The sequence below is a fragment of the Actinomadura sp. NPDC000929 genome, assembly GCF_040492065.1.
Classification (GTDB): domain Bacteria; phylum Actinomycetota; class Actinomycetes; order Streptosporangiales; family Streptosporangiaceae; genus Spirillospora; species Spirillospora verrucosospora.
The window spans coordinates 1-43,299 of sequence record NZ_JBEUPA010000053.1 but is presented as its reverse complement, the minus strand read 5'-3'; the positions used below and the strand labels follow the sequence as shown (position 1 = coordinate 43,299).

40 protein-coding genes and 3 tRNA genes are annotated in these 43,299 nt (G+C 73.3%); 22 read left to right on the top strand and 21 right to left on the bottom strand.

The window, feature by feature from the left end:
- Positions 1-161: 161 nt before the first annotated feature.
- Both ABWI04_RS20065 and ABWI04_RS20060 read right to left on the bottom strand, forming a co-directional pair.
- Entirely contained in the window at positions 162-959 is a 798-nt protein-coding gene (locus tag ABWI04_RS20065) for a CbtA family protein (protein ID WP_345183679.1), read from the bottom strand.
- A gap of 8 nt (positions 960-967) precedes the next feature.
- Positions 968-1,153 (bottom strand): CbtB domain-containing protein, encoded by a 186-nt coding sequence (locus tag ABWI04_RS20060; protein WP_179835852.1) that lies wholly within the window; start codon positions 1,151-1,153, stop codon positions 968-970.
- A 345-nt stretch (positions 1,154-1,498) separates the two neighbouring features.
- Between ABWI04_RS20060 and ABWI04_RS20055 the strand changes: the two genes are divergently transcribed.
- The gene (locus ABWI04_RS20055) at positions 1,499-2,410 is read left to right on the top strand and encodes a class I SAM-dependent methyltransferase (RefSeq protein WP_353833382.1); all 912 of its coding nucleotides are present in this window, start codon (positions 1,499-1,501) and stop codon (positions 2,408-2,410) included.
- Between the two features lie 45 nt (positions 2,411-2,455).
- Positions 2,456-3,301, top strand: coding sequence for an LLM class F420-dependent oxidoreductase (locus ABWI04_RS20050; RefSeq protein ID WP_345183684.1), 846 nt, complete (start codon positions 2,456-2,458; stop codon positions 3,299-3,301).
- Between the two features lie 93 nt (positions 3,302-3,394).
- Here the strand turns inward: ABWI04_RS20050 and ABWI04_RS20045 are convergent, their stop codons facing one another.
- Positions 3,395-4,183, bottom strand: coding sequence for an SAM-dependent methyltransferase (locus ABWI04_RS20045; RefSeq protein ID WP_345183824.1), 789 nt, complete (start codon positions 4,181-4,183; stop codon positions 3,395-3,397).
- Positions 4,184-4,312: 129 nt separating this feature from the next.
- Here ABWI04_RS20045 and ABWI04_RS20040 point away from each other — a divergent pair, with 129 nt between their 5' ends.
- Positions 4,313-5,644 (top strand): cytochrome P450, encoded by a 1,332-nt coding sequence (locus ABWI04_RS20040; RefSeq protein WP_345183686.1) that lies wholly within the window; start codon positions 4,313-4,315, stop codon positions 5,642-5,644.
- A gap of 25 nt (positions 5,645-5,669) precedes the next feature.
- Positions 5,670-6,209: a YciI family protein gene (locus tag ABWI04_RS20035; protein WP_345183688.1), complete on the top strand. Its 540-nt coding sequence runs from the start codon at positions 5,670-5,672 to the stop codon at positions 6,207-6,209.
- Between the two features lie 24 nt (positions 6,210-6,233).
- On the opposite strand, the gene lexA is transcribed toward ABWI04_RS20035, so the two are convergent.
- The 3 genes from lexA to ABWI04_RS20020 all read right to left on the bottom strand — a co-directional run bounded on the left by lexA (position 6,234) and on the right by ABWI04_RS20020 (position 8,079).
- Positions 6,234-6,896, bottom strand: a complete 663-nt coding sequence (lexA, locus tag ABWI04_RS20030; protein WP_353833381.1) for a transcriptional repressor LexA — start codon at positions 6,894-6,896, stop codon at positions 6,234-6,236.
- A gap of 82 nt (positions 6,897-6,978) precedes the next feature.
- Positions 6,979-7,644, bottom strand: a complete 666-nt coding sequence (locus ABWI04_RS20025) for a DJ-1/PfpI family protein (RefSeq protein WP_353833380.1) — start codon at positions 7,642-7,644, stop codon at positions 6,979-6,981.
- Between the two features lie 9 nt (positions 7,645-7,653).
- Positions 7,654-8,079, bottom strand: a complete 426-nt coding sequence (locus tag ABWI04_RS20020; protein WP_353833379.1) for a hypothetical protein — start codon at positions 8,077-8,079, stop codon at positions 7,654-7,656.
- Positions 8,080-8,202: 123 nt separating this feature from the next.
- On the opposite strand from ABWI04_RS20020, the gene ABWI04_RS20015 reads away from it, so the two are divergent.
- A complete protein-coding gene (locus ABWI04_RS20015; protein ID WP_345183696.1) occupies positions 8,203-9,168 on the top strand; it encodes a GlxA family transcriptional regulator in 966 nt (321 codons plus the stop codon).
- A 124-nt stretch (positions 9,169-9,292) separates the two neighbouring features.
- Positions 9,293-9,466, top strand: coding sequence for a hypothetical protein (locus tag ABWI04_RS20010; RefSeq protein ID WP_345183698.1), 174 nt, complete (start codon positions 9,293-9,295; stop codon positions 9,464-9,466).
- A 47-nt stretch (positions 9,467-9,513) separates the two neighbouring features.
- Here the strand turns inward: ABWI04_RS20010 and ABWI04_RS20005 are convergent, their stop codons facing one another.
- On the bottom strand, positions 9,514-9,897 hold the full coding sequence (locus ABWI04_RS20005; protein ID WP_353833378.1) for a hypothetical protein: 384 nt from the start codon (positions 9,895-9,897) through the stop codon (positions 9,514-9,516).
- Positions 9,898-10,112: 215 nt separating this feature from the next.
- Between ABWI04_RS20005 and ABWI04_RS20000 the strand changes: the two genes are divergently transcribed.
- Positions 10,113-10,742, top strand: a complete 630-nt coding sequence (locus tag ABWI04_RS20000) for a ClpP family protease (protein WP_345183701.1) — start codon at positions 10,113-10,115, stop codon at positions 10,740-10,742.
- Complete coding sequence (locus ABWI04_RS19995; RefSeq protein ID WP_345183703.1) at positions 10,739-11,341, top strand: ClpP family protease; 603 nt, start codon at positions 10,739-10,741, stop codon at positions 11,339-11,341. Before ABWI04_RS20000 ends, ABWI04_RS19995 begins: the two co-directional genes overlap by 4 nt.
- 8 nt (positions 11,342-11,349) lie before the next feature.
- Here the strand turns inward: ABWI04_RS19995 and ABWI04_RS19990 are convergent, their stop codons facing one another.
- Positions 11,350-11,742 carry a helix-turn-helix domain-containing protein gene (locus tag ABWI04_RS19990; protein WP_353833377.1) on the bottom strand — a complete coding sequence of 131 codons (393 nt, stop codon included), beginning with the start codon at positions 11,740-11,742 and terminating at the stop codon, positions 11,350-11,352.
- Positions 11,743-11,831: 89 nt separating this feature from the next.
- On the opposite strand from ABWI04_RS19990, the gene ABWI04_RS19985 reads away from it, so the two are divergent.
- Complete coding sequence (locus ABWI04_RS19985; RefSeq protein WP_353833376.1) at positions 11,832-12,956, top strand: NAD(P)/FAD-dependent oxidoreductase; 1,125 nt, start codon at positions 11,832-11,834, stop codon at positions 12,954-12,956.
- On the opposite strand, the gene ABWI04_RS19980 is transcribed toward ABWI04_RS19985, so the two are convergent.
- Genes ABWI04_RS19980 through ABWI04_RS19965 form a run of 4 tightly spaced genes read right to left on the bottom strand, consistent with a single transcriptional unit; the run spans position 12,953 to position 22,285 of the window.
- On the bottom strand, positions 12,953-16,519 hold the full coding sequence (locus ABWI04_RS19980; protein ID WP_353833375.1) for a P-loop NTPase fold protein: 3,567 nt from the start codon (positions 16,517-16,519) through the stop codon (positions 12,953-12,955). The two genes, ABWI04_RS19985 and ABWI04_RS19980, sit on opposite strands and share 4 nt — an antisense overlap.
- Positions 16,516-19,308 carry an FxSxx-COOH system tetratricopeptide repeat protein gene (gene fxsT, locus ABWI04_RS19975; protein ID WP_353833374.1) on the bottom strand — a complete coding sequence of 931 codons (2,793 nt, stop codon included), beginning with the start codon at positions 19,306-19,308 and terminating at the stop codon, positions 16,516-16,518. The genes ABWI04_RS19980 and fxsT overlap by 4 nt, the downstream gene beginning before the upstream one ends.
- Positions 19,305-20,300: an AAA family ATPase gene (locus ABWI04_RS19970; RefSeq protein ID WP_345183717.1), complete on the bottom strand. Its 996-nt coding sequence runs from the start codon at positions 20,298-20,300 to the stop codon at positions 19,305-19,307. The genes fxsT and ABWI04_RS19970 overlap by 4 nt, the downstream gene beginning before the upstream one ends.
- Entirely contained in the window at positions 20,300-22,285 is a 1,986-nt protein-coding gene (locus tag ABWI04_RS19965; protein ID WP_353833373.1) for a VMAP-C domain-containing protein, read from the bottom strand. The genes ABWI04_RS19970 and ABWI04_RS19965 overlap by 1 nt, the downstream gene beginning before the upstream one ends.
- Positions 22,286-22,578: 293 nt before the next feature.
- On the opposite strand from ABWI04_RS19965, the gene ABWI04_RS19960 reads away from it, so the two are divergent.
- Entirely contained in the window at positions 22,579-23,289 is a 711-nt protein-coding gene (locus ABWI04_RS19960) for a TetR/AcrR family transcriptional regulator C-terminal domain-containing protein (protein ID WP_345183721.1), read from the top strand.
- 142 nt (positions 23,290-23,431) lie between these two features.
- On the top strand, positions 23,432-24,412 hold the full coding sequence (locus ABWI04_RS19955) for an NAD(P)-dependent alcohol dehydrogenase (protein ID WP_353833372.1): 981 nt from the start codon (positions 23,432-23,434) through the stop codon (positions 24,410-24,412).
- Between the two features lie 15 nt (positions 24,413-24,427).
- On the opposite strand, the gene ABWI04_RS19950 is transcribed toward ABWI04_RS19955, so the two are convergent.
- On the bottom strand, positions 24,428-25,300 hold the full coding sequence (locus ABWI04_RS19950; protein ID WP_345183725.1) for a DMT family transporter: 873 nt from the start codon (positions 25,298-25,300) through the stop codon (positions 24,428-24,430).
- 194 nt (positions 25,301-25,494) lie between these two features.
- On the opposite strand from ABWI04_RS19950, the gene ABWI04_RS19945 reads away from it, so the two are divergent.
- Positions 25,495-27,540 carry a right-handed parallel beta-helix repeat-containing protein gene (locus ABWI04_RS19945; RefSeq protein WP_353833371.1) on the top strand — a complete coding sequence of 682 codons (2,046 nt, stop codon included), beginning with the start codon at positions 25,495-25,497 and terminating at the stop codon, positions 27,538-27,540.
- 142 nt (positions 27,541-27,682) lie between these two features.
- On the opposite strand, the gene ABWI04_RS19940 is transcribed toward ABWI04_RS19945, so the two are convergent.
- A complete protein-coding gene (locus ABWI04_RS19940; RefSeq protein ID WP_353833370.1) occupies positions 27,683-28,429 on the bottom strand; it encodes a TetR/AcrR family transcriptional regulator in 747 nt (248 codons plus the stop codon).
- Between the two features lie 127 nt (positions 28,430-28,556).
- Between ABWI04_RS19940 and ABWI04_RS19935 the strand changes: the two genes are divergently transcribed.
- On the top strand, positions 28,557-29,120 hold the full coding sequence (locus ABWI04_RS19935; protein WP_353833369.1) for a dihydrofolate reductase family protein: 564 nt from the start codon (positions 28,557-28,559) through the stop codon (positions 29,118-29,120).
- A gap of 275 nt (positions 29,121-29,395) precedes the next feature.
- Here ABWI04_RS19935 and ABWI04_RS19930 read toward each other — a convergent pair.
- From ABWI04_RS19930 to ABWI04_RS19910, 5 genes are all read right to left on the bottom strand, one after another.
- Positions 29,396-29,467: transfer RNA gene (locus ABWI04_RS19930), tRNA-Val, on the bottom strand.
- Positions 29,468-29,481: 14 nt separating this feature from the next.
- A tRNA-Cys gene (locus ABWI04_RS19925) sits at positions 29,482-29,552 on the bottom strand.
- Positions 29,553-29,584: 32 nt separating this feature from the next.
- A tRNA-Gly gene (locus ABWI04_RS19920) sits at positions 29,585-29,657 on the bottom strand.
- A gap of 42 nt (positions 29,658-29,699) precedes the next feature.
- A complete protein-coding gene (locus ABWI04_RS19915) occupies positions 29,700-30,671 on the bottom strand; it encodes a CHAP domain-containing protein (protein WP_353833368.1) in 972 nt (323 codons plus the stop codon).
- A gap of 157 nt (positions 30,672-30,828) precedes the next feature.
- A complete protein-coding gene (locus ABWI04_RS19910; protein WP_353833367.1) occupies positions 30,829-31,632 on the bottom strand; it encodes a universal stress protein in 804 nt (267 codons plus the stop codon).
- An 86-nt stretch (positions 31,633-31,718) separates the two neighbouring features.
- On the opposite strand from ABWI04_RS19910, the gene ABWI04_RS19905 reads away from it, so the two are divergent.
- The gene (locus ABWI04_RS19905; protein WP_353833366.1) at positions 31,719-32,327 is read left to right on the top strand and encodes a YceI family protein; all 609 of its coding nucleotides are present in this window, start codon (positions 31,719-31,721) and stop codon (positions 32,325-32,327) included.
- A gap of 78 nt (positions 32,328-32,405) precedes the next feature.
- Here ABWI04_RS19905 and ABWI04_RS19900 read toward each other — a convergent pair whose 3' ends face one another.
- Positions 32,406-33,320, bottom strand: a complete 915-nt coding sequence (locus ABWI04_RS19900) for a LysR family transcriptional regulator (RefSeq protein WP_353833365.1) — start codon at positions 33,318-33,320, stop codon at positions 32,406-32,408.
- Positions 33,321-33,413: 93 nt separating this feature from the next.
- Between ABWI04_RS19900 and ABWI04_RS19895 the strand changes: the two genes are divergently transcribed.
- The 7 genes from ABWI04_RS19895 to ABWI04_RS19865 all read left to right on the top strand — a co-directional run bounded on the left by ABWI04_RS19895 (position 33,414) and on the right by ABWI04_RS19865 (position 40,948).
- Positions 33,414-34,559 carry a TDT family transporter gene (locus ABWI04_RS19895; protein WP_345183752.1) on the top strand — a complete coding sequence of 382 codons (1,146 nt, stop codon included), beginning with the start codon at positions 33,414-33,416 and terminating at the stop codon, positions 34,557-34,559.
- 100 nt (positions 34,560-34,659) lie between these two features.
- Positions 34,660-35,739, top strand: a complete 1,080-nt coding sequence (locus ABWI04_RS19890; protein ID WP_353833364.1) for an LLM class flavin-dependent oxidoreductase — start codon at positions 34,660-34,662, stop codon at positions 35,737-35,739.
- Positions 35,736-36,329 carry an FMN reductase gene (locus ABWI04_RS19885; RefSeq protein WP_353833363.1) on the top strand — a complete coding sequence of 198 codons (594 nt, stop codon included), beginning with the start codon at positions 35,736-35,738 and terminating at the stop codon, positions 36,327-36,329. The genes ABWI04_RS19890 and ABWI04_RS19885 overlap by 4 nt, the downstream gene beginning before the upstream one ends.
- Before the next feature lie 45 nt (positions 36,330-36,374).
- Complete coding sequence (locus tag ABWI04_RS19880) at positions 36,375-36,731, top strand: ArsR/SmtB family transcription factor (RefSeq protein WP_353833362.1); 357 nt, start codon at positions 36,375-36,377, stop codon at positions 36,729-36,731.
- A complete protein-coding gene (locus ABWI04_RS19875) occupies positions 36,728-37,357 on the top strand; it encodes an SRPBCC family protein (RefSeq protein ID WP_353833361.1) in 630 nt (209 codons plus the stop codon). The genes ABWI04_RS19880 and ABWI04_RS19875 overlap by 4 nt, the downstream gene beginning before the upstream one ends.
- A 112-nt stretch (positions 37,358-37,469) precedes the next feature.
- Positions 37,470-39,668, top strand: coding sequence for a carbamoyltransferase HypF (gene hypF / locus ABWI04_RS19870; RefSeq protein WP_353833360.1), 2,199 nt, complete (start codon positions 37,470-37,472; stop codon positions 39,666-39,668).
- Positions 39,669-39,847: 179 nt separating this feature from the next.
- Complete coding sequence (locus ABWI04_RS19865; RefSeq protein WP_353833359.1) at positions 39,848-40,948, top strand: beta-propeller domain-containing protein; 1,101 nt, start codon at positions 39,848-39,850, stop codon at positions 40,946-40,948.
- Between the two features lie 34 nt (positions 40,949-40,982).
- On the opposite strand, the gene ABWI04_RS19860 is transcribed toward ABWI04_RS19865, so the two are convergent.
- Positions 40,983-41,384: a PPOX class F420-dependent oxidoreductase gene (locus ABWI04_RS19860; RefSeq protein ID WP_353833358.1), complete on the bottom strand. Its 402-nt coding sequence runs from the start codon at positions 41,382-41,384 to the stop codon at positions 40,983-40,985.
- Between the two features lie 87 nt (positions 41,385-41,471).
- Here ABWI04_RS19860 and ABWI04_RS19855 point away from each other — a divergent pair, with 87 nt between their 5' ends.
- Positions 41,472-43,184 (top strand): MFS transporter, encoded by a 1,713-nt coding sequence (locus tag ABWI04_RS19855; protein ID WP_353833357.1) that lies wholly within the window; start codon positions 41,472-41,474, stop codon positions 43,182-43,184.
- The last annotated feature ends 115 nt before the right edge of the window (positions 43,185-43,299 follow it).

Below are 43,299 nucleotides of genomic sequence, written 5' to 3'. Positions count from 1 at the left end.
GGGGCGACTTCCACCCCGCCCCGTCCGGTCGCGCCCCGCCCAGGGCCCTGGCCATCGCAAGGCCGGAGGGGTCCGCGGCGGGGTCGGCGGGGAAGCGGGCTTGCCGCATCCCCGCCGACGTCGCGTGCCGGACGAACAGCACGCCGGTCAGGGCGGCCCGCTCACGCCGGCGCCGGGGCCCGGGCGGCCCGGTCGCAGAACCACCCGAACAGGGTCCCGAAGCACGCCCAGAACACCAGCTGCGTCCCGAGCGAGGTGATGCGGAACTGCCACAGCAGCGTGGCGGGGAACCCGTCCGGCACCTCGTCCACGGTCGGCAGCAGCACCGACGCCACCGCCACCGGGACGACGAACGCGAGGACGGCCGCCGGCCAGCGCGCCCACGGCCCGCCGCGCACGCCGCGCGCCGTGGTCACCGCGATGGCGGTGGAGAGCAGCCCGACCCCGATCATCGCCAGGTACAGCAGGGTGCGGGTGTTGATCGTCTCCGGGTCGCCCACCGCGGGCGGGTTCGCCGGATACTTCAGGAACGGCACGACGATGACGGCGGCGAAGGCCGTCCCGGCCGCGGCGAGCGCCAGCGCGGCGTCCGAGCGCGGCCCGACGCGCCCCCGCAGCCCCGCGAAGGCGAGCGCGAACACGCCGCCCACCGCGAGGCCGTAGAGACCCGTGGCGAGGAAGAGCCCGGCCTTCTGCGTGCCCCGGCCCACCTCCTCGCCGTGCTCGTGTGTTCCGGACTCCTGTTCGTGTGTTCCGGACTCGTGCCCGTGTGCTGCCACGTGCCCGCGTGGCGCGGACTCGGGCTCGGCGGCCGCGCCGTGCTCGTGCACGGCGGCGGCCTTCTCCAGGGCGATCGCTTCGTCGATGCGGGGTTCGCCGACCGCGAAGGCGAAGGCGCCCGCGACGAGACCGGCCAGCAGGCCCAGAAGAAGGCCCCTGACCAGCAGGGTGCGTACCACGCGGCGGTCTAGTGGCAGGGCACGCCGAGCAGGTGCCGCCCGTCGTGCATCAGCTCGTGGAGGTAGCCGCCGGTCTGCGACACGGCGCCGTTGTCCATCAGGACGAGGTAGCCGAGGAGCAGCAGCGCGGGCACCGCGAGCAGCCAGGGAACGAGGTGGGAAAGGGGAATGTGGCGAGCCGACAGCGTGCTCACGGAGCCTCCGTAGGGGATCTTGCGCGTCCCGGACAATGAGGTCGCGATCACCCGAGCGACCTGGCTCCCGGGATCGTCGTCCCGGATACAGTGGCGCGTCCGCACCGGCATCTCACCGGATTTCCCTCGGGCAACCGTGAATCAGCCGAACCGTACGGGCCCGCCGATCGCCCTGTCAACAGCGCGGCCCCGCCCCCGCCTCGCCCGTTGAACCGGATACACGGCCAGCAAGGGGCCGAAATCCGGCTTTGTTGCCATGAAGAGCGACTCACCTATCATGGCGATTTTCGTCCCCCGTCCCCGTCCCCCGCCGCCCCGAGAACGACCGACGTTGGAGCTCCCCACGTGATCACCCAAGAGACCGGCCCGCCCTCCTCCCTCGACGACGTCAAGGGGTGGTTCCCGAAGATCGACCAGCTGCTCTTCACCTGGTTCCTGGAACGCCAGGAGAGGCTCGGCCAGCGCGGCGACCTGGTGGAGCTCGGCTCCTACCTCGGCAAGAGCGCCATCCTGATGGGCCGCCACCTGCGGGAGGGCGAGACCTTCACCGTGTGCGACCTGTTCGACACCGACGCCCCCGACGACTCCAACCAGGCGGAGATGCGGGGCTCCTACTCCACCCTGACCCGCCGGGCGTTCGAGTCGAACTACCGCGCCTTCCACGACCGGCTCCCGGAGATCGTCCAGGGCCCGACCTCGCTGATCCTGGACCACGTCCAGCCGGAGACCTGCCGCTTCGTGCACGTGGACGCGTCCCACCTGTACGAGCACGTGCAGGCCGACATCCGCGCCGCGCACGTGCTGCTCCCGGCCGGGGGCCTCATCGTCTGCGACGACTACCGGTCCGAGCACACTCCCGGGGTCTCCGCCGCGGTGTGGGAGTCGGTGGCCACCGACGGTCTGCGCCCGATCTGCGTCACCACGCAGAAGCTCTACGGCACCTGGGGCGACGCCGACGCGGTCCAGGACGACCTCCTGGACTGGCTGGCGGCGCGGGACGACGCCTGGCACGAGGTCCAGCAGGTCGCCGGGCGCCGGCTCGTCCGCGTCAAGGGCATGGGGGCGACGCGCCCGCCGAACGAGGCCGGCCGGCTGAAGGAGCGGCTCGCGCGGGCGGAGAAGCGGCTCGCCAAGGCGGAGGACAGGCTGGCCCGCGCGCGCGGCGAGCTGGAGGCCGTCCGCGGCTCGGTCAGCTTCAGGCTGGGGCGGGCGGCCACCGCCCTCCCGCGCGCCCTGCGCGGCGGCCGCCGGCCCTAGCCCCGCCCTCGGCACCTCGATAGAACGCGTTCTAGTATCGGCGGCATGCGACACGGCATCGTGCTCTTCACCAGTGACCGGGGCATCACGCCCGCCGCCGCCGCGCAGGCCGCCGAGGAGAACGGGTTCCACACCTTCTACGTGCCCGAGCACACCCACATCCCGGTCCGGCGCGACGCCGCGCACCCCGGGACGGGCGACGAGACACTGCCCGACGACCGCTACACGCGGACGCTCGACCCCTGGGTCGCGCTGGCGTCCGCGGTCACCGTCACCTCGCGGATCCGGCTCGCGACGGCCGTCGCGCTACCGGTGGAGTCGGACCCGATCACGCTCGCCAAGACCGTCGCCTCGCTCGACCACCTGTCGGGCGGCCGGGTCACCATCGGCGCGGGGTTCGGCTGGAACACCGACGAGCTCGCCGACCACAACGTGCCCGCCGACCGGCGGCGGACGGTGCTGCGCGAGTACGTGGAGGCGATGCGGGCGCTCTGGACGCAGGAGCAGGCCTCCTACGCGGGGGAGTTCGTCTCCTTCGGGCCGTCCTGGGCGTGGCCCAAGCCGGTCCAGCCGCACGTCCCGCTGCTGATCGGCGCGGGCGGCGGACCGAAGACGCTCGCGTGGATCGCCGCCCACGCCGACGGCTGGATGACCACCCCGACCGAGCGCGACATCCTCCCCAAGGTCGCCGCCCTGCACGCGGCCTGGGCGGACGCGGGGCGCGCGGGCCGGCCGGAGGTCTGCGTCCTGGCCGCGGCACGCCCCTCGCCCGAGGACGTCGCCGCCTGGGAGGAGGCCGGGGTCACCGAGATCATGTGGGGGCTGCCGGACCGGCCCGCCGACGAGGTGGTCGCCTTCCTGGCCCGCCACGCCGCCCGCCTCGGCCTGTGACGCGGCCGGGCCGCGCGGTGCATTCGCGAGGGCCTTTAATGTGTTTTGTCTGACTCGTCCGAAATGCCGGAGACAATGGCGCGACCGTGCCGTTCAGAGCTTTCGGCCGACTCCCGCATAGCACCATTGGCGGTCCGCGCGGGGCGGCACGACCGTGCCCGCGTCGGGGCGCCACATCGACAGGGTGGTGAGGCCGGGCTCCACGAGCTCGAAACCGTCGAACAGGCGCGTGACCTCCGCGTGGCTGCGCAGGGTGATCTGGTACGTGGCCCGCTCGTACACGGCGCCCGCGTGCCGGACCCTCCTGTCGGCGTCGAAGTCGCCGGTCACGTGCGACACCGCCAGGTGGCTGCCGGGTGCCATCGCCTCGCGGAGCCGCGCCACGATCCCGGGCGGGTCGTCGCCGTCGCCGATGAAGTGCAGTACGGCCAGCATCAGCACGGCGACCGGCTGGTCGAAGTCGATGAGCCCCTTCAGCGCGGGGTTCGCCAGGATCTCGTCCGGACGGCGGGCGTCGCCCTGGATGACGGTCACCCCGGGCGTTCCCGCGAGCAGCGCCCGCCCGTGGACCAGCACGACCGGCTCGACGTCGACGTAGACGACGTGGGAGTCCGGCGCGACCTGGTGGGCGATCTCGTGCACGTTGCCCTGGGTGGGCAGACCCGAGCCGATGTCGATGAACTGCCGGATCCCGGACTCGGCGAGGAAGCGGACCGCGCGCCGCAGGAACGCGCGGTTCTGGCGCGCCATGAAGGGGGTGTCGGGAGCGTGCTTGACGACCTCCTCCACGGCCTCCCGGTCCGCGGCGTAGTTGTCCTTTCCGCCCAGAAGGTAGTCGTACATCCGCGGGACGTTCGGCGTGTGCGGATCGACGGTGTCCAGCGTCCTCTCCCCGGTTCGCGGCGACGCGACCTCCGGTCTGGGAAATGTCGCGAAGTTACCCGGGACATGTAAGCATTGCGATCAACTCGGAAACAACCGAAACGACGATGCCGACGCGGAGGACGCGAAATGCGAAGCGACGCCGGAACCCCATCGCCGATCCCCGGTCCCCCCGCGCGGGACGACGGCGCGGCGGCCATCGCGGAAGCCGGCGGGCTGCACGAGTACCAGCTGAGGCTGCACGCCGAGTACGGGCCGGTGGTGCGGTTCCCCCTGCCCGGCGCGGGGATGGCGGTGTCGGTGGCCGACCCGGTGCTGCTGGAGGCCACCGCGAAGATCAACAAGCGGCCGGAGAAGCTGTTCGAGTTCCTGGCGCCCCTCCAGGAGTCGGGCAACCTGCAGACGATCCCGGCCGACGAGCACGGCCCCTGGCGCCGGGTCATGCTGTCGGTGCTGGCCGGGCGCCCCTCCCACGAGGCGCACTTCGCCCGCTTCACCGCGCTCGCCGCCGAGCTGGCCGACCGGTGGGAGGCGCACGACGGCCCCGTCGCGCTCCAGCGGGACCTGAGCGAGCTGTCGCTGCGCATGATCTGCCAGTACGCGCTCGGCAGCGGCCTGGAGTCCCCGGACTCGGCCGCGCGGGTCGTCTCGGCGTTCGAGACCGTCCTCACCGAGTACATGGGGCAGGCGGGGGACGGGCCGGGGAGCCGCGCCCAGGAGGCCCTGGCCTACCTGCGCGCCACCGTCGACCAGGTGCTCACCGCGCACCGCGAGCAGGGCGGGACGGCGCCGGCCGGGCGCAGCGACCTGATCGCCGCGCTGGCGGAGGCGGGCGAGTCCCCGGCGCGCATCCGCGACACGGTCCTGATGACGATGCTCGCCGCCCACCACACCACCGGCGTCGCCATCTCCTGGACGCTGTACCTGCTGGCCCGGCACCCGGACGCCGCCGAGCGCGTCGCCGAGGAGCTGGACCGCGTGCTCGGCGACCGGTCCGTCCCCGAGTACGGCGACCTCAGGCGGCTGACCTACCTGGACATGGTGCTCAGGGAGACCATGCGCCTGTACCCGCCGGGACCCTACGGCGCGCGGGAGGCCACCGAGGACATCGTGCTCGGCGAGTACACCGTCCCGGCGGGGACGACCGTCTTCTACCCGTTCTGGGCCGTGCACACGAACCCCGACTACTGGCCCGACCCGCAGCGGTTCGACCCCGGCCGGTTCGCTCCGGAGGCGTCGGCGGGCCGCCCGCGCCTGGCCTACATCCCCTTCGGGATCGGCCCGCGCAGCTGCGAGGGCGCCGCGCTCGCGACGGTCGAGGCCCAGCTCGTCCTGGCCGTCCTGCTCAAGCGCTTCGCCTTCCGCCTGGCGCCCGGCCAGACGGTGGAGCCCATCGAACGCTTCGTCCTCTGGGCCGCCGAGGACATCCACATGACCGTCACCCCGCGCGAGACCGCCTGAGCTCGGCGGGTGGTAGAACAGCCGGATGGAGTTCTTCTGCTACCACCGTGACCGTGCAGGCTCGATCGGGCTCCGCGAGGAACTGGGGGAGCAGCACTGGTCCTACATGGACCGGTACGACAAGGAGCTGATCGCCCGGGGCCCCACCTTCGTCGGCGAGGTCCCCACCGGCAGCGTCCACATCGTGGACCTGCCCGACCCCGCCGCCGCCCGCGCGTTCGCCTTCGACGAGCCGAACTACCAGGCGGGCGCGTACCGGGACGTCATGGTGCGCCGGTGGCGCAACGCGCTGGGCCGCACGATGTGGGACTTCCCGGGCGGCCGGACCGGCGGCGACCGCTTCCTCGTCATCGGCCTGGGCGAGGGGGAGGGCGCCGACCTCGACGTCCCGGCGGACGACGACCTGATCGCCTACGGCCCCCTGCTCTCCGACGACGGCGAGGCCTGGCTCGGCACGGTCGCCCTTGTCCGCGCCGCGGACGCGGACGCGGCCCGGGCCGTCCTCACCCCGGACCGCTACGCCGCCGTCGAGGTCCACCAGTGGGAGTTCGGCGGACGCCGCTGACCTCGCCCGCCCGCGGCCGCGGGGTCAGACGTTGCGCAGGACCGACACGACGACGCCGAGGACGGCGGCCTCGTCGCCGTCGATGACGTCGTAGGCGGGGTTGCGGGGTTCGAGCAGGACGTGCCCGTCGCGGCGCCGGTAGACCTTCACGGTGGCCTCGCCGTCGATCATGGCGGCGACGATCTGGCCCGAGTGGGCCTCGGGCTGCCGGCGGACCACGACGATGTCGCCGTCGCAGATCGCCGCGTCGACCATGGAGTCGCCGCGCACGCGCAGGCCGAAGACGGTGCCGCGCCCGGTGAGCTCGCGGGGCAGCAGCAGCGTGTCGTCGGCGTGCTCCTCGGCCGGGATCGGCGTGCCGGCGGCGATGTCCCCGACCACGGGCACGGGCACCTGGCCGCCGCCGGGCTCCCGCGCCGGGCCCTCCCGCAGGAACGCGCGCACGTCGATCGGCCGGGCCACCGCGTCGCCGCGCCGCAGGAAGCCCTTGTCCTCCAGGCTCGCCAGGTGCCGCGACACCGACGACGGCGACCGCAGGCCCACGGCGTCGCCGATCTGGCGGGTGCTCGGCGCGTACCCGTACCTGACCGCCCAGTCGCGGATCATGGCCAGGATCCGCTGCTGGCGCGGGGGCAGCGCGGAGGCGTCCAGGTCCCCGAACGGGTCGAGATCACTGTAGGCGGTCACCCACGGAATTGTAGGGGCGCGGCGGCCGGCGGAGCGGCCGGACGCGCGGCGGCGGAGCGGCCGGGACGCGCGGCGGCGGCTCTCAGGAGCGCATCGCGGCCTCCAGCGCCGCCGTCTCGAACTCGGCGGCCAGTTCCACGACGTCCGCGGGCGCGCGCGACGGGGAGCCGGCGTCGAACGGAGGCCGCGGGTCGTACTCCGTCCAGAGTTGGACGGCCTGGGCGGTGCGCGTGTCGGTGAGGAAGTCCACCAGCCGCAGCGCCATGTCGATCCCGCTGGAGACGCCGGCTGCGGTCACGATGCGGGCCTCGCGCTCGACCACCACGCGCTCCTGGGCCGGGACGGCGCCGAACAGGGGGAGCTTGTCCAGGTGCCGGTAGTGGGTGGTCGCGCGCAGCCCGTCGATGAGGCCCGCCGCTCCGAGGACGAGGGAACCGGAGCACACCGAGGTCGTCCAGCGGGTGGTCGGATGGACCTCGCGCAACCAGGCGGGGAGGGCCCCATCGAGCACGTGCACGGTGCCGGGCCCGCCGGGGACGACCACCACGTCCGGGCGCGGCGCCTCGTCGAGCCCCACGGCGGTCAGCCGGAGGGTGCGGCAGTCGTCGAGCACCGGCCCGGCCTTCTCGGCGGCGAACACCACCCGCACGCCGGGGGTGAGGGCCAGCATCTGGTAAGGGCCGACGACGTCCAGGGCGGTGAAGCGGTCGTACAGCGGGACGACGACCGTGATCTCGGGAGTGGTCATGGCGGCGGCTCAGTGGCAGTACTCGCGGCGGCGCCGGAGCAGAACGGCGAGCATCGCGACCATCATCAGCACATGCGTGGCCGTCATGAACGCCATCCCGCTCATGACGTCGGCCCACACGAGCGGGACCAGCACCGCCGGAACGTACATCGCGGCGCACATCTCCAGCGTGCATGCCCGGCCGTGGCGGCGCAGCAGCATCCAGGCGGCCATGCCGACCGCCATGTCGGTGGCCATGAGCAGGTAGTGGGCGCCCGGATGCGCGTCGAACGCGAACGTGAGCCCGAGAAGCGCCCGGATGCCGCCGAAGACGAGCATTCCGGCGAACATCGCGAGCACCATCTCGACGTAGTGCAGGGTGAGCCGCAGCCAGGCGGTGCGCGGGCGCGCGGTCGCCCCGGAATCGGGGTCCAGGGCGCGGGTCGTGGTAGCCATGCCACCACTGTCGGCGCGCCGGGGCCCCTCCGCCAGTCCCGGACGCGGGCAGGTCCGAAAACTTGGGGTGGCCGTCTATCGGACATAGGTGATAGGTGTCGTCCCGCGCAATACCGTGGCGGCATGCACGAAATGCGTCGCGTCCTCGTGGTGGGCTACCCGGCGGCCGAACTGCTGGACATCGCCTGCGTCGTCTCGGCGCTCCAGGTGGCCAACTTCCTGAACGGGCGCGGCGTCTACGAGGTCTCCCTGGCCTCGCCGGGCGGCAGGCCGATCCACACCGGGACGGGTCTGACGCTTCAGGCGCAGCGGTCGCTGGAGCGCGCCGCCGGGCCGCTCGACACGCTGGTGGTGTCGGGGGGCATCGGCTTCGTCGACGCGATGGAGGACAGCCGGCTGGTCGCCCACGTGCGCAGGCTCGGCCTGGAGTCCCGCCGCGTGGCGTCGGTGTGCACCGGCGCCGGGGTCCTCGCCGCGGCCGGGCTCCTGGACGGACGGCGCGCGTCGACCCACTGGGAGCACGCCGACTTCCTGGCGCGCCGGTTCCCGGCCGTCGACTTCGACAGCGGGCCGATCTTCGTCTCCGACGGGAAGGTCTGCACGTCCGCCGGTGTGACCGCGGCCCTGGACCTCACCCTGTCGTTCATCGAGGCCGACGTGAGCCCCGACCTGGCCCGGAGCGTGTCGCGGCAGCTGGTGACGTACCTGCAGCGGCCCGGCAACCAGGCGCAGATGAGCATGTTCACCGCGCCCTCGGCGCGCAACTCGCTGGTCCAGGACGCCGTCGCGCACATCGCCGGGAACCCGGCGGCGGACCTGTCGACGGCGGCGCTGGCGGCCCGCGCGGGGGTGAGCCAGCGCCACCTGGCCCGCCTGTTCCTGGCCGAGCTCGGCATGACCCCGGGACGGTTCGTGCGCCGGGCGCGCGGCGAGGCGGCGGCGCACCTGCTGACCGGCACGGCGCTGACCGTGGAGACCATCGCGGCCCGCTGCGGCTTCGGCAGCGAGGAGGCGCTGCGCCAGGCGTTCCGCGGCCTGTACGGGGTCTCCCCGTCCCACTACCGCGCCACGCAGAGCACCACCCGGTGAGCCGGACGGGTTCGCTTCCGCGGTTTCGCGCGATCGAGCACCTCGGGCACCAGGGGAATGTTTAGATCGAGGTCGGGGCGGTAGCGAGCGGACCGATTGCTTCGGTCGCCTCGGGAGACGAGACATGCCACTTTCAGACCAGCCGCACCGCGACCAGTCATGCGCATCCGAGGACCCGGCCGGCGACCAGGCGGGCGGGCTCCCGGCCTCCACCGCCGCCCGCTACGCCTCCTTCACCGCGGCGACCTCGCCCACCCCGGCCGCCCGCTCCCCGCTCACCGCGTCCGACTCCTCCTGACCCCGGCGCGGCTCGCCCCGGCCGGACGCCCGGCGGCGGCGCCACGCTCACTGCTCGCTTCGGGTCGCGTCCCCGGCGGTGCCGCTCGCGCCCGTCCCGAGGTGCCGGACGCGGCGCTCGACGTCCCTGCGGGCGCCGCCGGTGTCGGGCGCCGGATCCGACCCGAGCGTCCCGGCGGCCTGGCTCGCGCCCGTCCCCACACCCCGGACGCGCCGCTCGACATCGGCGCGGGCCCGCTCGCCCGCCGCCTCCGGCGCGCGGTCGCCTGCGGCGCCGTGCCCGCCCGTCCCGAGGTGCCGGACGCGCTCCCGCACGTCGTTCTCGGCCTCGTCTCCGCCAGGCCCGGCCTCGGTCTCCAGCATCCCGGGCCGGTCGCTCGCGCCGGTGCCGACGCGCTGGACGCGCCGCTCGACGTCCGTTTCGGCGTCCAAGCCCCTGGTCTCCTCGCGCACGGCTTCCCCCCGGCGTCCGTCCCGGCCTCATGTCCCGAGGACTGCTGATACCCGCTCTGAGCTGGCGACACGCCCTCGCGGGCGCAAAGACGCCGCCCGGCGCGCGGACCCGGGCGGGCCGCGCTGCTCTGGGCGGATCCGCCCAGAGCAGCACAGGCTTCGACCGGTGCGCGGGCGGGCGCAGAGTGAAGGGCATGAGCGAGGAACAGGCAATCCCGTTGTTCAACGAACGAGTGCGGCGCGAGCTCTACCAGCAGCGCGTCCTCGTCCTCGACGGCCCGCTGGACGACGACAACGGCACGCTGCTGGCGACGCAGCTGATGATCCTGGCGAGGGAGGACGCCTCGACCGACATCGCGCTGTGGATCCATTCCCCCGGCGGGTCGGTGCCGTCGATGCTGGCGATCCGCGACGTCATGCGGCTCATCCCGTGCGACGTGTCCACACTGGTGCTCGGCATCGCCTACAGCGCCGGGCAGTTCCTGCTGTCGTCCGGCACGCCCGGGAAGCGCCGCGCCATGCCGCACGCCCGCGTGCTGATGCACCAGGGCTCCGCCGGGATCGCGGGCGCCGCCGTCGACATCGAGCTGCAGGCGAACGACCTGCGCCACACCCGCGACACGGTGCTCGGGCTCATCGCCGAGGACACCGGCCAGCCCATCGAGCGGGTCTTCGAGGACTCGCTGCACGACCGCTGGTACACGGCGGGCGAAGCGCTCGAATACGGCTTCGTCGACGCGATCGTCAGCACGTTCGACGAGGTCATGCCGACCCGACACCGACCCGTGGGGCTCGGCGCCCCGTCCGGAGGAGCCGCACGATGAGCACCTACACGATCCCGAACGTCATCGCGCAGCACCCCCGCGGCGAGCGCATCATGGACGTCTACTCGCACCTGCTGACGGAGCGGATCATCTACCTCGGCACCGCCATCGACGCGGGCGTCGCGAACGCGCTCGTCGCGCAGCTGCTGTACCTGGAGTCCGACAGCCCCGAGCGCGACATCCAGCTGTACATCAACTGCGAGGGGGGAGACCCGAGCGCGATGCTCGCCGTGTACGACACGCTGCGCTACATCCGCCCGCAGGTGGCGACGACGTGCGTGGGGCAGGCGGTCGCCGTCGGCGCCGTCCTCCTCGCCGCGGGCACTCCCGGCAAGCGCGCGGCGCTGCCCCACACCCGCGTCGTCCTGCACCAGCCGATGGGCCAGGGCCGCGGAGCGATCCCGGACCTCATCCTCCAGGCGGACGAGGTCGTCCGGGTGCGCGCCGACATCGAGAGCATCCTGTCCCGGCACACCGGGCAGGACATCGCGACGCTGCGCGCCGACACCGATCGCGACCGCGTGTTCACCGCGCACACGGCGCTGGACTACGGCCTCATCGACCACGTGATCGAGGAGCGGCAGCCGATGCCCGCGTAGCGGACCGCCTACGCCGCCAGTGCGTACGCGGCCTGGCAGGTCGGGCCGGCCGGAGCCCTTCCGGCCGGCACGGCCAGCAGGGTCGTCGCGATCGCGAGCGTCAGGTCGCCGAGCGTCACGTCCAGCGCGCCGGCGACGGCGGCGATCATCTCGCTGGACGGCTCCTTGACGCCGCGCTCCATCTCCGAGAGGTACTGCGGCGACACCCCGGCGCGGCGGGCGGTCTCCACGAGGATCTCGCCGCGTTCGAGGCGCAGGCGCCTCAGGCACTGGCCGAGCGCGTCGCGCCACAGCGGCTCCTCCGGGCGGGGCGCGCTCGGCTCGCGAGGCGCCTCGTCGGCGGGCATGTCGTCGGCGGGCATGTCGTCGGCAGGCATGAGCGGTCGCACGGTCTCGGCCATGCGCACATCGTAGATCGGCCGTGCCGCGGGCCCCAGAGATTCCGCGCACCGCAGAACCGCCGGGCGGGGACGGGTGTCATCCTGGGGGCATGCGCGTCCTGGTCGTGGGAGCAGGGATCATCGGCGCCGCGCTGGCGGACCGGCTCACCCGCCCCGCGCCCGGCGCCCCCGCTCGCGTCACCGTGGTGGAGGCGGAGGGGCCCGGCGCCGGGACGTCCGGCACGAGCTACGCCTGGATCAACGCCAACGACCCCGCGGACCCGGCCTACCACCGGTTCCGGACGGCGGCGATGTCCGCCTGGCGCGACCTGGCTGCCGGGTTCGGCGACCCGGCCTGGTACCGGCCGTCGGGCAACGTCACCTGGGCGGCCGCCGACGGCGCGAAGGAGCGGCTGGCCGACCGGGTCGCCCGCCTCTCCGGCCTCGGCTACGCCGCCGGACTGATCACTTCCCACCGCCTCCGCGAGCTGGAACCGCACGTCGCCGCTCCACCGGACGCGCTCATCGCGCACTACCCCGGCGAGGCCCACCTGCACGGAGGCCCCGCCGCGCGGGCCCTGGTCCGGCGCGCCCGCGACTCCGGCGCCGACCTGGTGGCGGGCCGCCGGGCGGTCCGCCTCAACACGGACGGCGACCGCGTGACCGGCGTGCGGCTCGACGACGGCCGCGACCTGGACGCCGACCTCACGGTCTGCGCGGCGGGCCGGCACAGCCCCGCGCTGCTGGCCACCGCCGGGGCCGCCCTCCCGCTGGTCGACCCGTCCGAGCCCGGTTCGGCCGCCCCGTGCCTCGTCGCCACCACCTCGGCGGCAGAGGGCGTCCTCAACGGACTCGTCCACGCCCCCGGCCTGTCCGCCCGCCCCGCCGCCACCGGGGGACTGGTCCTGGAAGCCGACGACCTGGACGCCGGAACCGACGAGACGGCCTCCCCGGCGCACGTCCGGGCGGTCGGCGACGAGCTGCTCGCCCGCGCGCGTGCCCTCGTCCCCGCCCTCACCGCACAGGTCGCCGAAGTGCGGCGCTGCGTCCGCCCGCTGCCGGTGGACGGCTACCCCCTCGTCGGCTTCCAGCGCCCCGGCCTGTACACCGCCGTCACCCACAGCGGCATCACCCTCGCCCCCCACCTCGCCGCCCTGATCGCCGAGGAGATCGCCGGCCGGCCGTCCGGAGCGCTCGCCCCCTACCGCCCGAACCGCGCGGCCCCTCACCCCTAGAGGTACCGGGCCGCGACCTCGCCGATCTGCTCGCCGGTCGTGAGGAAGGCGCGCAGGTCGTCGCCCCAGCCCGGCGGCGGCTCGGACGGGACGGCGGGCGCCGGGCTCGGCGACTCCGGCGACGGCTCCTGCGCCTTGAAGACCGGGAACGCCTCGGCGAGCGCGGTCCGCCAGGCGTCGTCGTCGTCGCGGGCGGCCTTCTCCAGCTCCACCAGGGGGTGGCCGGGGCCGGCCGCGCCGAGCAGGCTCACGACATGGGGCCAGCGGATCGCGAACGCGGCCAGCTTGGCGATCTGGCTCTGGGACGGCACCGCGACGCCCAGCAGCCGCTGCCGCTCGGCGATGAAGCTGTAGAAGCGGAACAGGTTGACGAAGCGCTTGATCTCCCGCGGGTTGCGGGACGGCAGGACCGCCATCACGCCCGACAGCGCGGAGTAGGCGTCGGTGTCGCTGTAGAGGTCGGAGACGACGCGGCTCGCCGCGGTCAGGGCGGCCGGGCGCAGCGGCGCGGGCAGCCCGAGCACCTCCGCCTGGACCGCGAGCGCCGTCTCCCGGAGGGTCTGCGGCGTCGGGCGCCGGGCCCGTATCCCGGCCTCGATCTCGGCGACGACCCGCGGGTCCGGCCGTTCCCCGGCGTTGTCCCCGCCGTCGGGCGGCGGCGCGCCCTCGGGCATCCGCCGGGGTGGACCGGCGGCGGGCGGAGCGGGGGCGGGCGGAGCAGGGGCGGAGGGCGAGCGCCTGAGCGGGCCGCGGCGCCGCCGGGACACCGGCCGCTCCGGCGGGGGCGCGGCGGTCCGCGCTCCGCCCCGGGGCGCGGGCGGCTCGGTCAGGGAGCGCAGGTAGCCGTCGAACGCCTCGCCGGGCCCCGGGACGCTCAGCGGCAACTGGACGATCTTCTCCAGGAAGCGCCAGCCGAGCGTGGACCAGTCGCCCGCGAGCCTCCCGTCGCGCTGTGCCCTGGCCAGATCCTGGTAGGCCGCCTCCACATGGGCCGCCACCACGCCCGGCTCCATGCCGAGGACGAAGACGCAGTGCCGGAACTCCCCGGCGAGGAACAGGTTGATGGCCTCGATGACCTGGGTGACCGTGCCGGGGGAGCACCGGTCCAGGTCGTCCACGAACACCACCAGCGGCCGCTCCTCCGTGGCGATGAGGTCCAGCACCCGCTTCATGTCGGTCTGTATCAGGTGCAGGAAGCCCAGCCTTCCCGCGTAGCCGGGGTCGGGCACCAGCTTGTCGAAACCGGCCTTCATCTCACCGGCCAGAAGGCGGTGGCCGCCACCGAGGAGATCCGGCTTGCGCACCAGCGCGCTGAACGGGCCGGCGGCGGTCCCGCCGAGGAACGCCAGCGTCCGCCACACGCCGGCCCCGAGCAGCGCGAGCGTCCCGCCGCCGATCAGCGGGGCGACGGCGTCGTCGAGCAGGCCGCGCACCGGCCCGGCGAGCCGGCCGACGGCAAGCCCGGCCAGGATCACCACCACCGCGACCGCCCAGACCGCGAGGAGCGGCAGCAGCCGCTCGGCCACCAGCCGGTACGCGCGCCGCCGGACGACGCCGCGGTCGACGCGCGCGAGGTTGAGCCGCAGCCAGAACCGCTCCCGGTCGGCGGCGGGGAGCCGCTCGGTGACCTGCGTGATGATCTCGTGGGCGAGCCCCGCCCAGACCTGCTCCCCGTTCTGGTACATCCAGGGGTTGAACCAGACCGTGGGGCGCCAGGCGTCCCGGTCCAGCGGCGCGTCCTCGGCGAGCGTCACGTTCAGCGGCGCGGGCGCGGCGGGGGCGTTCGCCTGCCGCAGGACCTCCCGGTTGGTGACGCCGTCGTCTTCGGCGGCGCCGCGTCCCCGCCGCCACCGGCGCGGCCGGAACCGCCGCAGCCTCGCGCGGGACGGGCCGTCCAGCCTGACGCGGCACGGGCGGCCGCCGTCCCGCGGGTCCAGTTCGTTCTGGAGCATGCGCATCAGCGACGTCTTGCCCGCGCCCCACGGGGCCTTCAGACCGATGGTCAACGGGGGACCGGTCTGGGGATGGCGCAGGAACGCCGCGATCGCCTCAACGAGATGGGAGTGGTCGAGGCGGTCGCGCAGCGTCCAGAGGTCCGTGGCGATCAGCGGCTCGGGCCGGGACTGGTAGCCGCGGTCCAGCAGGAAGAAGCGGCGCGCCCGCTCGCGGATCGCCGCGACCTCCACGGGCGGGTCCTCGGCCTCCGCCCGCTCACGGGCGTACGCGCGAACGAGGCGGTGGACGCGGACCGTCTCCCCGTCCGGGGAGGTCTCGGCCAGTGCGGACCGCGTGAGCCGCTGGACGGCCTGGGAGATCTCGCCGGGGTCCATTTCTTCGGCGAGAAAGGAGATCAACCGCAGCGGAACCTCCTCCGGCTCGTGATCGTCCACGAGCCCCAGCGTGCGGAGCACCCGCGCGGCCGTTTCCCCCAGATCCTGGTAGGCGCCGTCGAAGGCGGCCCTGCCGGCCGTGCCCGCGTCGGCCCTGGCGGTGCGCAGCCGGACCGCGAGGTCTGCCACGGACCAGTCCGGGTGGGTGCTGAGACGGCCCGCCACGATCATCAGCGCCAGCGGCAGCGCGTCGCAGAGTCTCACGATCTCCGCCGCCGCCTCCAGCTCGGCCGCGATCCGCTCCGTCCCCGCGACCATCCTCAGCAGTTCCAGCGCCGCGGGTTCGTCCAGCGTCGAGAGATCCAGCGTCTCTGCCCAGGAGCGCGAACGAACGGACTTCCGCGTGGTCGCGATCACCAGTGACCGTGCCGGGCCCTCGCCGTCGGTGAGCCGCTTGACGATCTCAGGATCCGGGACGTCGTCGAGAACGAGCAGCAGGCGCCGGGACTCCAGCTGGTCGCGAAGCAGGCGGTACTGCTCCGGGAGCGTGGAGGGGATGTCGCCTGCGGGCGTGCCTATTCTCGCCAGGAGGTCGTCCAAAGTTTCTGCGATCGAGTTCTGCTCACCGTCCTCCGCATGGAACGCGACGAAGTGGCTTCCGTCCGGGAAATAGGAGGTCAGGTAATGCGCCGCCCTGATGGCCAGCGCCGTCTTGCCGACACCGCCCATCCCGCCGATGAGGATGGGCGTTTGAGCGGCACCGTCAAGGAAGGCGGCCTCCACTCTGGACACCAGACGGTGGAGCTCATCTTCTCGGCCCGCCAGGTTCACGGGTTCCGGCGGCAGCGAGGAAGGGGCGGCGGGCTCCTCGCCCGGCTCGGTCGAGGAGGGCTCCGGCTGACTCGGCTCTTGTGTCAGGTTCCGGCGGAGGTCCTCGTAGCGGGCGCGCCACCGTTCGAGGTCGAACAGGTCGTCATCGGTGACGCCGATGCGTTCGGCGTAGACCTGGCAGGCGTTCACGAAGTTCGCCACGAACTCCCAGGAGGGGACCGACTTGCTCGTGAGCGTGTCGGCGATGGCACGCTCCGGTATCTCCACACCGCCATTCGAGAAGATGACCTCGCTCAGGCCCTGCCAGGAGGGATCACCGGCAGCCCCGCGCACGCGTTCCAGTTCGGCGATGAATTCGGCGATGACGGCGGGCCGGTCCGAAGGGGACCCCGCCGCGCTCAACGCGCACCTTCCCGCATGGCGAGATACTCCCGGACGGCTCGCTGGCCGGGGTCGTCGTCCCCGTACAGGCCGGTCCACCGCTGCCGGGCCAGCTCGGCGAGTTCCCGCGCGCTGCGCCGGTCGCCGCCGGCCGCCAGGTAACGCATCTGCAGGACGACCAGATGCCGGACCTCCGGCAGATGGCAGTCGTAGACCTCCGACGGCAGCAGATGCGGCTGGATGTCCTTGAAGCGGCCCCAGCCCGCCGGATCGGCGGGGTCCTCCGGCGCGTACCGGTGCAGGAGCAGGTGTGCGGCGTGGCCGACGTTGACCCGGCGCAGCTCCGGCAGGGCCTCCTTGCGGCGCACGATCGTCTGGATCAGCCGGTGGACCTCCACGGTCTCGCGGTCGGTGTCGATCCGGACGAGCGCGAAGCGGCCGAGCCTCCGGAGGGCGACGTTGAAGGCCGCCGCGTCCCCGAGGAGCGGCGCGTACGGGCCGGGGAGGCCGCGGGCGCCGCCGCCGGACAGCAGGGCCAGCGGGATCGGCTCCGGGGCGAACATCGAGCACAGCTCCAGCAACGCCACCGCGGACGGGTCCTCCTCGCGGAGCCGGTCGATGGCCATCTGCCAGGTCGCGTACAGCCGGACCGGGTAGCCCGCCGGGAGGTCGTCGGACAGCATGGACGGCAGCAGGTCGTCGAAGCGCCGCAGATGCTCCTCGATCGGCATTCCCGTCATGGCCCGCCACCGGGCCGCCTGCACGAGGGCGATCGGCAGCCACCCGGCGGCCTCGGCCATCCGCTCCGCGTCGGCGTCCGAGAGCCGCCGGCGCCCCCGCAGGAGGCGGTGGAGCAGGGTGACGCTCTCCTCGACGGTGAGCGTGCCCACGTCCACCGCTCCGCTCTGCAGCGCCCAGACCGGGTTGCGCGAGGTGACGATCAGGTGCCCGGAGCCCTGCGGCATCAGCTCTCCCAGCTCGCCCGGCTGCCCGGCGTTGTCGAAGACCAGCAGCCAGCGCGCGTGAGGCTCGCCCCGGCGCAGGGCGGCGAGCGCCCGGGACCAGGGTTCCCCGGCGTCGTCCGGCCCGGCCAGTCCGAGGCGGTGGGCGAGCTCGGTCAGGGAGGCGCGCACGGTGGCGGGCTGTTGGGCGGGCACCCACCAGACCAGGTCGTAGTCGTGGGCGTGCCGGTGCGCGTACTCGATGGCGAGCTGCGTCTTGCCCACCCCGCCCATCCCGAACAGGGTGAAGGGGAGTGGCGAACCGCCGACGTGGAGTGCGCCGCGCAGTTCCTCCAGCGTGCTCCGGCGTCCGGTGAAGTCGGGGTTCCTGCCGGGGACGGCGCCCCACACGGCCGGCGACCGGGGCGGGCGATGGGGCAGGGGAGGCGGTCGTCCGGTCGATGGCGACTCCGCCACGCGCGCCGTGTCCGGCGTGCGGACGGGGAGGGGGCGCACGACGCTTCGCAGCACCGTTTGGCTGACGCGCGCCCGGGATCCCGGCCCGGCCTCCTCGCCCGTCGGGCGGGCGGGGGCGAGGCCGGGCCGCTGCGAACTGAGCGCGTCCGAGACGACGCCGAGGACGCGCATGGCCTCGGTGCGCGTCAGGCGGGCGAGCAGGATGTCGCGGACGCCGGGCCGGAAGTCGTACTCGGCACGGTCCGGAGTGTCCGAGACGCGAAGGATGAGCCCGCTCAGCAGGAACTCGGCGAGGTGCCCGGTCTGGGTGTGCGGCGCCATCTCGCGCTGGACGAGCCGCATGGTCGGAAGGGACAGGGGCGCGGCCGCGAGGTAGCCGGCAAGGCTCAGCGCTTCGGGGGACGCGGAGGCGAGGAAGGCCAGCACGCGCTCGGAGGCGGACGGCGCGTCGCGGGCGGGATCCGCTGGACCGTCCTCCGCGCCGGGCTCCTCACGCGCTTCCGCGAGGTCGTCGGAGCCGATCACGTAGGCCACGCCGTGCGCCCATCCGGTGCCCTCCCCGGAGACGACGGTCGCCCAGGACCCGAACCAGCGGGGCTGGAACTCCAGAACGGGGACCGGCACGCCGCCCGGCTGCCGGGCGTCGGCCCGGTCCTGCCAGACCAGCCGGTCGTTGGGCGTGCCCGGCGGGGACCCGCACCGCCAGCGGACCCGCGTGAGCCGCAGGGCCGTCCGCCGCCACAGCCGCTGCGGCAGCATCTGCACGATCGCGGTCGGCTGGCTGCGCCCCCACCGCGCCAGCAGCCGCGCCATCGCGCCCGAGCGCCAGGCGGCCCCCACGCAGTCGCTCAGCACGAGGACCAGCTGCCGTCCCGAGGGCGTGACGACCTCGCCGGGCCGCCGCCCCCGCGCCCCGGCCCCGGTGCCCAGGACCGGCGGGTCCCCGCCCGCCCTCTGATCGGAGTCGACCGTCCAGACGCGGACGGCGCCGAACGCCCCGAGCTGCCCCAGCATCATCCGCAGCGCGCGGGCGACCGGGCGCCAGACGTCCATGGACTCGCCGGTGTCGACGACGAGGACGAGCTCGGTCCGGTGGTCCCGGCGGGGCGCGTCCACGGGCGGGAGCAGGCCGCGCCCGCCCGGCGCGAGGACCTCCCCGTCCCGCGGCGTCGCGGCCGTGGCCCGGCCGTCGCGCAGCGGCCTGAGCGCCCTCGCGAGATCGGCGGGGCGCGGCATCGTCGCCAGATCCGGCTCGTACACCCCGTACCGGACGGCGGGAGCCGGAGCGGGACGGTGATCGACCCGCATGTGCGCGGCCAGCCACAGCGCGTCGGCCACCTCCCGGCCCGTCAGGCCGAGGGCGCCGAGTTCGCCGAACAGCCGCTCGATCATGGGAGCTCGCCGGCCTCCGCGCTCCGCAGCAGGGTCTCGGCGAGCCGCTCGGCGTCCGGGGCCGCCCACGACGCGGTCAGAAAGATCGCGTTCAGCAGCTGGTCGACCCCGAGGTCGGCCCGGTCGCGGCCGTTGAGGAACTCCTCGATCAGCTTGATGCCGCGCGCCGTGAACTCGGTCCCGAGATGGGCCGTGACGATCGAGAGCAGCCGCTCGGCTTCGGGCCGGGCGACGTCCAGGCGCAGGCACCGCCGCAGGAAGCGGGGAGGGAACTCGCGCTCGCCGCTGCTCGTCACGACGATCATCGGGAGGTGGCGGCACCGGACGCGGCCGCCGCGCACCACGGCGGGCCGGCCGTCCTCGGTCACGACCTCCGCCTCCAGGCGGTCCGCCCCGGCCCCCCGCATCAGTTCCGGGATCATGAACTCGCCCTCCTCCAGCACCGCCAGCAGTTCGCTGGGGAGGTCGAAGTCGCTGTTGTCGAACTCGTCGATCAGCAGCACCCGGGGGCGCCGGGTCGGCAGCAGGGCGGTGCCCAGCGGGCCGAGGCGGATGAAGTCCCCGATCCTCTGGGACGGCGGACCGAGGCCGGCGGGCGTGGAGGCCTCCTGGAGGCGGCCGATGGCGTCGTAGGAGTAGAGCGCGGAGCGCAGGGTCGATCCGCGCGTGACCGGCCAGCGGATGACGGGGCCGAGCTTCAGCTCGTAGGCGATGCTGTAGGCGAGGCTCGACTTGCCGCTGCCCGGACTTCCGGTGACGAGGAGCGGGCGCCGCAGCAGGAGGGCGGCGTTCACCATCTGCACGGTCATGTCGTCCGCCCGGTACGACTGCGCCCGCTGCGCCCGGCGCACGCCCTCCGGCACCTCGTAGGTGACCGGACCGTCGTCGAACACCGACCAGGGCGGCGGCGCCGGCAGTCTGTCGATCCCGTCATGGGGTTCGCCGGTGCCCTGGTAGACGTACCCCCCGCCGTAGGGGTCGGGCTGGGCCATCAGGATGTCTCCTCTGCACGGTCGGGGACGTGTAAGGGGTCCGGCCGATCGCTCGGGAACCGTGCGGGGTCGTCCCAGATCAGCACTAATCGGTGGGGGAGGTCGCCGGACGCCTCGTAACCGTCCCGCTGGAGATCGCGGATCGCCTCGGGCAGGTCGGCGAGCCGCCTGCCCTCCAGCGACCTCTGGAGCTCGTCCGCCTCGTCGGACGCGGGGTCGCCGCTCGACCAGAAGACGACCGGCAGCCCCGCCGCGAGTGCCAGACGGAGTTGCCGGCGGCCGCCCGTGAGGAGGACGACCGGGCGCCCCGCCGCCTTCGGAAGATCTCGCTGGGCGGCCTCCAGGAGCACCGCCGCCACGACCGGGTCCGGGTCCGGCCGGCGCGGGCGGGACCCGCCCGGCCGGCCTCCGTGGGCGCGCATGCGGTCGAGGCTGCGGACCACGATCGGGAACCGCGCGCCGATGGGCGGCTCCGACGGGGTGCCGGGATCCAGCCGCCACTGGTCGACCGGGGCGCCGAGCAGGGCCGCCGGCAGGATGAACTCGATCACCAGTTCGTCGGAGGGGGGCGAGAGCCGGGCCCTGGCCTCGGGGAGCAGGGCGCGGATCCGCGCTTCGGTCTGCTCCAGCGTCCTCGGCTCGTCCGAGACGAGCAGCGGCACCGGTGGCCCTTCCTCCGGATGGAGCGACACGGTGGTCAGGAACCGGTGGGCGTCCAGGCCGTCCTCTTCGAGCTGGATCGTCAGGTAGGAGTGGCTCCTGCCGGCGGTGAGCTCCTGGGGCGCCGGCGCGGTCCGCACCTGCTCCAGGGGGAGGCCGATGCGCCGCGCGACCCGGACGGTCCAGTCGCGCAGTGCCGGGCCGAGGGCGGACGTCTCGTCCGCGGCCAGCCGGGACACGAAGTCCAGCAGCGGCGGCACTCCGTCCGGCGGCGCGGTGGCGTCCTCCAGCCGGTGCACCAGGTCGGCGAGGCCTTCCCCCGGGCCGAGCCGGGACGCGAACCGTCCGGCGCCCGAGGGCTGGAGCTCCTCCGCCCCGCGGACCAGCGGCACCAGTTCGAGCAGCTCCCGCCGCTCCGCGCCGGTGAGCAGGGGCGGCGGCACCAGGCGCTCGATCTGGCGGGTGAGCAGGTCGGCCTCCGCGCTCGCCGGGTGGAAGGTCCTGATCACCTCCAGCAGCGCGTGCAGCCCCCCGCCGAGCCCGGCGCACCATCGCGCCAGGCCCCACAGCTCCCTGCGGGTGGCGTCCGCCAGGCCGATCCGGGGACGCGAGCCCAGGCGCTCTTCCAGCATGTCGGCGTACACCGACCGGATGCGGGGCTCGGAGAGGCCGGGCACGGCCGCGAGCGCGTCGACCAGGACGCCGAGGTCGGCCAGTGACAGGGCCCCGTCGTCGTGACGGGGTCTCGCCGCCCCGTCCGCCAGCGGCGGCCACAGGTCCGCGATGTCCCGCACCGGGAGCATCCGCACCTCCTGCTCCGCCATCGAGGCCGACGTCACCATGCCGAGGACTTCGCCGGCCTCGGCCGACAGGACGGGCGCCCCGCTGAACCCCGGCGCCACGGGCAGGTCGACGCCGAGCGTCCGGGAGCCCGTGGCCCGCGCCGAGACCCACATCATCTCGTCACCATCGGAAGGAAAGCCGCAGATCCGCACCGTGGCCCCGAAGTCGTCGGCGGTCCGCACGGCCGGCAGCGGGTCGCAGTTCACCGGAGGACCGAGCAGGCTGAGGACCACCACGTCGCCCCGCCCGTCGCCCGCCGGCGGGAACCAGCCGCCGGGCAGCACCTCGGCCGCGCGCTTCTGGCCGAGCGCCGGCAGCTCCAGCGGGACCACCGCCGCCCGGCCCGGCGAGCCGATCAGATGAGCGCAGGTCAACGCCAGGCGGTCGCTGATCAGGAACGCCGTCCCGGTGACGTTGTCCCGCGGGTCCAGCACGCGTGCGAGCCACGGCGCCCTGCTCCCGCCGAGGGCCGGTCCGCCCACCGCTCACCGCCTTGAGCCGTCAGGAACGCCATTATTTCGGACGGCTCCGCTTTATCGCCATGGAGTTGGGCGAATGCTCAGAGCCTTTTCGGGAAGCGTTCGGGCGGGCGGGCACTTCAGAACCCACGGCAGCGAATAAAGCGTCAACCTCCGACATTTGTCGACCCTTTTTCGGGGTGGCAAAGAATAGCCGATGGGTGCGACCGGAACGGGGGCGGCGGATGCCGGCCGGCACGGGACGCGCCTGCGGGAGACTTACCGTGTACGGGTAGGGTGCGTCGGGAGGAAGATCCATGAGTTCACGGACCGGCGCCGACGAGGCGGCCGAGCGGCCGCGCGTCCCGCTGAGCCGCGGGCGGGTGCTGCGGGCGGCCGTGCGCCTCGCCGACCGCGACGGCCTCGAGGCGCTCACCATGCGCCGGCTCGCGCAGGAGGTCGGGGTCGAGGCGATGTCGCTGTACCACCACGTCGCCAACAAGGAGGCGGTCCTCGACGGCGTGGTCGAGGTGGTCCTCGACGAGATCATGGAGGCGGTGGAGAAGGCCGACGCCCCGCCTCCCGAGCGGGACTGGCGGGCGGCGCTGCGCGCGCGGATCCTGGCCGCCCGGGCCGTCCTGCTCCGCCACCGTTGGGCCCCGGGGCTGCTCGGCGCCCGCAGCACCGTGAACCCGTTCGTCATCGCGTACTACGACCAGGTCGTCGGGCTCCTCCGGGCGGGCGGTCTCTCGTACGACCTGTCCCACCGCGCGCTGCACGTCCTGGGCAGCCGGGCCCTCGGGTTCGCTCAGGAGCTGTTCCAGCCCGGCGAGGCCCAGGCCGCCGGCGACCCCGCGGTGATGGAGCAGATGGCCGGCCGGTTCCCCCACCTCGCCGGGATGCTCGCGGACGCCGTCCACGACGATCCGGACGGCACCCTGGGCTTCTGCGACGACCAGTTCGAGTTCGAGTTCGCCCTCGACCTGATCCTCGAAGGGCTGGAGCGGCGCCGAGCCGCCGGCGCCTGACCCCCTACCGGACGCTGCCCGCCGGAAGTCCGCCACGCCGCGCCCCTTGACTGCCTTACGCCGTACGATTACCTTACGGCGTATGAGAACCTTACGGCGTACGACGGACGCTTCCCCCGCCCCCGCGCACCCCAGGGCCGCCATGAAGGCCTGGACCTGGGACCGCTACGGCCCGCCCGACGTGCTGGCCCTGAAGGACGTCGACGAACCCGCCATCGGCCCCGACGAGGTGCTCGTGCGGGTGCGGGCGGCGGCCGTCAACCCCTACGACTGGCGCCACCTGCGGGCCGACCCGAAGCTGGTCCGGCTCAGCTGCGGCCTGCGGCGGCCGAGGCCGGGCCTCGTCCTCGGCGCCGACCTCGCCGGAGTCGTGGAGCGGACGGGCCCCGCGGTGACGGGGCTGCGCCCCGGCGACGAGGTCTTCGGAGAGGTCCGCCTCGGCTCGTTCGCCGAGGCCGCCGCCGTTCCGCGGGACCGGCTGGCGGTCAAGCCGGCCCGCCTCACCTTCGAGCAGGCGGCATCCGTGTCGATGGCCGCGCACACCGCGCTGCAGGGACTGCGGGACACGGGGAGGATCTCCGCCGGGCAGCGGGTCCTCGTCAACGGCGCCTCCGGCGGCGTCGGGACGTTCGCCGTCCAACTCGCCAAGGCGTTCGGAGCCGAGGTCACCGGCGTGTGCAGCATCCGCAACCTCGAACTGGTCCGTTCCCTGGGCGCGGACCATGTCGTGGACTACACCCGTGAGGACTTCACGCAGCGGAAAGGACGGTACGACCTGCTCATGGACATCGTGGGCGACCGGCCGTTCGCCGAACTGCGGCGCTGCCTGACGTCCCGCGGCACGCTGGTGATCGTGGGCGGCATCGCCTCGCCGCGCGGCGGGCTGCTCGGCCCCGCGGGGCAGATCGTCCGCGGCGCCCTGGCCTCCCCCTTCGTCCGCCAGCGCATCGACCACGTCGGCTGGCGGCCCAACGCCGCGGACCTGCGCTTCCTGGCCGAACTGATGGAGGAGGAGCGGGTCACGCCCGTCATCGACCGGACCTACCCGTTCGCGGAGCTCCCCGAGGCCCTCCGCTACATCGAGCGCGGCCGCGCCCGGGGCAAGGTCGCCATCGCCTTCTGACCGCCGCCGCGGAGGTCAGGCCATCGCGATGGCGGCGATCCCGGCCAGCACCACGGCCGAGCCCGCCAGGCGGCGGACGGCGTTCGCCTCGCCCAGGACCCGCCACGCGGCCAGTCCGCCGAGCACGATGCTCAGCTCGCGGGCGGGAGCGACCAGGCTGACCGGCGCGATCCGGAGCGCGAAGAGCACGAGCAGGTACGCCACCGGCGACAGCAGGCCGATGATGAGCACTTCGCGCCGGTGGTCGCGCCACAGGCGGCCGACCCGCGCCCTGTCCCGCAACGCGTACGGCGCGAGGATCAGGCTCTGGGCGAGCGCGCCGGAGCCGAAGTAGACCAGCGGCGGGACCGCCAGCCCCGTGACCGAATGCGCGTCCCACAGCGTGTAGCCGGCGATCACGACACCGGTCAGCACGCCGTAGAGGACGCCCGCGCGCCGGCGCGCCGGCGAGGCGCCTCCCTCCGCCGGTGCGCCGCCGCTGACGACCAGGATGCCGACGATCACGAGGAGCGCGCCGACCAGCCCGGGCAGGCCGGGCTTCTCGCCGAGGAAGAGGACCGCCACCAGCACCGACAGCAGCGGCCCGGTGCCCCTGGCCAGGGGATAGACCACCGACAGGTCGCCGACGGCGTACCCGCGCTGCAGCACGATCCCGTACGCCACGTGCAGGATCGCGGTCACCAGCGCCGCGAGCAGCCATGTCCACTGCGGACGCTGCGGGGTCACCGCCAGGAAGACCAGCGCCGCCGGGGCGAACACGATGGCCGAAACGGTGTAGTAGAGGAAGACGAACGGCGCCCCTCCGTCGCCGACCCGCTTCGCGGAGAAATTCCAGAACGCGTGCACGACGGCGGCGACGAGGACGAGCGAGAGGGCCCAGCCGTTCACGAGGAGACCCTCCTCCAATCCTTCGCGCCGGTGGACCCTGGGCAGTGCGGCGCCATCGTACTCGCGCCGCCCCAGTGGCCGCGGTGACCGGTTGTGGACCTTGAAGCGGCCCGCATCGTCGCTAGATTGAACGTGAATTTCGTTCAAATTTCGTGGTCCGCAGGCCGAGCAGGCGTTCGGGACGAGGTTGGCTGATGGGCAGACGGTTTCTCGGCAGGCTCTGGTTGGTCGTCGCCACGGCGTCCGGGCTGGTCCTCGGGCTGATGGTGAGCGCGGACGCGCACATCGAGCGTCCCTCGTACTGGCCGCTGCCCGGCCCGGACTGCTCGGTCAGCCCGTGCGCGGGCGGCGCGGTGCCCAAGGCCAGGAGCCTGGCCTCGTCGCTCGCGACGACCAAGGGCAGCACGACCCGCGTGGTGTGCCGCCCCGACTCGCTCAAGCGGCTGGAGGCCTCGATCAGGCGGGCGCGGAAGTCGGGCTACGACATCCGGCCGCACGACCACCGGCGGTTCGGCGCCGCGGAGGCGCGGGAGCTCACGCGGATCAACCGGGCGCTGGCCGCGCGGTGCCGGTACGGCGAGATCCAGCCCGCGGTGACCGCCTCGGGCAACAACGACCGTGTCGTGGTCCTGCCGGGCGTCTACACCGAGCCCACCTCCCGCGCGAAGCCCACCCACGACAAGGCGTGCGACCCGTACAAGCTGACCACGGGGGCCTACTCCTACCTCGGCGAGTACATGTGCCAGAACGACGCCAACCTCATCGCCGTCCTGGGCCGTTCGCCGGGCTCCGGCAAGGACCCGGACCCGCCGCTGGTCGACCGGCACGGCATCCCCAACCGGGGCGCGTGCGTGCGCTGCAACCTCCAGCTCGAAGGGTCCGGCGTCAGCGCGGACGACGTGGTGGTGGAGGCCGGCGACCCCGCGTCGGGCAACGGCGGCCCGCGCCGCTCGGCGAAGGACGTGGGCATCCGCGCCGACCGGGCCGACGGCTTCGTCCTGCGGAACGTGACCGTCCGGCACGCCGAGGAGCACGACATCTACGTGCTGGAGAGCAACGGGTATCTGCTCGACCGCTTCAAGACCTTCTACGCGGGCGAGTACGGCGTGCTCACCTTCGTCGAGGACCACGGCGTGATGCAGAACTGCGAGGCGGCGGGCAACGGCGACTCCGGCCTCTACCCGGGGTCGGGCGCCAAGACCTCGGCCGGCCGCGACCCGAAGTTCTATCCGACGGCGCGCTACAGCCAGGAGATCCGCTACTGCGACTCCCACCACAACACCAGCGGCTACTCCGGCACCGACGGCAGCGGCACCTGGCTGCACCACAACAACTTCTACGGCAACGCCCTCGGCTTCACGACCGACGTGTTCACCGCGGCGGGACACCCCGGCTTCCCGCAGCAGGGCGACCTGATCGAGAAGAACGACTTCTTCTCCAACAACTTCAACCCCTACCTGCCCGGCAGCGACGTCGTGCCGACGGTGCCGGTCCCCGTCGGCACCGGCATGTGGATCGCGGGCGGCGACGACAACGTCGTCCGCGACAACCGCTTCCGCGACAACAGGAGGCGCGGCGCGATGCTGTTCGCCGTCCCCGACGCCTTCGTCTGCGGGCCCGGAAACGGCCCCATCACCGGCTGCGACCCGCTGAAGCTGTCCACGTCCCACCGCAACTCGTTCCACGGCAACACGATGTCCGGCAACGGCGTCGACTTCTGGTGGGACGCGTTCCCCGGCAACGTGGGGAACTGCTGGTACTCCAACGGCAACGCGACCGGCTCCCCGAAGAACCTGCCCGACTGCCTGAACGGCAAGGTCCCCTGGCTGAGCATCGGCCTCGGCAATCTCGAGAACGAGGCCGAGCTGATCGTCTGCATGTCCGACCTGAAGCCCGGCGGCCCGTGCCCCTGGTTCAAGTCCCCGGCCGCCGGGAAGGCCGCGCCCGCCGACGGCCACGACCACGGCGCGACGGGGGAGCTCAACGACGCGCTGCTCGCGGCGGTGACGTGCCACTCCTGGCACGGGATGAACACCGACCAGCGCGACCACATGCTGACCAGGATGCAGGTGTTCATGGGCGGCCAGATCGACCACCCCGGGGCGCGGGGCACCACCCTCAGCAACGAGAAGGCGACCCGCGTCCTCGACAACGCCTGCGGCCTCTCCTTCGCCGGCCAGTTCAAGCTGTACAAGCTCTATGCCCGCGCGGCGGCCTTCACCCCGCAACCGCAACGCTGAGCCGCACGCCCATGCCCCGCGCCGTCACGCCATAGGCGCACCGGGTAACCGGGTTCGGCCTCCCCGCTCATCTGCTCGACTCCGGTTCACAGGGTCGCGGGAGTGGCACCAGCCGGAATCCGGCCGTCGGTGGGCAGATCGCTTATGGAGGATCTGGGCGCGAAGCCGTTTGTTCGTCGCCGTTGCTGTGGGTGCGTTGAGCGATGGTGCGTTCGAGACCGTCGAGGAGGGCGAGGAGGCCGAACTCCCGGGTCGTGGTGGTCGAGGGGATGGCCACGGTGGTGGCAAGCAGCGGGAAGCGGTCGGCGTTGAGGAGGAGCAGTTCGCGCATGACGGGGGCGGCGCTGCCGTCCGTCCAGGTCTGAGTGCCTTGGGTGGCGGCCGGGTGGGTGGCGCGGATGTGATGGGACACCGTCATGACCGCGTCGAGCCGTTCGCGTTCGGTCAGGGGGGTGTCGCTGAGGGCGCTGAGGGCTCTTTCGGACCATGCGGCCTCACGTGGGCCCATGACACGGTCGCCCACGGTGACCGACGGCAGCCAGGGGTGGTGCTGCCAGGCGGCGGACAGTCCGCGGGCGTACTCCTCCAGCTTGGCCCGCCAGCCGGCCGCCCCGCTCAGGTCGGGGGGTGTGCCGACCGCCGCCTCGACCATGATGGCCATCAGCTCTGTCTTGCCCTTGACGTAGCGGTACAGGGCCATCTTGGTGAGGCCGAGCTCGGCGGCGACGCGGTGCATGGAGACCGCCTCCAGGCCCTCGGCATCGGCGACCTTGACGGCGGTGTCGGCCAGCTGGGCGAGGTCGAAGGCGGGCCTGGGGCCTCTGACGCGCGGCTTCCGCAGGCCCCACAACAGCTCCGCCAGTGTCCTCGGATCCTCGTTGACCGCCACGTCGCCTCCCGCTTGCCAACCGTCGAAACTGTCTCTACCGTACACAGTGTTCGGGGGACACAGTTTATCTCCGGACCCGGGAGCAGGCGGTGGCCGAGGGGCCACGCCGTGAAACGAGGAGTGGGCCGTGTCCAAATCGGTGCTCGACATGTCGATGTCCCTCGACGGGTACATCGCCGATCCCAACGACTTCCTCGGTGGCGACGACGGCGAGCGGCTGCACAAGTGGGCTGACTCGGACCGGCATCCCGAGCCGGTCAAGCAGTTCCAGGACGAATGGAACGGGGCCGGCGCGATCCTCGCGGGACGGCGGACCGCTGAGCTCATGGACCACTGGGGCGGCTCCCACGGCGGTCTCCCGATCTTCGTCCCCAGCCACCGGCCGCCCGGCCCGGCCGCCAGGTGGGGCTATCCGCTGGTGACCTACGTGAACGACGGGATCGAAAGCGCGATGGCGCAGGCGAAGGCCGCCGCCGGGGAACGGGACGTCCAGATTCGTGGCGGCGCCTACACAGTGCAGCAGGCCCTCGAGGCCGGAGTGCTGGACGAAGTGCAGATCCACCACATTCCAGTACTCCTGGGCGCGGGGCGCCGGTTGTTCGACGTCCTGCCGTCGGAGATCGAGTTGGAGATCATTCAGGTGATCGACACGCCCGAGGCCACCCACATCCGCTACCGCGTCCGCCGCTGACCCGATAGGGCTGGGCCCGAGTTGCTGTGACCACCTCAGCCTCGCCCGAGATCGGCCAGGTGGTCCCAACGCCGCTCTACAGCCAGCGGAGGAGAGGGAAAGATCAGGAAGCCCAGCTGAGTGACCCCCGAGGACGCGCCAGAAAGCTCAGCCCGCACGCAGGGGGCGTGGGGGACGGAGTCCCCCACATCGGGGGTCTGGGGGTCGCCCCCCAGAAAAGCACTGCGGGCCACCGGGGAAGGCGCCATAGGCGCCGACCAGGATGGCCCGACTCGTGGGCGATACTGGGATTGAACCAGTGGCCTCTACCGTGTCAAGGTAGCGCTCTCCCACTGAGCTAATCGCCCTTGCGTGTGCTGCGAGGTGGAGACGGGATTTGAACCCGTGTACACGGCTTTGCAGGCCGTTGCCTCGCCTCTCGGCCACTCCACCAGAGCGAGGCCTGCCTGACGGGGGCCTCTCAGAGCGGACGACGGGATTCGAACCCGCGACCCTCACCTTGGCAAGGTGATGCTCTACCAACTGAGCCACGTCCGCGTGCCGGTCCGGGGGTCGCCCCCCGGGCTCGCACGAACAACTCTAGCGGAATCCTGGAGTGCTTGCGTACCGGTCGGATGCGGAGTCGGTGAGCTCGGCGTGCAGGGTGTTCCAGAAGTCGAGCTCGCTGTCCTCTTCGAGGTGGGCGATGCGGCCCCAGAACTCGCGGTCCTCGGCCGCGTGGGCGGCGGCGAGGGAGATGGCGGGCATCACGGTGGTGCCGGCGTCCGCGGCGTCGAGGTCGGCGGGGGTGACGTCGGCGGGGAGGGCGACCGGGGTGGCGGGGCGGTGGTGCTTGCCGCGCTTGCGGACGCGGATGGGCGGCGACGTGGGGGCCTTCGCGGCGGCGGCGCGTCCGGCCGCGAGGGCCACGGTGCCGCAGAGGACGAAGGCGAGGATGCCGCCGAGGACGACCTCCTGGGCGGGGACGTGCTCGGGGGTGGGGGAGTGCTGCTGCTGCTCGTGGGTGCGCGTCGTGGCGGCGGGGGCGCCGACCTGGTCGACGGCGGGGGCGGGCGCGGCGTGCTTCGGGGTGTACTTGGCCTCGACCTTGATCTTGGACGGGTAGCCGAAGCCGACGACGGAGTCCATGTCGCGGGTCTTGCGCATGAGCTTGTAGCCGTCGGCGTTGCCCTCGATGGTGTGGAGCGTGTGGCCGTCGACCTTCTCGACGATGCCGACGTGGTCGATCTGGTCGATGTCGCCGGAGCCGTTCCAGTCGTAGAAGACGATGGCGCCGGGTTCGGGGTCGTGGCCCCAGGCGTCGTTCTTCTTGAACCACTTGGCGTGGTCGATGGTGGAGGCGAACTGCCCGGCCTGGCCGGCGACGTCGGCCTTGTCGGCGGCCCAGGCGAGGAACATGTCGCACCAGGGCGCCGTCGAGAAGTACTCGTCGTGGTCGCCGTCGAGGTTCTTGCGGTACCACTCGCCGAACTTGGTGTAGCCGTCGCCCTTCTCGGTGTACCCGAGCTCCTTCGTGGCGATGTCGAGCAGCTTCTTGCCGATCGGGTCCATCTCGCTCCTGACGCGCCTCGCTCGTTCGGGCGAGGTGGCGCCCGACCGGGGGACGGAACGCGCCCCGGTCCAAGGTCACGTTCCGATCTCGACGGAATGTAGCCGAGGTAAACGGTGGGCGGCAACCGCTTCCAGGGAAACGGTCATAAGGGACTACTCAGTAGTAGCCTCGCGGGAGGACGGCGACCGGACAGGGCGCCGCGCGCAGGACCTTGAGCGCCACCTCGCCCAGGAAGACGCGGTGGGCGGCGGCGTCCTCGCTGGACGCGCAGACCAGCAGCTCGCCCTCGGGCCAGTCCACGTCCTCGAGCGCGTCCGCGACGTCGTCGCCCTCGGCGACCTCGGCGGTGACGTCCTCGGGGACCAGTTCCGCTGAGTCCAGGGCGAGCCGGATGGCAAGGGCGAGGTCGTCGCGGAGGGGCTCGGGGTTGACGTCGCCGATGGCCAGGGTGACCAGCCGGAGCGGCACCTCCAGCCGCTCGGCGGCCTGGGCGGCGCGGATGACCGCCTCGTCGCACTGGGGCCGCCGCACGTACATGACCGTGATCCGGGCCAGCTCGTCGGACGGCCGGTGGCCGGACGGGGCGAGCATCACGGCCTCGGTCGCCGAGTGGAGCAGGTGGTCGGCGGCGGCGCCGACGCCGATGCGGCCGCGGGCGCCGCCCTCGGGGGAGCCGACGACGATCAGGTCGGCGCCGATCCGGCTGGCGAGGACGGTCAGGCCGCGCCCGACACTGCGGCCCTCCTGGACGAGCAGGTCCGCGGGCTCGCCGTCCAGGAGGTCGGCCACCTGGTCCAGGAGCGCGCGGGCCTCGCCGGCCGCGGCGGGCAGGTCCGGCGGATGGACGGTCGCCACGCTCAGGCGGCCGCCGGTCAGCGCGACGATCCCGCGGGCGAGGTCGAGTGCCTCCCGGCCGCCCGCGTCGGGGACGTATCCGGCCAGCACGTGTTCACCGATCATGTACGAAGCATTCCCCCTCGGAGCCCGGACAGACCAGAGTGAGTTTTGGGGTACTTTTGCCGAGTTATCTGACTTTTGGGGGATTTATGGGTGGCGAGGTACCCGACCTCGAAGCCGGCCGCTGGGCCATCGACCCGGTCCACTCCGAGATCACTTTCTCGGTGCGGCACCTGATGACGACGGTGCGCGGCTCGTTCCCGGACTTCGAGGGCGAGATCGTGATCGGGGAGGACCCGATGGAGTCCACCGCCCGGGCGGAGATCCGGATGGGATCGATCGACACCCGCAGCGCCGAGCGGGACGAGCACGTCCGCTCCGCCGACTTCCTCGACGTGCGCCGCCATCCGGTGATGAGCTTCGCCGGCACCGGCGTGGAACGTGCCAAGACCGGCCGCCGCGCCCGCACCCCCCGCTACCACCTGCTCGGCGACCTGACGATCAAGAACGTGACCCGTCCGGTCCGGCTGCTGACCGAGTTCCACGGCGTGGGCCCCGACCCGTGGGGCGGCGTCCGCGCGGGATTCACCGCGACCGCCTCCATCAGCCGCCGCGACTTCGGCATCGAGTTCAACATCCCGCTGCAGGGCGACCGGGTCATGCTCGGCGACGAGATCGCGATCGCGCTGGAGATCCAGACCGTGTTCACCGCCGCCGGCGCGCCCCACCCGGGGGCCGAGGTCCCGCTCGACCGCTGACCGCCGGCCCGAGCGCCCAGGCCCGGTCACGCCGCGAGCCGCCAGGCGAGCGAAGTGGGCCGGGACTTCGGAACACGGCTAGCCGCCGGCGCGGGACGCGCGGGTCAGGCCCAGGAGGTCGCGGGCGGGACCGGCGGGGCGCCGGCCCGCCGGCCAGACCGCGCGCAGCGGGCGCGCGAGATCCAGTTCGGGGACGGGGACGCAGACCAGCCGCCCGGCGGCCACCTCGTCGGCGACGGCCAGATCGCTCACCACGACCGGCCCGGCTCCGGAGACGGCCGCCGCCTTCAGCGCGGTGGTGGACGCGAGCTGCAGCATCGGCGACGCCGTCCCGCCGTGCGCGGCCAGCGCCCGGTCCAGGACCTCGCGCGTCCCCGACCCCTCCTCGCGCAGGACGAGCGGCGTCCGCGCCAGCTCGGCGGCCGGGACCCCGGAGCGCCGCCGCGCCCAGGGGTGCCGCGGGCCGACCACGACGACGAGCCGGTCGGTGGCGACGACGGTGCCGTGCAGCCCGGCCGGCGTGCGCGCCCCCTCGACGAACCCGAGGTCGGCGCCGCCGCCGCGCACCTGCTCGGCGACCACGGTCGAGTTGGCGGTGCGCAGGGTCACCGCGACGCCCGGGCGGACGGTCCGGAGGGTCACCAGCCAGCCGGGCATCAGGTACTCGGCGACCGTGAGGCTCGCCACGACGCGCAGCCGCCCGTCGCGCCGCTCCCGCAGCGCGTCGAGCCCCGCGTCGAGCGCCTCCGCCGCCGCGACCACCTGCCGGGCCCACTCGGCGACCAGCGCGCCCTCCTCGGTGGGGCGGGAGCCGCGCGGCGACCGTTCGAGCAGTGCCACGCCGAGTTGCCGCTCCATCGAGCGGATCCGGGCGCTGGCGGCGGGCTGGGTGACGCCGACCTCGGCCGCCGCGCGCCCGACGCTGCCGAGCCGGACGACGGCGAGCAGCAGTTCGAGGGCGCCGAGGTCGGGGACGCGGTGCGAGACGGCCATGACCCCGATTCTACGGACCCATAGCTTTGCTTTATGACCCCATAGAGCCATGACCTCTACTGATGTCCGCGAATGCGGTGGAACCTGGACGTCATGAGCCTTCCCACCCCGAACCGCGCCCTGCTGGGCGCGCTCGACCGCCCGACCGAGGCGTTCCGGCATCTCGGTCCCAACTGGTACGCGGCCGTCATGGGCACGTCGATCGTTGCGAACGGGGCGAACGCGCTGCCGGTCGACGTCCCCGGCCTGCACGCCTTCGCCGTGGTCGTGTGGGCGGGCTCGCTGCTGATGCTCGTCGCGCTCATGGCGGCGCGCGCCGTCCACTTCGCCCGGCACACGGACGTGGCGCGGTCCCAGCTCCTGGACAACCCGGCCACGGCGGTGTTCTACGGCTGCCCGCCGATGGCGATGCTCGCCGTCGGCTACGGGACGCTCATGCTCGGCCCCGAGGTGATCGGCGCCCGGGCGGCGATCGCCCTGGACGCCGTCCTCTGGACGCTCGGGACCCTCTACGCCGTGCTGGCCGCCGCCGGCGTCCCCTACCTCATGATCACCAGGCACCGGCCGGGGCCCGCGAACCCGACCTGGCTGCTGCCCGTCGTCGCCCCGATGGTCGCCGCGGCGCTCGGGCCCGCGCTCGTCCCGCACCTGCCGGAAGGGCAGGCCCGCGCCACGATGATGTTCGGCTGCTACGGCCTGTTCGGCGCGAGCCTGCTGGCCACGCTGGTCCTGCTGCCCGGCATCTGGTCGCGGCTCGCCGGCGGGCCGCCGTCACCGGTGGCCCTCACGCCGACGCTGTTCCTCGTGCTCGGGCCGCTCGGTCAGTCCACCACGGCCGTCGTGCAGATCGCGAACGCGGCGGGGCAGGCCGCTCCCGGATACGCGGCGGCGGCGCGCGCGTTCGCCGTCCTCTACGGCGCGCCGGTGATGGGCTTCGCGCTGCTCTGGCTGGGCATCGCGGCGACCGCCAACCTGCGGGCGCTGCGCGGCGGCATGCCGTTCGCGATGACGTGGTGGGCGTTCACCTTCCCGGTCGGGACGTGCGTGACCGGCGCGTCCGGCCTGTCGCGGATCACGGGCCTGGACGCGCTGACCGGCGTGGCCGTGCTCCTCTACCTGCTTCTCGTCACGGCCTGGGCCGTGGCCGGCGTCCGGACGGTCCGGGGCGCGCTCAGCGGGCGCCTCTTCCTGCCCGCCGTCCCGCGCCCGGCGCCGCTGCTGCCGGCTCCGGCCGCCTAGCGGGGCGGTCACCGCGTCCTCCCGGGCGGCGGGGCAGGAATACCCGCCCGGGGGTCGCGGTTCGGTAGAATAATTGAAAGTTCTACTATTGGAGGCCGGCATGCAGTTCGGGATATTCACGGTCGGCGACGTCACCCCCGACCCGACCGACGGGCGCGTCCCGACCGAGGCCGAGCGGATCAAGGCCATGGTCGCGATCGCGCTCAAGGCCGAGGAGGCCGGCCTGGACGTCTTCGCGACCGGCGAGCACCACAACCCCCCGTTCGTGCCGTCCTCCCCGACCACGATGCTCGGCTACATCGCGGCGCGCACCGAGCGGCTGATCCTGTCGACCGCGACCACGCTGATCACCACCAACGACCCGGTGAAGATCGCCGAGGACTTCGCGATGCTCCAGCACCTCGCCGACGGCCGGGTGGACCTGATGATGGGCCGCGGCAACACCGGCCCCGTCTACCCCTGGTTCGGCAAGGACATCCGCGACGGCATCCCGCTCGCCATCGAGAACTACCACCTCCTGCACCGGCTGTGGCGCGAGGACGTCGTCGACTGGGAGGGGAAGCACCGCACGCCGCTCCAGTCGTTCACCTCGACCCCGCGTCCGCTGGACGGGGTCCCGCCGTTCGTCTGGCACGGCTCGATCCGCAGCCCGGAGATCGCCGAGCAGGCCGCCTTCTACGGCGACGGCTTCTTCGCCAACCACATCTTCTGGCCGACGGACCACTTCCAGCGCCTGATCGGCCTGTACCGGCGCCGCTACGAGCACTACGGGCACGGCTCCGCCGACCAGGCGATCGTCGGCCTCGGCGGCCAGGTCTTCATGCGCAGGAACTCCCAGGACGCCGTCCGCGAGTTCCGCCCGTACTTCGACAACGCGCCCGTCTACGGGCACGGGCCCTCCCTGGAGGAGTTCACCTCGGAGACGCCCCTCACGGTCGGCAGCCCCCAGCAGGTCATCGACAAGACGCTGACGTTCCGCGACCACTTCGGCGACTACCAGCGCCAGCTGTTCCTGATGGACCACGCGGGCCTGCCGCTGAAGACCGTCCTGGAGCAGATCGACATGCTGGGGGAGGAGGTCGTGCCCGTGCTGCGCGAGGAGTTCGAGTCGCTGCGTCCCGCGCACGTCCCGGCGACCGCCCCGACCCACGCGTCCCGTCTCACCGAGGAGGTGCGATGACCACGCTCGCCGTCGTCTCCGCCGGGCTCGGGCAGCCCTCGTCCACCCGGCTCCTGGCCGACCGCCTCGCCGAGGCGACGGTCGGCGCACTCCGGGAGGACGCGACCGTCGAGACGGTCGAGCTGCGCGACCACGCGCACGCCATGGTCGACGCGACCCTGACCGGCTTCCCGTCCGGGACGTTCCGCGCCGCCGTCGAGACGGTGGCGAACGCCGACGGCCTCATCGCCGTGACGCCCGTCTTCAACGCGTCCTACACCGGGCTGTTCAAGACGTTCTTCGACGTCCTGGAGCGCGGTTCCCTGGAGGGCACGCCGGTGCTGCTCGGCGCGACCGGCGGTACCGCCCGGCACTCCCTGGCGATCGATTACGCGATGCGCCCCCTGTTCGCCTACCTGCGCGCTAGCGTCGTCCCGACCGGCGTCTTCGCGGCGTCCGCGGACTGGGGGAGCGCCGAAACCGCCCTGCCCGAACGCGTCGCCCGGGCGGGAGCTGAACTGGCCGCCCTGGTGGAGGCCCGTCCGGCCCCGCCGAAGGACGATCCGTACGAGGCGCCCGTCCCGTTCGAGCGGCTTCTCGCCGGACACTGAACTTGAGATTTGGCTTATATAAGCCGAGCCTGTAACTTGGGTCACGTGCACGCATTCGATGTGGTGGGCGACCCCGTCCGGCGCCGGATCCTCGAACTGCTCGCCGACGGCGAGCGCTCGTCCGGCACCCTCACGGCGGTCGTCCGGAAGGAGTTCGGGATCTCCCAGCCCGCCGTGTCCCAGCACCTCAAGGTGCTGCGCGACAACGGATTCGCCGTCGTGCGGGCGGAACGGACGCGCCGGCTCTACGCTGTCGACTCAGCACCGCTGCAGGAGTTGGACGCGTGGCTCGAACGCTTCCGCCGGTCCTGGACGCCGCGTCTGGACGCCCTGGCGACCGAGATCGCCCGCGGGAAGCGCGCACACCGCACGCATCAGGACGACCCAGGGAGCGAGACATGATCGAAGTCACCGGCCAGATCAACACGGTCACCCGCACGGTGGGCGAGAAGGCGCTGGAGTCCGGCACCGCGAGGACCGCGACCATCAGCAGGGTCTACGACACCGGCGTCGACGACCTGTGGAACGCCGTCACCGACCCCGAGCGGATCTCCCGCTGGTTCCTGCCCGTCTCCGGCGACCTGCGGCTCGGCGGCCGCTTCCATCTGGAGGGCAACGCCAGCGGGACGATCGAGCGCTGCGACCCGCCGAAGGGGTTCGCGGCGACGTGGGAGTACGGCGGCCAGACCACCTGGATCGAGGTCCGGCTGACCCCCGAGGCGGACGGCCGGACCCGGTTCGAACTGGAGCACACCGCCCTCGTCGACCCTTCGCAGAACCAGTTCGGCCCGGGCGTCGTCGGCATCGGCTGGGACATGGGGCTCCTCGGCCTCACCATCCACGTGGAGTCCGGCGAGGACGCCCGGGCCAAGCTCGGCGACTCCTGGGCCATGTCCGAGGAGGGCCGCGAGTTCGCGCGGCAGGCCGGCGAGGGCTGGTACGCCGCCGACGTCGCGGCCGGCGCCGACGAGGCCGCCGCCCGCACCGCGGCGGACTTCACCATCGCCATGTACACCGGGGAGCAGTGACCTCCGGCGTCGAACACGCCCGGCGTCCGCCCCTCCTGCCGCGGAGTCGTCCGTTGGGACACGCTCGGTAGCCTTCGGTCACCGACGGTGACCGGCAGGGCACAATGGCGGGGTGGACGTCAGGGTCGGTGTCCGCGTCGAGGGGGTCGTGCAGGGCGTCGGTTTCCGGCCCTTCGTGCACGGCCTCGCGACCGGCCTCGGGCTGTCGGGGCTGGTCGGCAACGACGCGGGCGGCGTGTTCATCGAGGTCGAGGGCGCTCCCGACAAGGTCGGGCGGTTCCTGGACGGGCTGCGCACGCGCCCGCCCCGGCTCGCCCTCGTCGAGCGCGTCACCACGCGGGAGCTGGACGCCGTGGGGCGCGGCGGCTTCGCCATCGTGGGCAGCGACGCGTCGGGCGAGCGCCGGGCCCTCGTGTCCTGGGACGCGGCGACGTGCGACGACTGCCTGCGCGAGATGCGCGACCCGGGCGACCGGCGCCACCGGTACCCGTTCATCAACTGCACGGGTTGCGGGCCGCGTTTCACGATCGTCACGGGCGTGCCCTACGACCGTCCGAACACCACCATGGCGGGCTTCGCGATGTGCGGGCCGTGCGCCGCCGAGTACGAGGACCCGGCCGACCGCAGGTTCCACGCCCAGCCGGTGTGCTGCCCGGCCTGCGGCCCGTCCCTCGCCCTGCGCCCCCACGCCGACGAGCCCCTGGAGGCCGCGCGGGCGGTGCTGGCGCGGGGCGGGGTCCTCGCGGTCAAGGGCCTCGGCGGCTACCACCTCGCGGCGCGGGCGGCGGACCCGGGGGCGGTGGCCGCGCTGCGTTCCCGCAAGCACCGCGAGGACAAGCCGTTCGCCGTGATGGTCCCCGACCTGGAGGCGGCCCGGGCCCTGTGCGACCTCTCGGCCGCCGAGGAAGAGCTGCTCACCGGGCCGCGGCGCCCGATCGTGCTCGCGCGGCGCCGGCCGGGCGCCGCCCTGGCGGACGCGGTCGCACCGGGAAACCGGTCCGTCGGCCTCCTGCTGCCCTACACCCCGCTGCACCACCTGCTCGTCACCGAATCGGTCGTCCTGACCAGCGGCAACGTCTCGGACGAGCCGATCGCCTACCGTGACGAGGACGCCCTGGGGCGGCTCGCCGGCATCGCCGACGCCTTCCTCCTGCACGACCGTCCCATCCACACCCGCACCGACGACTCGGTGGTGCGGACGTTCCGCGGCCGCCCGCTCCCCGTCCGCCGCTCCCGCGGCTACGCGCCGGAGCCGATCCCCGTCCCCGCCGGCCGCCCGGTGCTGGCCTGCGGCGCGGAGCTGAAGAACACGTTCTGCCTGACCCGCGACGGCCGGGCGTTCGTCTCCCACCACATCGGCGACCTGGAGAACCACGAGACGCTCCGCGCCTTCGAGGAGGGCATCGGCCACTTCCGGCGGCTGTTCGACATCGCGCCCGAACTGATCGCCTACGACCCGCACCCGGAGTACCTGTCCACGAAGTACGCGCTCGACCAGGACCTGCCCGGGATCGCTGTCCAGCACCACCACGCGCACATCGCCTCCTGCCTCGCCGACAACGGCGCGGACGGCCCGGTGATCGGCGTCGCGTTCGACGGCACCGGGTACGGGACCGACGGCACCCTGTGGGGAGGCGAGTTCCTGGTCGCCGACCTGCGCGGCTTCGAGCGCGCCGGGCATCTGGAACCGGTTCCGCTGCCCGGCGGCGCCGCCGCGATCCGCGAGCCGTGGCGCATGGCGGCGGCCTACGGGGTCCCGGGCGACCTGCCGGTGGCCCGCCGCCCCGACTGGGCCGCGGTGACCGCCCTGGCCCGGCGCGGTGTCAACGCGCCGCCGACCTCCAGCATGGGCCGCCTCTTCGACGCGGTCGCCGCCGTCCTCGGCGTCCGCGACCGCGTCAACTACGAGGGGCAGGCCGCCGTCGAACTGGAGCAGTGCGCCGACCCCGCGGAGACCGGCGCCTACCCAGCAGCGCTGAACGGCACGACCGGCTTCACGGTCGCGGGCGGCGAGTTCGTGGACGCGGTGGTGAGCGACCTCAGGGCCGGCGTCCCCGTCCCGGCGATCGCCGCGCGGTTCCACAACGGCGTCGCGGCGCTCGTCGTCGCCGCGGCCTCCCGCATCAGGTCGGAGACGGGCCTCGGCACGGTCGCGCTCTCCGGCGGGGTGTTCCAGAACATGCTCCTGCTCGGCCGCGCCGTCTCCGGCCTGGCCGACGCGGGCTTCGACGTGCTGACCCACCACCGCGTCCCTCCCAACGACGGCGGCATCAGCCTCGGCCAGGCGGCCGTCGCCACCGCCCGCGGCTGACCTGAGGACCGCCCTGGCCGGATCCGGACGCGCCGCCGCGGGCACTGGCGATCCCTCACCGATGGACCGTGCCCACCAGGCGCGCGACACCGGAGGTGCACGCTGGCGCGCGCCCGCGGGACGCCGCGCTCGAAGCGAAATGGCGACGCGGCGCCCCGCCCGGAGGGCATGATCATCAGATGGCGGACGAAGGGGACGAGCGGCAAGAAGCCCGGCCGAGGTCGTGGGCCGTCCGGCGATGGGCGGCCCCACTGGCGCTGGCCGTGTCCGTCGCCGCCTCCATCGGCGCCGTGAACCTGCTGGTGGACGGGTCGGCGGCCACCACCGCGCTGCCCGGTGAGCAGCGCAGGCCGCGCTTCATCGTCGCGGTGGGCAGGTTCGGAAGCGCCTCCCAGGGGCACGGCCCGGAGCCGTGGTTCGAGGTCAGGGCGGTTCAGGCGGGCGGGGGGCCGCCTCTGGACTCGGTGCCCGCGCCGCGAGCGGCCGGAGCGGCGCGGTCGCTCATCGAGGGGCCGGGGGGCGTGTTCGTGTTCTCCACCTTCAAGGAGAAGACGTGCACGACCCGGTTCCACCGGTTCCGCCTCACCGGCGGCGGCCGGGTGAAGGATCTCGGGCCGCTCGCCACGGACGCCGTCCCGGCGCGCGTGGCCGGGCTGGCCATGAGCCCGGACGGTGCAAGGCTCGCCTACGCGACGACCCCCTGCGCGAAAGCCGCGCGGCCCCAGGCGACGGTGACCGTCCTCGACCTCGGCTCGGGCCGGACGCGAGCCTGGAGCACGGCCGCCCCCTCACTCGTCGGTGAGATCGTCTGGGCGGGCGACAGCCGCACGCTCGGCTACGCCGTCAGCGACGTGCGGCTGGATGCCGCGCACAATCCCTTCCTTGAGGGCAGGGTCGGGAACGTCACCGTGTACGCCCTCGACACGAACGGGCAGAGCGCCGATCTGCGGGACGGCCGCGTCCTGTTCCGGCAGCCCGACGACTCCGCCGCGGTCACCACGGCCGTGATGAACCCGGGCGGGCGTGCGGGCTACGGCGCGATGAGGAAGGCGCGCCCGCCGAGCTTCGTCCTGTTCTCGTTCGCCGCCGGCAAGCCGATGAAGGTCACCCGGACCATCAGGCTGGATCCCGGCGGCGGGATGGTTCTCGGCTTGACCGCCGACGACGGCCCCCGGTACGCCTGCCTCGGAGGAGTCGACTCCTTCGGCAGGGTGACCGAAGGCGACTTCAGGGACACCGTGGACGGTGGCCAGAGCTGCGCGGTCGCCTACGGCTACTGACCGCCGTCCCGGCGCCCACCGCCGGAAGGCGGTGTCAGAGGTTGCCCAGCACCCGGGTCGGGGTGATCTCGATGACGACGCGGTTCGGGTTCGGGCGCGGGGGCTTGTAGCGGGCGGTGTAGAGATCCTCCGCGTGGGCCACCGAGTCCGGGTCGGTCCGCAGGACGGCGCGGCCCTCGACGGTCGACCAGCGGCGGCCGTCCACCTGCGTGACGGCCGCGGGCAGGCCGGATGCGCCCGCGTCGCGGACATGGCGGGCCTTCGCCGAGGAGGCCGAAGTGATCACGCGGACGGTTCCGGCGTCCAGCGTCGCGCCGACGGGGACCGAGTGCGGGGTCCCGTCCGGGCGGAGGGTGACGAGCGTGCACAGGTGGCGCTCCCGCCAGAAGGCGAGGAGGTCCTCGTCGCTCAGGTCCAGCCGGTGTCGTCCGTCCACCGGAGTAAGCCTATCCGGACTGGCCGGTTTCGACGGGTTTATGATTAGTTAGCGTAAGAAAGTATCTCCGACAGGGGAGGGCGCGGCGTGCCGTCCAAGCACTATCCGTGGATCGCGCTGAGCAACACGACGCTCGGCATGCTGCTGGCCACGGTCAACTCCTCGATCGTGATCATCTCGCTGCCGGCGATCTTCCGCGGCATCCATCTGAACCCCCTCGAACCCGGCAACGTCAGCTACCTGCTCTGGATGCTGATGGGCTACATGCTCGTCTCGGCGGTGCTGGTGGTGACGCTCGGGCGGCTCGGGGACATGTTCGGGCGCGTCCGGATGTACAACGCCGGGTTCGCGGTCTTCACGGTCGGGACGCTCGTACTGGCGCTCGACCCGCTGCACGGGGGCGCCGGGGCGCTCTGGCTCATCGGCTGGCGGGTCTTCCAGGGGATCGGCGGCGCCATGCTGATGGCGAACTCGGCCGCGATCCTCACCGACGCGTTCCCCGCCCACCGGCGCGGCATGGCGATGGGCGTCAACCAGGTCGCGGGCATCGCCGGGACGTTCATCGGCCTGGTCGCCGGCGGGCTGCTGAGCGAGATCAACTGGCGGCTGGTGTTCTTCGCCTCGGCGCCCATCGGGATCGTCGGGACGCTCTGGGCGTACCGGAGCCTGGTCGAGACCGCCAGGCGGGCGGTCGGCGCGAGGATCGACTGGCTCGGCAACGTGACGTTCGCGGTCGGGCTGACCGCGCTGCTCGCCGCGATCACCTACGGGATCCAGCCCTACGGCGGGCACGACATGGGCTGGACGAACCCCTGGGTGCTCGCCGGGATGATCGGCGGCGTCGCCGTCCTGGCGCTGTTCTGCTGGATCGAGACCCGGGTCGAGCAGCCGATGTTCCACCTGAGCCTGTTCCGGATCCGGGCGTTCGCCGCCGGCAACCTGGCCGGGCTGCTCGCCGCGATCTCGCGCGGCGGGATGCAGTTCATGCTGATCATCTGGCTGCAGGGCATCTGGCTGCCGCTGCACGGCTACGACTACGAGGCCACCCCGTTGTGGGCCGGCATCTACCTGCTGCCGCTCACCGCCGGCTTCCTGGTCGCCGGGCCGATCTCGGGGCACCTGTCCGACCGGCACGGCGCCCGCGCGTTCGCCTCCGGCGGCCTCGTGCTGTCGGCGCTGGCGTTCGCCGGGCTGCTGGTGATCCCGACCGACTTCGGGTACGCCACCTTCGCGCTGCTGATCTTCCTCAACGGGATCGGCTCCGGGCTGTTCGCCGCGCCCAACACCACCGCGATCATGAACTCCGTCCCGGCGGACCGGCGCGGCGTGGCCTCCGGGATGCGCGCCACCTTCATGAACGCCGGCATGGTGCTGTCGATCGGCGTGTTCTTCTCCCTGATGATCGCGGGACTGTCCGACACGCTGCCGAGGACGCTGACGCGTGGCCTGACCGAGCACGGCGTCCCGCCAGGGCCCGCCGCCCAGGTGGGCGAACTGCCGCCGGTCGGCACGCTCTTCGCCGCGTTCCTCGGCTACAACCCCATCCAGAACCTGCTCGCGCAGTTCCACGTGCTCGGCGGCCTCGCGCCGGACGACGTGGCCACCCTCACCGGCCGCTCGTACTTCCCGCACCTGATCTCCGAGCCGTTCCACCACGGCCTGGTCATCGTGTTCGGCATGGCGATCGCGATGTCGCTGGTCGCGGCGCTGGTGTCGCTGCTGCGCGGGCGCCGCTACGTGCACGACGACGACGCCGCGGGCGAGCCCGCGCTGCAGAAGGCGGGCCGCGGCGCCCGCTGACCGACGCGCGGCCGGTGGCGAGAATCTCCGCCTTCGGCATGGGCTGGATCATCGGGAACCACCTCGCCGACAGGACCACACGGGCACAGGTGCAGTGAACGAGCCACCCCGGAGC

Bases quoted from the DNA above. Each gene is read 5' to 3' on its own strand.
- ABWI04_RS20050 (WP_345183684.1), top strand. From the start codon at position 2,456: ATGCGACACGGCATCGTGCTCTTCACCAGTGACCGGGGCATCACGCCC.
- ABWI04_RS19885 (WP_353833363.1), top strand. From the start codon at position 35,736: ATGACCACGCTCGCCGTCGTCTCCGCCGGGCTCGGGCAGCCCTCGTCC.
- ABWI04_RS19900 (WP_353833365.1), bottom strand. From the start codon at position 33,320: ATGGCCGTCTCGCACCGCGTCCCCGACCTCGGCGCCCTCGAACTGCTG.
- ABWI04_RS19955 (WP_353833372.1), top strand. From the start codon at position 23,432: ATGAAGGCCTGGACCTGGGACCGCTACGGCCCGCCCGACGTGCTGGCC.
- ABWI04_RS19985 (WP_353833376.1), top strand. From the start codon at position 11,832: ATGCGCGTCCTGGTCGTGGGAGCAGGGATCATCGGCGCCGCGCTGGCG.
- ABWI04_RS20035 (WP_345183688.1), top strand. From the start codon at position 5,670: ATGGAGTTCTTCTGCTACCACCGTGACCGTGCAGGCTCGATCGGGCTC.
- ABWI04_RS20025 (WP_353833380.1), bottom strand. From the start codon at position 7,644: ATGACCACTCCCGAGATCACGGTCGTCGTCCCGCTGTACGACCGCTTC.
- ABWI04_RS19970 (WP_345183717.1), bottom strand. From the start codon at position 20,300: ATGGCCCAGCCCGACCCCTACGGCGGGGGGTACGTCTACCAGGGCACC.
- ABWI04_RS19915 (WP_353833368.1), bottom strand. From the start codon at position 30,671: ATGGACCCGATCGGCAAGAAGCTGCTCGACATCGCCACGAAGGAGCTC.
- ABWI04_RS19960 (WP_345183721.1), top strand. From the start codon at position 22,579: ATGAGTTCACGGACCGGCGCCGACGAGGCGGCCGAGCGGCCGCGCGTC.
- ABWI04_RS19865 (WP_353833359.1), top strand. From the start codon at position 39,848: ATGGCGGACGAAGGGGACGAGCGGCAAGAAGCCCGGCCGAGGTCGTGG.
- ABWI04_RS19890 (WP_353833364.1), top strand. From the start codon at position 34,660: ATGCAGTTCGGGATATTCACGGTCGGCGACGTCACCCCCGACCCGACC.
- ABWI04_RS19990 (WP_353833377.1), bottom strand. From the start codon at position 11,742: ATGGCCGAGACCGTGCGACCGCTCATGCCTGCCGACGACATGCCCGCC.
- ABWI04_RS20010 (WP_345183698.1), top strand. From the start codon at position 9,293: ATGCCACTTTCAGACCAGCCGCACCGCGACCAGTCATGCGCATCCGAG.
- ABWI04_RS19905 (WP_353833366.1), top strand. From the start codon at position 31,719: ATGGGTGGCGAGGTACCCGACCTCGAAGCCGGCCGCTGGGCCATCGAC.
- ABWI04_RS19895 (WP_345183752.1), top strand. From the start codon at position 33,414: ATGAGCCTTCCCACCCCGAACCGCGCCCTGCTGGGCGCGCTCGACCGC.
- ABWI04_RS20000 (WP_345183701.1), top strand. From the start codon at position 10,113: ATGAGCGAGGAACAGGCAATCCCGTTGTTCAACGAACGAGTGCGGCGC.
- ABWI04_RS19875 (WP_353833361.1), top strand. From the start codon at position 36,728: ATGATCGAAGTCACCGGCCAGATCAACACGGTCACCCGCACGGTGGGC.
- ABWI04_RS20015 (WP_345183696.1), top strand. From the start codon at position 8,203: ATGCACGAAATGCGTCGCGTCCTCGTGGTGGGCTACCCGGCGGCCGAA.
- ABWI04_RS19910 (WP_353833367.1), bottom strand. From the start codon at position 31,632: ATGATCGGTGAACACGTGCTGGCCGGATACGTCCCCGACGCGGGCGGC.
- fxsT (WP_353833374.1), bottom strand. From the start codon at position 19,308: ATGATCGAGCGGCTGTTCGGCGAACTCGGCGCCCTCGGCCTGACGGGC.
- ABWI04_RS19995 (WP_345183703.1), top strand. From the start codon at position 10,739: ATGAGCACCTACACGATCCCGAACGTCATCGCGCAGCACCCCCGCGGC.
- ABWI04_RS19945 (WP_353833371.1), top strand. From the start codon at position 25,495: ATGGGCAGACGGTTTCTCGGCAGGCTCTGGTTGGTCGTCGCCACGGCG.
- ABWI04_RS20040 (WP_345183686.1), top strand. From the start codon at position 4,313: ATGCGAAGCGACGCCGGAACCCCATCGCCGATCCCCGGTCCCCCCGCG.
- ABWI04_RS20020 (WP_353833379.1), bottom strand. From the start codon at position 8,079: ATGGCTACCACGACCCGCGCCCTGGACCCCGATTCCGGGGCGACCGCG.